Source organism: Gordonia tangerina (assembly GCF_021556435.1).
Lineage (GTDB): Bacteria > Actinomycetota > Actinomycetes > Mycobacteriales > Mycobacteriaceae > Gordonia > Gordonia tangerina.
Window position 1 is genome coordinate 1 of sequence record NZ_JAKGCU010000012.1, and the last position, 57,671, is coordinate 57,671.

Here is a 57,671-nt window from a genome sequence, read left to right on the forward strand (position 1 = left end):
ACAACCCCCAAGCCACCCCAAAGCCGCGAGCACAAAAACCAACGCCCGCGGTCACATACCCCACGCCGCCACCACCATCAGGAACCTCTTGACACCCAACCCCATAGGATGCTCAGGGAGCGGTGGCGGGTTCGCGTGCGTTCGTGGCACGGAGCCAACTTGCTCCCTCTAGGGAACGGTGGCGGATTCCCGTACTTCTGTGGCGCCGAGCCCAACCTGGTCCCTGAGGAGCGAGGCGCCAGCCGATGGTTAACTGTCGGTCTCGCACCGCGCCAGCTCGTTGCGGGCAGCAGCGAGCGCGTCGCGGGCACTGTCGAGAGAGGCGGTGGCCAGCCGGGACTGCTCCTCGGCCGCGTCGACCTGGCGCACCGCGAAACGTAACTCGTCGTCGCGCTGTTCGAGCTCGGCTCGCAGTCGGTCGCGCTCCGCGGTGAGGTTGTCGACATGTGCGCGGGCTGCGGCCACTTCTTCGTCACGTTCGGTGACGGCAGCAGTGGCCGACCGTTCGATCTCCTCGGCCTCCGCGAGGGCCTGACGCGCCCGCCGCAGATCTTCGGCCTCGGCGGTTGCGCTCGCCGATTTCGCAGCATCGGGGGCAGTGCGGTCGGCGCGGTCGGCGCCCGGTTCGTCGGCGGCGTCGGGTACCAGGAAGACCCCCGCTGGCCCGAAGCCGCTGTATTCGGCTGCGGTGACCAGACTCCCGCGCCGCAGCAACTCGGCGACCTCGTCGTCGGCGACCGCGGCACGCAGCGACTGTCCCACTTCACGGATCGCGTTGTCCGACAGCGTGACTCCCTGGTCCCGAGTGTCGCGCTGGATCGATGCCACACATTCGGCGATCAGTGCCTGTCGACGGCCGGCCAACTCACGCAACCGATCTGCCGAGGACCGGCGCTGCGCCGCAAGCAGGTCGGCCGCCAGGTCGAGCAACGCGGTGACCCCATCGGGATCGGTGCGCACCCACTGGTTGATCGCCCAGGCGACCTGGGTGGGCCGTCGTAGCGAAGTGATCTGTTGCGCCAACCCGCGGTCACCGGCGGCCTTCGCCGCACGGGCGAGCGCAGTGCGCCGCGCGACGAAATCTCCGGGCGGCAGCCCGTACAGTTCGTCGGTCACCTCGTCGATGGTCATCGGCCGATCTCCGTCTCGGGGGCCAGGAACGGTCCCGGCGGCCCGGTCATCACTTCGCTTTCACGCGCACACCTCATCAGTACCGCATCGGCCGGCTCGGGCACAGGCAGGGCGGCAGCCGATGTCCCCTACCCTGGGCGCCATGGGTGCAACAACGCGAGTGAACACCTCTCTGTCCATTCTCGCGGTCGCAGGTGCGATCGCCCAGATCCTGGCTCCCGTGGTCCCGTTCGCGGGTGTCGGCGCCTCTCCCAACGAGTCGACGGTCGACCTGCTGATCACCCCCGCCGGGTACACCTTTTCGATCTGGAGTGTCATCTATCTGTTGTCGCTGGTGTTCGCCGGGATGGTCGTGCTGACGCGGTCCACCGGCACCGACGCGCCGGCCCGCGTCACCGCCGACGTCTCCGTCGCGTTCTTCGGCGCCGCAGTCTGGATCCTGTTCTCGGCAGCCGAATGGCAGTGGGTCACCTCGATCGTGTTGACAATCATGACCGTGGCCCTCGTCGACGCCGCACGGCTGGTTGCAGGTCCGCGAGACCCCGAAACCCCGGCGTGGCGTGCCACTCTCACCCGGGTACTGGTCGGCATCTACGCCGGCTGGGCCACCGCTGCGGTGTTCCAGAACTGGGCGTCGGATGCGGCCGACGCGGGTGCCGACGCCGACGCTGTGGGGTGGCAGATCGTCGTGCTCCTGGTGGCCGCGGTCTTCGCCACGATCATCACCCTCTTCCTCGGTGGCGTGCTGATCGGCTATCCCCTGACGGTGATCTGGGCACTGATCGGCATCATCGCGACCTCCGGCGGTGAGACTCCAACGGTCACCGGTGTGTGCCTGGCCACGATCTTCGTCCTGATCATCTCCACCGGGATCTCGATGTACGCAGCACGATTGCGCACCCGCGCCGCCTGACGCGGCGACCCAGGTGGGCCCGCCGGGTGACCCTCGTCGTTTCGCAACGCCGGACCTCCGGTTTCAGCGATAGTTGGCCTGGACAACGCGTGCGACGAGGAGGCGGGTACATGTCACTGAGGCGGCTCACCCGGCGGTTCTGTCTGACGGGCGTGTTGGCGCTGCTGATCGTGGGCTGGAGTCTTCCCACAGCGGCCCTCGGCGCGCCGGCCAACCGGGTCACCGCGACCGCGGACGGCTTGCGCCTCGATGGCCGCCCGTGGTGGCCCTCCGGTCTCGACGCCTACCAACTCGCCACCGACTGGTCGGTCAACAGCGGCTGCGGCGCGATGGTCGATCTCGACGCCTACTTCGCCGCATTGCCACCACATTCCCTGACCCGGTTCGACCTGTTCGCGCAACTCGCGGTGAACAAGAACACCGGGGAACTCGATTTCGCCCCGATGGATGCCGTGTTCGCTGCGGCGACTCGACACGACCAGATGGTGATCCCGGTCTTGTCCTCCGGTGAGGGCGCTTGCGAGAGTGGCGAGTTCAAGGATCACGACTGGTACGCATCGGGGTGGCGCGCACAGGTCGCGGCCGGCGGGCTGACCTTCGAACAGTGGATGCGAACGGCCGTGAGTCGATGGAAGAGCAGTCCGGCGCTGGCCGGCTGGGAGATGGTCGGCGAACCCGAATCCAGTATCTGCGGTGACACGGCCTGTCGGTGGCAGAGCCGTATCTGCCCACCGGATGCGGCGCTGGTGCTGCGCCACTTCTTCGACACGGCCGGTGCGGTGTTGCATCGCATCCATCGGGCCGGGCTGATCTGGTCAGGCCTGGCCGGCGGCGGACAATGTGGCACGGCGGGACCGCAGTACGAGTATGTGGGTGGTTCGCGACATCTCGGTGTGCTGGACTACCACGACTACGGCTCGGACGGGGTGCCCTTGCCCGGCGACCAGTGGAACGGTCTGGCCGAGCGTATTCGCCAGGGCGCGGTGCTCGGCAAACCGGTGGCGGTCAACGAGATCGGCCAAGGTGCCGGCTCGTGTGGAAGCCTCGCGCAACGTGCGGCGGACTTCCGGACGAAGGTCAGCGGGCAGCGCGCTGCAGGCACTGCGACCGCGCTGTTCTGGGCATTCGTGCCCGACCCGCGCCCCGACGAGTGCACCTATGACATCGGACCCGACGACCCGGTGTTCGACCTCGTGGCCGATCTGTCCACCGTCACCGACTGAGTCAGCCCGATCTGCACTCGACGTGTGGCGGCGACGTCAGTCAGAGGCCCAGTTCGACCATCCGTCGGGTGATCCGATCGTCGGTGGTGACCACCGGCGCGCCCGACGCCACCCACGGGTCGCCGCCGAAGTAGGTGGTCATGATCTTCTCGGCGGTTCGGGTGGCGATCGCCTGGGTGGTGAGCGTGGGGTTGGGCCCGCCGAGTGAGTTGGCCAGGACCGAGTTGTCGGCGATGAACAGCCGGTCGACGAACCTCGCTTCCCCGCTGGACCGGGCCACCGAATTGGTGGCCGAATCCCCCATCCGCATCGACGAATGCACATGCAGCAGCAATGGAGCCCAGTCCAATCGGTAGACGGTTCGCGCTCCGGCCTTGCGCAGCAGGTGTGCCGCCTTGGTCGCGACGAATTCGCGGTTGCGTCGTGTCGGCGCCGATCGTTTGCGGATGTCGATGTCGATCTTCGCGACCGCTCCGTTCGAGTCGGCGGGCATCGCCGAGGGGACGATCCGACACTCCGGCTCCACATGGTCGTCGGTGATGCACAGGATGTTCAGCATCGGATCGATGCCGTGCGACATGAACTCGCGCAGTTCGTCACCGGCAAGACGACCGGTCGGTCCGTCCCAGGCCCCCCGCATCCCTCGCCCGTTGGTGTACTGACCCCGGATCCCGCTGTTGGACAGGGTCATCGTGAATGCCTGGATCGCGGGAGTGACACCGGAGTTCTCCAGACACCCGTAGCCCGGCAACTCGACCCGGGCACACGAGTTCGCTCCCCGCGTATTGCCGGTGTCCTCGTCGAACAGTCCGACGACCCAGTCGAACCAATGATCGGTGTGGCCACGTCCCACCCAGTCATTCGGGTTCGGCAAGCCACTGTTGAACCACAGTCGCGGACTCTCGGTGGCACCGGCGGCGAGCACCACGACCCGGGCGTCCTCCCGTGACTCGGCACCGGTCGCGTTGTCGCGCCAGGTGACACCCGTGGCGCGGCGACGGGCGCTCCGCTCCTCGGAGTGGATCTGCACCACGAAGCAGTCGGTCTTGAGTTCGACCGCTCGGCCGCCCGGTCGTACCACGTCGGCGGCGAGCGCGAGCGGGACATAACTGTTGTCGGTCGATCGGCGGGCGAAGAGGTTCCGCGGCGCTCGCGCCGGTTGGTAGCAGCCCTGGAAACAGTGACCACAGAAGGTGCAGCCACTGGCCTGCGGGTGGACGAGAAGGTGAGACTCCGACGTTCTACCGGCCGTACCGCCCGGGTGCAGGATGCAATTCGGTTGCGGGCGAAAGGAAGCGCGGGTGGTGTCCCGGGATCTCTGCAACGGCAGCCCCAGCCCCTCGCATCCCCGGAAGAAGAGCGCCTCCTTGGTGCCCATCGGCGCGGGCTTGACCGGAAGGGTCTCCTCGACCCATTCCAGATAGGGCACCAGCTCCCGGTAGCCGAACGGAAAACGGTGTGCCGTGTCGTACCGGGCGGCGTCGGCCCCGCGATAATCCGCGAACACCCCCGGATAGGGTCGTGGACTGTTACCGAAGAAGTGTTGGGTGGTGCCGCCGACTCCGGCCAGTTCCCAGACGAAGCTGTTCTGTGCCCACTCGCGATACCACCCTGCCTTGCTGCGGTCCGCGGGCCCGAACCGCAGAAACCCGGCGGTGGGGTCGTTGGCGTCGAACTCCAGGTGTGACCACTGACTTTCCGGATTGGCCTGTCGCGGGCCGCCTTCCAGAAGCAGGACGTCGAGGCCTTGGCCGGCGAGTTCGGCGGCGACGACGGGCCCGCCGCCACCCGCGCCGATCACGATCACGTCACGCACAGATCAGAACTCCTCGAATCCCTGGTAGTAGCCGATGAAATCGTCGTGGCCGTTCACCAGCCCCTCGGTCCGGTAGCGGCTGATATCCCAGGCGAGCGGGCGTTTGACGAGGCGGCCCGCGGACTGGTCGTAGAGGCGGTGCTCACTCCAGACGGTGAATGCCGATCCGTCGAGGAGGATCCCGCCGACGAACCTCAGCACTCCGGCGGCCGACCCGCGCAGCGGTTGGGGGCAGTGCGTCGTCGAAGATCGCGGCGAGATCGGCGAGCGGACGCTCGATCAATTCGAAAGTGCGACATTTGGTTCGGTAGTCGGCGTTGGCGAACGGTGAGGCGAATGGTCCGACGAACGGCGCCCCGGCCAGGACTGCGGCCACATCCACCACGAGTCCCGCCAACAGGGACAGCGGGAAGGTGCGGTCGTTGTCGGCGATCCCGAGCCCGCGGTCGACCGCGTCGGCGGCCTGCGTACCCGGCAGCGGTACCGAGCCGGCGCCCAGATCGGCAAGCGTCACCGACAACGCCACCGCGACGGGCCGGACGAGTTGGTCTCCCTGGGGCAGGAAGCGGTCGATCAAACCGATGAACTCGTCGGCCGCGCCGTCGGTCATGGCTCCACCGCCGCGCGCGCTGACGCCCTGCCGTGCCGAATAGGGGTCGTCGCCGGGCATCACCATCACGGCGACCCCGCGCAAGGCGTCACGAGATGAGGCCCGCAGACCGCCGAGCACCTGCCGCGCGAGCGGCGGCAGGTCGGTGTAACCGTCCGGTGGTGCGGCCGTGGCCGCCGACCCTCGCGAGATCGCCGCGACCACCGCGGCCAACCCGGTCGTCACCAGCAGATCCCCTGCGACTGATGGGTGAATGCACTCCCGACCTAACCCTCGTCGGTCACCGCCACGCCGCCGGACAACGCCACGGTCTCGAGCGACACCGCGCGTGGCACTGCCTTCGCACGCTACGGCAACGACACCGGAATCGCATGATTCCGGTGCAACGCCGCAAGATCGGACGGAACCAACCGTCGACTCATTGACAACCCCGAGGTCGCGACGGTACGAAGCGGAGATGGCGAACGACCGGGCCTTTGGCGCATCTCACTATGGCGATGTCACGGTGTTGACCTCCAGGCACGGCGGCGCCTATCCGTACGGCAATTCCGTGGTCGTCCAGGGTTCGGAGGCCACGCTCGTGATCGATCCGTCGCTGGAGATCGATCACGATCCGGTCGGCGCCGATGCGGTGATGATCAGTCACGCCCACGAGGACCACCTCGCGGGACTGCGCCATTTCACCGCCCGCACCCACTGTCATCGCGCCGACGTCGACGCCGTCCGATCTCTGGAGGTGTTGCTCGACGGATACGGCCTGACCGCGGCCGAGAAGGTCGCGGTCGCCGAGCAGATCGGTGACGAGTTCCACCTGCCCACCGGATTCCCCGAGGCGGTGGGCGTCGACGACGAACATCGGTTCGACCTCGGTGGGGTGACCGCCACCGTGATCCACCTGCCCGGGCACACCGCCGGCCACTGCGGTGTCCTGGTGGAGCCCACGGGATTTCTCTATGTGGCCGACATCGACCTGACGTCGTTCGGCCCGATGTACGGCGACGTCGGCAGCAGCGTGGAAGCCTACCTTCGTTCGATCGATGTGGTGGGCTCGATCGACGCACGATGGTACGGGACCTTTCATCAGAAAGGTGTCATCGACGGCGCCGCCGAGTTCTGCCGGCGCCTCTCCGACTATGCGCAGGTCATCGGCCGCCGCGAGGACCGCCTCGTGGCATTTCTGGACCGACCCAGAACTCTCGACGACATCGTGCGGCACCGGCTGGTCTATCGCCCGCATGTCGAATTGCCGTTCGTCGATGCCGTCGAGCGACGCACCGCGCAGCTACACCTCGAACGATTGATCGGCCACGGCGTCGTCGAGAGACTCGACGACGGCTACGTCGCGCGCTGACCGGGGTCATCACCACAAACATCGGGCGCATGGGTCTCCCGAAACCCACGGTCGAGTGGCCGACGACGTGGGAGTATCGGCCCATGAGTGATCACACGTATCGAGTCATCGAGGTAGTCGGGTCCTCTTCGGACGGCACAGACGCGGCCATCGCCAATGCGATCGCTCGGGTCACCCAGACCACCCGGAACGTGGAATGGTTCGAGGTCGTCAGCACACGCGGACACATCGTGGATGGGGCCATCGCGCACACGCAGGTGACGCTGAAGGTGGGCTTCCGCATCGAATCCGGGGACACCCTGAGCTGACGTCTCAATTCGAGACATCTCCCGGCAAAAACTTGACTCAGTCCAGAAAAGCGGCATGATGGTCTCGTGCCATCACAGACAGATCACGTAAGACGTTTGCGTGAAGCCGATTTGCGGGTCACCCGCCCGCGCATCGCCGTTCTCGATGCGGTGTGCGCACATCCCCACGCCGACACCGACACGATCGTCGGCGCAGTTCGTACCGGACTGCCGGATGTGTCGCGTCAGGCGGTGTACGACGTGCTGCGCGCGTTGACAACCGCAGGCCTGGTGCGGCGAATCCAACCGTCCGGTCACGTCGCTCGCTACGAGTCACGGGTCGGCGACAACCATCATCACGTCATCTGCCGGTCCTGCGGGATCATCGGCGACGTCGATTGCGCCGTCGGGGAGGCTCCGTGCCTCACTCCGTCGGAACACCACGGCTTCATTCTCGACGAGGCCGAGGTCATCTACTGGGGACTCTGCGCCGACTGCGCAGCCGCTCCTGCTTCGGGGTCACAGCCGTGATCACAGCCCGAATCACTCTCTCCTGAAAGGTTTGTCGTGACTGAGGAAAACCCCGCCCACGCCACAGAGCATCCGCCGATCGCAGAAGCCAACACCGAGGCGGCCGACAAGGGCTGCCCGATGCGCATCAAGCCGCCGGTCGAGGGTGGCGGAAACCGGGACTGGTGGCCCAACCAGCTCAACCTGAAGTTGCTCGCGCACAACCCGGACGTCGTCAACCCGCTCGACACCGGGTACGACTACGAAGCCGCGCTGCAGACCCTCGACGTCGACGCCCTCAAGGCCGACCTCGTGGACGTGATGAAGACCTCGCAGTCGTGGTGGCCTGCCGACTTCGGTCACTATGGCCCGCTGTTCATCCGCATGTCGTGGCACGCTGCCGGCACCTACCGCGTCGAGGACGGTCGTGGTGGCGCCGGTTCGGGCATGCAGCGTTTCGCACCGCTCAACAGCTGGCCCGACAACGCCAGCCTGGACAAGGCCCGCCGTCTGCTGTGGCCAGTGAAGAAGAAGTACGGAAAGGCGATCTCGTGGGCCGACCTGTTGGTGCTGGCCGGCAACGTCGCGCTGGAGTCCATGGGCTTCAAGACCGCAGGCTTCGCCTTCGGCCGCCAGGACGAGTGGGAACCCGAGGAGGTCTACTGGGGACCGGAGGCCGAGTGGCTCGGTGACAGCCGCTACAGCGGTCAGCGCGACCTGGAGAATCCGCTCGCCGCCGTCCAGATGGGCCTCATCTATGTCAATCCGGAAGGGCCCAACGGCAATCCGGATCCGTTGGCGGCCGCTGTCGACATCCGCGAGACCTTCAACCGGATGGCGATGAACGACGTCGAGACCGCGGCCCTGATCGTCGGTGGACACACCTTCGGCAAGACCCACGGCAACGGTGACGCCGAACTCGTCGGACCCGAGCCGGAGGCCGCGCCGATCGAGCAGATGGGTCTGGGCTGGGTCAATCCGCAGGGCAGCGGTGTCGGTCCCGACGCGATCACCAGCGGTCTCGAGGTCACCTGGACCAACACCCCGACCGCGTGGGACAACAGCTTCCTGGAGATCCTCTACGGCTATGAGTGGGAGCTCTTCAAGAGCCCGGCCGGCGCCAACCAGTGGCGGCCGAAGGACTCGGCGGGCGACGGAACCGTCCCGAACGCGTTCGGCGACGGTACGACCCACCCGTCGATGCTGACCACCGACCTGTCGATGCGGATGGATCCGGGCTTCGAGAAGATCACCCGCCGGTGGCTCGAGCACCCGGAGGAGCTCGCCGACGAGTTCGCCAAGGCCTGGTTCAAGCTGCTGCACCGCGACATGGGTCCGGCCATCCGCTACCGCGGCCCGTTGGTTCCGTCGGAGACCTACCTCTGGCAGGACAACGTGCCCGCGCAGGAGGGACCGACCCTGTCCGACGCGGATATCGACTCCCTCAAGGCCCAGCTCCTCGATTCGGGGTTGAGCGTCGCGCAGCTCGTGTCGACGGCGTGGAAGTCGGCATCGTCGTTCCGCGGCAGCGACTTCCGCGGCGGCGCCAACGGCGGTCGCATCCGCCTGCAGCCGCAGGTCGGCTGGGAGGCCAACGAGCCCGAGGAACTCGCGCAGGTGATCAGCACTCTCGAGCGACTCCAGGAGGGCTTCAACGCCGAGGCGGGCGCCAAGGTGTCGTTCGCAGACCTGGTGGTGCTCGGTGGCGTGGCCGGCGTGGAGAAGGCCGCCAAGGATGCCGGTGTGGACATCACGGTTCCGTTCACCCCGGGCCGTACCGATGCGACCCAGGAGATGACCGACGAGGAGTCCTTCGCCTACCTGGAGCCCAAGGCCGACGGTTTCCGCAACTACGAGGGCAAGGCCAGCGAGATGCCCGCGGAATACCGGCTGCTGGACCGCGCGAACCTGCTGACGCTGTCGGCTCCCGAGATGACCGTGCTCGTCGGCGGTCTGCGGGTGCTCGGCGCCACGTACAAGGGTTCGTCGCTCGGAGTGCTCACCGAGACGCCGGGTCGTCTGACCAACGACTTCTTCGTCAACGTGCTCGACATGAGCACCGACTGGTCGGCATCGCCGGCCGACGACGGGACCTACGTCGGCAAGGACCGCGAGAGTGGCGCGACCCGGTGGACCGGTACCCGTGCCGACCTCGTGTTCGGCGCGAACTCCCAGCTGCGTGCGCTTGCCGAGGTCTATGCCGAGGACGACGCGACGGAGAAGTTCGTCACGGACTTCGTCGCCGCGTGGGACAAGGTGATGAACCTCGACCGGTACGACGTCTGAGTCGCATCTGAGCGGTGACGATGCTGCCCTCCGGCCTCGCCGGAGGGCAGCATCTGTCTCACCGGAAGCCCTCCCGATGGACCGCCTCGGCCAGCGGGCGCCGGGTCCGCCATCCGAACCGTTCGAGGTCCGGAACCGTCTGCAGCTGTGTGACCGGGCCCAGGCACAGCCAGGCGACCACGTCCGTCGACTCCGGCACTCCGATCAGGTCGCGAAGGAAGTTCTCCTGGTAGAACGAGACCCACCCGACTCCCAGGCCCTCGGCGGTGGCCGCCAGCCAGAGGTTCTGAATCGCCAATCCCACCGACAGCCGCCCGGTTTCGTCGATGGTGTGCCGGCCGAGCACGTGCTGACCACCCCGATCCGACCGATAGGTCACCACCACACCGGTCCCGGCTTGCTCGATGCCCTCGACCACGATGGGCCCGAAGGTGGCCGCACGATCAGCCGGCAGCGACTGTGCGAAATCCTCCCGGCACCCGGCGACATGTTCGGAGAACCGCGACAACACCGCGCGATCCTGGATCACCACGAAGTCCCACGGTTGGGTGTTGCCGACGCTCGGCGCGGCATGCGCCGCGGCCAGCACCCGCCACAACCGCGGCTCGTCGATCACCGCGCCGCTGAACTCGCTGCGCACATCACGGCGCCGTGCGATCGCCTCGTAGACGTCCATCTGCTCCCCTCGTCTGCCTCACTTGCGTACCAACCACCCCGCGCCGCCGGATGCGTGCCGTTCGATGCGCCGAGCCTGTGCCACCATGGGCTGGTGGCCACACGATGGGACGATACGCAGGCCCCCAAGGGCGACGACTACGACGAACGCTGGCAACACCTGGCGGCCACCGGGCAGAACATCCACGGCGAGGCCGACCTCGTCGAAACGCTGTTGCACGACCACGGTGGCCAACGCGTGCTGGACGCGGGCTGCGGGACCGGACGCGTGGCGTTGGAGCTGCGTCGACGAGGTTTCGCGGTGGTCGGCGTCGACGCCGACGACACCATGCTCGCGACCGCACGCCGGAACGGCCCCGACGTGGCCTGGGTGCTGGCAGACCTCACCACTCTCGATCACCACGTCGACAGCGAATTCGATCTGGCGCTGCTCGCCGGGAATGTGATGATTTTCGTCGATCCGGGTACGGAGGACGCCGTGCTGGCCCAGCTCGCGGAGCGCCTCACACCGGGTGGATTACTGGTCGCCGGCTTCAGTCTGCGCGATGACCGTCTGACGCTGGCCGACTACGATCGGCTCGCGGCGCGCAACGGCTTCGATCTCCATGCGCGCTGGTCCACCTGGGACCGCGAGCCGTTCGACGCCGACAGCGCCGACTACGCCGTTTCGGTGCACCGGCGGCGCTGACGACCCATCCCCTGTCGTAGGGAATCCGTTACCTTTCTCGTCCAGCATCTGTTCCCGCCAATCGCTATGCTGGCGCTTTCCACTCGGCGCCGAGGATTCGGTTCCGCGGGGAGCGGCCAGACGAATCGGCAGCCGCCGAATCAGCCGCGGACGGACAGGAGCGACGATGACCGCAGATCTGAGTCCGGATGCCGTCGGGCCGTCCGTCGCCGGCGGCCACATCCGATTGACCTCCCACAGCGGTGGTCTCGACGCACTCCCGATCCGCTGGGGGGCGGCCACCGCCGCAGACCGCGGGCCGGTCGTGGGCACCACGTCGCGTCGGTCCCACCGCAACGTGATCGGTACGCACAGCGGTTCCTACAGCGTCTACCGCGCCCTTGCCGTCGCCGCCGGCGCGTTGTCGCGCGAGCACCGCGCCGACCTCACCGACACCGCACCCACCGACGCCGTCGGCCCGTACCCGCAATGGTCGGATCCGGAGTGCATCGTCAGCCTCGACCCGTGGGGTGCGGTCACCGCCGACGTCTTCGCCGACCATCTCGCCGCCGGACACGACATCCGACCGACGATCGCGATCACCAAGGCGCACGTCATCCTGCCCGAGATCGCCGACGCGATCGCCAAGGGCCGGTTACAGCCGGATGGTCGATATCTGCTCGACACCGGTGCCGCGCTCGTCACCAAGGCCGCCGTCGAACCGGTCTGGCACCTTCCCGGCGTCGCGCGTCGATTCGGTTGCACGGAAGCCGATCTCCGTCGCGTGCTGTTCGAGGAGACCGGTGGGATGTACCCCGAATTGGTCACCCGCTCCGATCTCGACGTCTTCCTGCCGCCCATCGGCGGGCAGACCGTCTACATCTTCGGCCGGCCGGCAGACCTTGCCGATCCCGATGTGGAGCTCACCGCACGGGTGCACGACGAGTGCAACGGTTCGGACGTCTTCGGTTCCGACATTTGCACCTGCCGGCCGTACCTCACCCACGCGATCGAGGAATGCATCCTCGGTGCGCAGCGCGGCGGCGTCGGGCTGGTCTCCTACTCCCGCAAGGAAGGTCGAGCACTCGGCGAGGTGACCAAATTCCTCGTCTACAACGCACGCAAACGGCAGGTCGGCGGAGACACCGCCGAACAGTATTTCGCGCGGACGGAGTGCGTAGCCGGCGTTCAGGACATGCGCTTCCAGGAACTGATGCCCGACGTTCTGCACTGGCTCGGCATCCGCAAGATCCACCGGCTGGTGTCGATGAGCAACATGAAATACGACGCCATCACCGGATCGGGGATCGAGGTCGGCGAACGGGTCAACATCCCCGACGAACTGATTCCCGCCGACGCGCAGGTGGAGATCGACGCGAAGATGGCCGCCGGCTACTTCACCCCCGGCGCGGTCCCGAATGCCACCGAACTCGGCAAGGCCAAGGGGCGAGGGTTGGACACATGAGCGTCGACACCCCCGGGCGCGCCGGTGGGCCGCACGCCGCCGCCGACTCGCCCCGCTGCCCCGCAGCGCTGCGGTCCACGCGTGCCATCCGCGACCGCGCCGGACAACTGACCGAACGCGCGCGCCGCGGCGAGTCGTCGTGGTTCGTGGTCGACGACACCGCACTGCCTGCGGCGGCCGCCCGGGTCGCGGAGGTCACCCGGGTCAGATATCCCGACCTCGACATCCCGTTCCACAGCCGATGGCGACATTTCGAGGCCGGCGGAGTCGACCGGACCGCGATGCTGCGGGCCCGACTCGGCGACGACCCTGCCGAGCAGGCACGCGCCCTCATCGATCTCGCCGTCGTCAGTGTCTTGCTCGACGCGGGCGCCGGCCCCGACTGGTCGTATCTCGAAGTCACCTCCGGGCTGCGAATCGGTCGATCAGAGGGCCTGGCGGTGGCCGGGTGGCATGCCTTCGTCGATGGTGTGTTCTCCGGTGACCCCGACCACCCGCTGCGCGTCGACGCGATCGGCCTGTCCAGGTTGACCGTCGCCGACCTCGCCCACGCATTCCAGGTGGATGCGGACAACCCCCTGGTCGGGCTCGACGGGCGCGTCGAGTTGCTCCGCCGGCTCGCAACCGCGATGACCGCACATCCCGACGTGTTCGGCGAACAGCCGCGGCCCGGCCACCTCTACGACGCGGTGATCGGCGCGGCCGCCGGGGACGTCGAGGCGCACGACATTCTTTCGCTGCTGTTGGCGACCACATCCGGTATCTGGTTGTCGGGCAACGAGATCGACGGTGTCCCAGTCGGCGACTGCTGGCGACACGATGCGGTGCGAGGGCAGGGATCGACGGCCGGATGGATGCCGTTTCACAAGTTGAGTCAATGGTTGACGTACTCGCTGCTCGAACCCTTCGAGTGGTCCGGCCACCGTGTCCGCGGGGTGGCCGACCTGACGGCGTTGCCCGAGTACCGCAACGGCGGACTGTTGCTCGACACCGGGGTGCTCCGGCTGCGGGATCCGGCCGACGCCCATCGTCGACGGGACGTCGGCGACGAACTCGTCGTCGAATGGCGAGCGCTGACCATCACCCTGATCGACGAACTCGCAGCGCTGGTCCGCAACGAACTAGGGGTCGACGAAGGCCGCCTGCCGCTGGCCTGTGTACTCGAAGGTGGCACCTGGGCAGCCGGTCGCGAGCTGGCCGGCACCCTCCGCTCCGGACTTCCGCCCCTCGACATCGCCAGTGACGGCACCGTTTTCTGACCCGAAGGACGTGACATGGACGACGTGGTTCTGATCGACCACCCGCTGGTGCAGCACAAACTCACCCTGCTGAGACGGAAGGACACCTCCACCAACGACTTCCGTCGACTGCTGACCGAGATCTCCACCTTGATGGCCTATGAGGTGCTGCACGACATCCCCATGCACCCGATCTCCATCGACACCCCGTTGGAGACCATGACCGCCAACGTCATCGACGGCAAGAAGGTGGTGTTCGCGTCGATCCTGCGAGCCGGTACGGGGATCGTCGACGGCATGCTGACCGTGGTGCCGGGCGCTCGGGTCGGACACATCGGGCTCTACCGGGACCCGAAGACCCACATCGCCGTCGAATACTACTTCAAGATGCCCGGCGACCTCGCCGAGCGCGATGTGGTGATCGTGGATCCCATGCTGGCAACCGGACATTCGGCGGTCGCAGCGGTGGACCGCATCAAGGAGTACTCGCCGCGATCGATCAAATTCGTCTGCCTGCTGACGTGTCCGCAGGGAATCGAGACCCTGCAGGCCGCACATCCGGATGTGCGGATCTTCACCGCCGCCGTCGACCGGGAACTCGACGAGAACGGTTACATCGTGCCCGGCATCGGGGACGCCGGGGACCGGATCTTCGGCACCACCTGATCCCGCGACCGTCAGGAGGGCAGATGCCAGGCGACCGCGGCGCCGACCGCGCCGGTCGCGTTCAGTGCCCAATGCAGCGCGACCGGTGCGAGCAGACTCGTCGTCCGATGCCGTAGCCATCCGAACACGAATCCCGCAGCCGTCGTGGCCGCCACGGCACCGAGCACACCCGCGATCTGACCGACCGTCCCGGAACCGAGCACGCCGCTGAGTCCCTCGTTGCCGGCGGTCAGACCCAGGGACGACGTCACATGCCACAAACCGAATGCGATCGCGCCCAGCGTGAGTGTCCACCGCACGCCGAACAACCGGGCGAGGCTGCCCTGCAACACGCCCCGGAAGATCAACTCTTCGGGCAGCACCGTCTGCAGCGGGATCGTCACCAGGGCGGCAAAGGCGGCCGCGGATGCGCTGTCGAAGCGGTCGGACAGAAAGAACTGTCGGGTGGCCGGGATCGCGACGGCCACAGAGACGATCGCGAACACCGCCACCACGGCGCCGACGGCATAGGGAATCCCGGCACGTAGTTCGGATCGGCTCAGACCCATCTCGCGCCAGTCCAGCCCCGCCATCCGGGCACCGAGCACCAGCACCACGGCCGCGCCAGGCACCACCAGCACCGCAGCCGTACCCGACGCACCATGGGCGACAAGGTTGACCACGACCACCACCGCGACGACGCCGACCACCAGCACGACGGATCGTGTGCGCGACAGTTTCATATGTCTACTCTCCCGCATGCGGGTACAGACACGCCGGATGCCGGGATGACGCAACCCGTATCTCACCGTCGGTCCGATGGGTTCGTGATGTCGCCGAACAGGTACCGGTCGATGGTGGGGCCCGCCCAGCGACTCAGATCCGATGCGGCCGCGTCGGCGATTGCCGGCACTCGCATCACATACCGCGCCATCAGCAACCCGAGCATCTGCGACATCACCATGGCCACGCGCTGCCCGCGCTCATCAGCGGACACGAACTCGCCGAGCACTCCGGTCGCCACGCCGAGAAAGAACTCCCGCAGCCGATCGGCGACCTGGTCATGGGTCACCGCGATCCGCAACAGCGCGACCGCCCGTGCCCGCTGTTGGGGATCTCGCTCCCAGAAGTCGACGACCCGATACACGAACTCGCATCCCACCGTGGCGTCGGTGTCGGCGATTCCGGCGAACACGGTGGCCACATCCACCTCGGGTCGCAACGCCGCCACGAGCAGGTCGTTCTTGGTGCCGAAATAGTGGTGGATGAGCGCCGGGTCCACTCCCGCACGCCGCCCGATGGCCCGCATCGTGGTCCGCTCGAATCCGCTTTCGGAGAACATTTCTCGCGCCGTGGTCAGGATCTGCTCGCGGTTGTCGACGGTCCGATCGAGTTTGGGCCGTCCACGGCCGCGTGCCGACGTCATCGGGACCTGGCCAGGACCAGCATCCGTTCCTCGATGGTGGCGGGGACCGGCTTGATCTCGGCGTCGACCCCGGCCTCGGACAACGCCGAGGCGATCATCGCCGGATCCGTGTCGGGCACCCGAATCGCCGTGCCGTCCAAAATCACCGGTATGTCTGCATCGTTGAGCACCGCGAATGTGCGGGCCCAGTCGGCCGTATGCACCGCCACCGCGCGGGTGTCGCCGATGATGTCGTGTTCGCTTCCCGATGCGACGAGTGCGCCGCCGGCCATCAGCAACAGGCGGTCGCAGTGCTGCGCTTCCTCCATGTAGTGGGTGGTGACCAGGACCCCCACGCCGCGGTCGGCCTGCGCGCGGATGGTGTCCCACAGTTCGGCCCGGGCCAGCGCGTCCACACCGGAGGTCGGCTCGTCGAGAACCAGCGCCTCCGGCCGATGCGCCAAGGCCACCACGAACGCCGCCTGCCGCTGCGCACCCAACGCCAGGTCACCGACCAGGGTGTCCCGCACGTCGCGCAGCGCCGCGGGCAGGTCTGGAACTGCGCAGTTGTAGGCCCCCGCGCTGAACGCCAGGTTCTCCGCCAGCGTGAGGTCGCGGTAGAGGCCGAGATTTTGTGGCACGTACCCCATCCGCGCTCGGTGGGAGCGATCCGGTGGACCACCGAGGAGTTCGACGGCCCCGTCGGTGGGGGCCAGCAATCCCAGCAGCAGCCGAATCAGGGTCGTCTTGCCCGCCCCGTTGGCGCCCAGGAGGCCCACGACCTCACCCGGGCGCACCGCCATCGACACCGCATCGACAGCGGTGAAATCACCGAATCGTCGGGTTGCCGAACGCGCACGGAGAACCTCGTCCGATGTCATGTCGGCGCCTCCTGATGCCGTCGCGTCATCGACAGCGCGATGACGATGTCCTCCAGATCCGGCGCAATCACGTCGGCGTCGGTTGCGGGATCGCCGTCGGGCCAGTACTCGCGCCGCTGACGTCCTCGCCGCCACGACCATTCCGGACGTGTCGGCGTCGTCGACGCCGTGATCGTGCCGGTGAAACCTCCACGGACATCGTCGTAGGACCCGGTGGTCAGGACCCGGCCCCGGTCGAGGACAACCAGTTCACCCGCGCGCTCCGCCTCGTCGAGGTACGTCGTCGACATCAGTACGGCGGCACCGGCGGCTGCCGCCTCGGAGATCATCCGCCAGAGGTCGATACGGCTCACCGGATCGACTCCGGTACTCGGTTCGTCGAGCACCAGCAACTCCGGGTGATGCAGCATGGCCATCGCCGCGCCGAGTTTGCGGCGCATCCCCCCGGACAGAGCTGACGCCAAGCGATCGGCGGCGACCCGGAGGCCTGCCCGGTCGATGAGGTCCTCCCGCCGGTCGACGAGCTCATCGCCGGTCAATCCGTATATGCCGCCGACGAAGTCGAGATTCTGGCGAACCGTCAGGGCCGCCCAGCTGCCCGGGCCCGCGGACAGATAGCCGATCTGATGCTTGTCCGGCGCCGCCACGACCCCGCGGTCCGGAGCGACCTCGCCCACAAGTGTGCGCAGCAGCGTGGTCTTTCCGGCGCCGTCGCCACCGACGAGCGCCACCACCTGCCCCGGTGCCACCGCCACGGTCACGTCGTCGAGTGCCGTCGTCGCACCGAAGGCCACCGTCACCGACCGCGCCGCGATCATGCGACGTCCGCACCCGAGGGTTCCGCCGCGGTCCCTCGCCCCGGCGACGATTGTCTCCTCACGTCGGGAGCCAGATCACGTCGGAACCGCAGGGTTGCGGCGGTGAACACCACGATCGCCATGACGGCGAGCACCACCAAGGGCAGCCACAGCGACTCGATCGGGGCGCCGCGCAGCATCACACCCTGCGAGATCATCGTGAAGTAGGTCAGTGGCAGCAGATAGCCGATCCATCGAACTCCCGCCGCCATTGCGTCGAGCGGAAAGATCATGCCGGACAACAATATCTGTGGCAACAGGAAGAAGAAGGCCGTCTGGATGGCCTGGCCGGTGGTCTGGGAGATGGTGGAGATCATCACGCCGAGTCCGAGGACGACGAACAGGAAGATCCCGGCGCCGAGGGCGAAGACGAGCACATTGCCGTTGAACGGGACGTCGAACAGGAGCATGCCCAGCACGGTCACCACGGTCATGTCGATCGCGGCGAGGATGAAGTAGGGCACGATCTTGCCCAGGATCACCTGGCTCGGCGCGATGGGCATCACCGCGAGTTGTTCGAGCGTGCCCGCTTCGCGCTCGCGGACCAATCCGATGCTTGTGATGATCGTGCCGATGAAGGTCAAGATGAGGCCGATGATGGCCGGGACCATCACCCACGACGTCTTGAGGTCCGGATTGAACATCACCTCGGTCCGGACCTGTCCACCGAGTTTGTTCAGGATCGACACCGTCGACTGCGCTGCGAACAGGTTGGACCCGTCGACGTAGGCGGTGGGTTGCGACCCCGGGTTTCCGGTCACCACCACCACGTCGACCTTGTTCTCGCGCAGCATGTCCTGCGCCTGCGAGACCCCGTCGGCGGTGTTGGTCTCGGTGACCTCGAAGTAGGACGGCAACGCAGTCGCCGCTCGTTCGGCCGACGGCCCGACCACCGCGGTCTCCACCGAGGACACGTAGAAGTTGGCCGCGTAGCCGAAGATCACCAGCAGAAGCAACGGCAAGACGATCAGCATGGCCAGCGTGCGGCGGTCGCGCCGCAGTTCGCGAAACTCCTTGAGAATCATTGCGCGCATGCAGCGAGCGTATGACCTGCGACGACGGAGGTCAACGCTTGTTGAATAAATTCTCCACGCGGTCGCGCTCACCCCCGATCCCGGAGGAAGCCCGGAGCTTGCGGGGGCCCACCACCGATCCCTGAGGAGGTTCGGAGCGCTAGCGGAGAACTGTCACGAAGGGCCCTTCGTGACACTCGGCTAGCGCCTCGCTCCTCAGGGAGCGGGGTGAAGACCTGCACGACCAACCACCCCCACCACCGATCCCTGAGGAGGCTCGGAGCGCCAGCGGAGGCCCACCACCGATCCCTGAGGAGGTTCGGAGCGCTAGCGGAGAACTGTCACGAAGGGCCCTTCGTGACACTCGGCTAGCGCCTCGCTCCTCAGGGAGCGGGTGGTGGCTCCTCAGGGAGCAGGTGGGGACGCTCGGAAGACTCATGCAAAGAAGCCGGGTAACGACATCTGAGCGAACAGGTCAGTTGTGCGGGACGTCGGCGGTGAGCCCGCCGTCCATGACGAACTCGGCTCCGGTTGCGTACGAGGACTCATCACTGGCGAGGAACACCACGAAGGTCGCCACCTCACTGGACTCGGCGGGTCGGCCCAGCGGGGTTTTCACGATGTCCTCCGGCAAACCCTCCGTCATCGGCGTGCGGATCATCCCGGGATGGATCGAGTTGACCCGGATGTTGTGCGGGGCCAGTTCCAGCGCAGCCGATTTCGCAAGTCCGCGAACGCCCCACTTGGTGGCGACGTAGCCGTGCGCCCACGGGCTGCCACGCAACCCCTCGACCGACGAGACGTTGATGATCGATCCACCACCCGCGGCAATCATCGGCTCCACAGCCGCCTGCATGCCGAGGAAGGTGCCGGTGAGGTTCACATCGAGGATCTGTTGCCACTTGTCGAGGCGGAACTTCTGCAGTTCCGCACCGTTGACGATCCCAGCGTTGTTCACCAGCACGTTGAGTCTGCCGAAGTCCCCGAGCGCCGTCGCCACCGCGGCTGCCCAGTCGTCGGGTGAGGTCACATCCAGATGCACATACCGCGCCGCGTCGCCGAGTTCGTCGGCGAGCGCCTTGCCCTCCTCGTCGAGGATGTCGCCGATCACGACTTTCGCACCTTCGTCCACGAGCATGCGCGCATGTGCTGCGCCCATCCCCCGCGACCCACCGCTGATCAACGCAACCTTGTCATCAACACGTCCCATGGCGACAGAGAGTACCTGGTCAGCAGCTGAATGAGAACAGGTTCTACCCATTCGGCGCCTGCCATGTTCTACTGAATGGACAACAGTCCGGACAATTGTTCACCTGACCAGCACAAGGAGTGTTCGATGACGATTCGGGTGGGTCACGTGGGTACCGGGAACGTCGGCCGGCTCGCGTTGCGACAGCTCATCGACGACGCCCGGTTCGAACTCGTCGGAGTGTGTGTGTCGAATCCGGACAAGGTGGGCAAGGACGCCGCAGAGCTCGCCGGCCGTGACACCGAACCGACCGGCGTGATCGCCACCAGCGATCTGGACGCGGTGATCGGGGCCGAACCGGATTGCGTCGTCTACTGCGCGATGGGCGACACCCGCCCGCTCGAGGCATTCGATGACTGTGTGCGACTCCTGGCGTCCGGCATCGACGTGGTCGGGTCGGCGCCGAACACGCTGCAGTTCCCATGGGGAGTCATGCCCGACAAGGCAGTACGGAAGTTGGAGGAGACCGCGACCCGCAACGAGGCGAGCATCTTTGTCACCGGGGTCGACCCCGGTTTTGCCAACGATCTGATCCCGTTCGCATTCGCGGGCACCTGCCAGCAGATCGAGCAGATCCGGTGTATGGAGATCGCCGACTATGCGACCTACGACGGCGCGACCGTGATGTTCGACGTGATGGGCTTCGGCAAGCCGATGTCCGAGACACCCATGCTCTTCCTGCCCGGGATTCTGGGAATGGCGTGGGGCACCACGATTCGACAGTTGGCCGCGGGCTTGGGCGTCACGGTGGACGAGATCGTCGAGAAATACGAGGACGAGGCGGCTCCCGAGGCATTCGACATCGCGTCCGGACACATCGACGAGGGAACGCGCGCCGCAGTGCGCTTCGAGATCATCGGCATGGTCGAGGGCCGAGAAGCGATCGTGGTCGAGCACGTGACCCGGCTTCGCGAGGACCTGGGGGCCGAGTGGGCGCGGCCTGCGCAGCCCGGCGGGTGCTACCGGGTCGAGATCGTCGGCGAACCGTCCTACCGCGTGGACATCTGTCCCACCAGCGAGCACGGCGACCACAACCACGCCGCGATCGTCGCGGCTGCGGGTCGGATCGTCAACGCGATCCCTGCGGTGGTGGACGGCCCGTCGGGAATTCGGACCACCCTCGATCTCCCACTCGTCACCGGGGCGGGCACCTTTCTCGGTGCGGCGCCGCTGACCACCTGAGGATTCACCGACGCAGGACCAGATCGGTTGCCGTCCGATAGCGTGCGTAGATCTCCGGGTCGGCGCGCGGTGCCTGGCGCCGATCGGCCGGCACCTCCCAGCGCGGCAGATCGCCGGTCAGCGCCCAGGCTGCCTGTCGGGCCGCACCGCGCGCCACATACTCACCCGGTTCCGGCAGGTACACCGCGCGACCGAACAACGCCGGCGCGATGGCGCGGACGGCCTCGGACCGGACGCCACCCCCGACCATCACGATCCGCTCGACGTCCACGCCCTGACCGCCGATCAGGTCCAGGCAATACACCAGCGAGCAGAGCAGGCCTTCCACCGAGGCGCGCGCCACATTCGCGGGGGTCCAGTTGTCTGCGGTGATACCCGTCAATGATCCTGTGGCATCGGGCAGATTGGGTGTCCGCTCGCCCGCGAGGTAGGGCACCAACGCGAGCCCGTCGGCTCCGGGAGGTGCCGCGAGCGCGAGTGCACCGAATTCGTCGAGATCCACCCCGAGCATGCGGGCGGTGGCCGCGAGCACGGGGGCACCGTTGAGTGTGCAGACCAGGGGCAGCTGCCGTCCGGTGGCGTCGGCGAAACCCGCCACCAGTCCGGACGCGTCGCGTGGCGGCGTATCGGTGACCGCACTGACCACCCCCGAGGTGCCCAGCGACACGATGCAGTCACCCGGCGACGCCATCAAACCCAATGCGGCAGCGGCATTGTCGCCGGCCCCGGCGGCGATCACGCAACCCTGCGGGGTGACTCCGGCGGTCTCCGCAGGACCGAGCACCCGGGGCAGCACGGGCCGGCGACCGCCGAAGGAGACGTCGAGCGCATCGTCGCAGTAGCCACCCGTGGCCGCGGAGTAATAGCCGGTACCGGATGCGTCGCTACGGTCGGTCACGAGCGCGGTGATATCTGCGCTCCCGCGCAGCCGCCATGTCAACCAGTCATGCGGCAGGCACACCGCAGCCGTGGCATCGGCCACCGCTGGTTCGTTGTCGGCGACCCAACGCAGCTTCGTGGCCGTGATCGATGCCACGGGTACCACGCCCACGCGGTCCGCCCACGCGGTTGCGCCACCGAACTCGTGGATCAACGCTGTCGCGCTGGCGGCAGATCGGGTGTCGTTCCACAGCAACGCCTTACGCAACACGGTGCCGCGACGGTCGAGACAGATCAGCCCGTGTTGTTGGCCGGCAACGGAGAGTGCGGCGACATCGTCGATCCCGCCTGCCTCCGCTATGGCGGTCTGCAGGGCTGTCCACCAGTGCTCGGGATCGATCTCGGTACCCGCCGGGTGCGCCGCCGAACCAGTCCGGACCACGCGTCCGGTGTCGGCATCACAGACGACGACCTTGCACGACTGGGTCGATGAGTCGACACCCGCCACCAGCGTCATGCGAGCAACCCCGACAAGGTCTCGCGGGCGCCATCGCGACGCAGTGCTTCCAGCACGGCCAGATAGGGCTTGGTGAACCGTTCATCGCGGGCGAGGTCGCCAAACAGTGATGTGTCGGCCACAAAGGCCAACGGTTCGGTCCGCGATCGTCGAGCCGCCGGGACCAGTTGCGCCGCCAGCGGGTCGACGACGCGGATCTCGTCGCCGTCCTCGTCCACCCCTTCGGCGTAGCGGGTCCACGACGCCACCACCGCCGCCGATAGCGGTACATCTCCCCCGTCGGCCAGCCGGTCCCGGATCACCGGCACCAGCCATGTGGGAATCCGGTCCGAGGAGTCCTGACACAGGCGGGCGATGGTGTCCGCGATGGACGGATTGCCGAAGCGCGCGATCAGGGTCTCGGTGTAGCTGTCCAGGTCGACGCCGGGAACCGGCTGCAGGGTGGGCCGTCCTTCCCGGGACATATAGCGCCGCAACAGCTCGGCGATCAGCGGGTCGGCGACCGCCTCGTGCACGTAGCGATAGCCCATGAGATAGCCGAAGTAGCACAGGGCCTGATGTCCGGCGTTGAGCAGACGGAGTTTCATCAGTTCATAGGGGGTGACGTCGTCGACCACCTGGACGCCCACGGACTCGAGCGCGGGTCGCCCCATCGAGAACGTGTCTTCGAGCACCCACTGCGTGAAGGGTTCCGCGACGACCGGCCAGCGATCGTCGACACCGGTTCGCTCGAGCACCTCGGCGCGCAACTCGGGCGGTGTCGCGGGAGTGATCCGGTCGACCATGGAATTCGGGAAGCGGGTGTGTTCGGCGATCCATTCGGCCAGATCCGGGTCCTTCGCGCGGGCATAGGAGAGAAAGGTCGACTGCGCGACATGCCCATTGCCCGCGATGTTGTCACAGGACATCACCGTGAACGATTCGATGCCTCGGTCACGCCGACGGCGCAGCGCCTCGGTCACGAGGCCGAACACCGTGCGCGGTACCGCATCGTCGGTCAGATCGGCGACGATCTCGGGATTGTCCAGGTCGAACTCTCCGGTCGACGGCGAAAAGTTGTACCCGCCCTCGGTGACGGTGAGGGAGACTATGCGGGTCTCGGGAGCAGCCAATTTCTCGACGACCCGCTCGGGGTCGTCCGGCGCGAACAGGTAGTCGACGATCGCGCCGAGGATCGAGGTCTCGACCTCTCCGTCGGGGTGTTTGAGGGTCAGCGTGTACAGGCCATCCTGCGGGACCAGGGCATCGCGCATCGCCGCGTCGGCCGGCCGGACACCGACGCCACAGATGCCCCAGTCGGCCGCGTCGTCGGAGTCACCTGCGGCGAGGAGACGATCGAGATACCTGGCCTGATGTGCTCGATGAAACCCACCGACGCCGAAATGCACTATTCCGCAGCGCATCTGCCGACGGTCATAGGACGGTGTCGGTACGGTGTGGATGTCGGCGAGTCCGGCCTGGGTCAGCTCGTACATGTCGCTCACGGGTGCACTTCCTTGTCTGCGTGGGGATCTGAACTTGCGCCGGTGGACGCAGCGAGGCCGGCCTGCTGCGACGGTCCTGGACGTGACGGATCTGGAAGACCACCCGGGTACACGATCGCCTTGATGGAACCCGGAGTCCGATCGGCGTCGAGCGCCGCCCGCACCTCGTCGAGTCCGAAGCGGCCGGTCACCATCGCGTCGACGTCGACCCGCCCGGAGGAGATCAACGAGAGCGCCGTCGGCCAGGTGTTGGCATACCGGAAGACCCCGGTCAGGACGATCTCACGGTTTTGGATGACGCTGGTCGGCAACGTCATCTCATCGGCACCCATGCCGACGAGCACAGCGCGGCCGGCCGGGCTCAGCGCCCGGATTCCCTCGACCGCAGCTGCCGCAACACCGCTGGCATCGATGAACGCCGTCACACCGTCGACACGAGCCGACGGTCCTCCCGGATCGACGACATCCGTCGCCCCGAATGTCGACGCCATGGCGCGGCGCTGCGCATCGGGCTCGCTCATCACGATCCGGTCGGCACCCACCGCCCGTGCGACCTGGGCACACAGCAGGCCGATCGGTCCGGCTCCGGCGATGAGCACCGAATCCCCCACCGCCACCTCGGCTTTCCGGATGGCCGCGATCGCCACCGACAGCGGTTCGCACAGCGCCGCCGCCTCATCGCTGACATGGTCGGGAACGGCGTGGGCGAAGGCGTCGCCGATGGTGACGTACTCGCAGAGTGCTCCATCGACCGGCGGTGTGGCGAAAAAGCGCATGTGCGGACACAGGTTGTAGCGCCCGCTGCGGGACTCCGGACTGGCCATGTCGGGCGTCTGCGGCTCGATCGAGACACGTTGTCCCACACGGGATGCCGACACGTACGCGCCGACGCCGACGATCACGCCGCCGGCCTCGTGACCGAGCACGATCGGCGCGGTGACGACGTACTCACCGATCCGACCGTGTCGTAGGTAGTGCGCGTCCGAACCGCACAGCCCGACCGCACCGACACGCACGAGTACCTCACCCGCGGCGGGTTGCGGCACAGGCCGCTCGTCGATGGTCAACGCCCCATCCGGGTGCAGCACACTGGCGCGCATCGTCGTAGTACTCCCTGGGTCACTCTCGGTCACTGCTGTTGCGTAGATCACATTCCCGATGTTAGCGTATTGAGCATATCCCCGGCTAGTGAGCAAATGCTCACCCGATCGAACTGAGGCGACAGATGACGAGTCCCCCGAGGACCACCCCGGACACCGGACACGACCTGCGCCTACTCGTACGAGCGGCCACGATGTATCACCTCGAGGGACTCACCCAGGCCGAGATCGCCAAACGCCTCGGCGTGTCCCGGCCCACGGCCGGCCGACTGGTCGCGCGAGCGCGAGCTCAGGGCCTGGTTCAGGTGACGGTGAGTGCACCGAGTCACCTGAGCTCGTCCATCCACACCGATCTCGAACGCACCGTCGAGGAGACATTCGGCCTCGACGAGGTGCTCATCATCGACGAGATCGCCGATGGAAGCGCCTCGGCCAACGCCGCACTCGGCCGAGCCGGTGCGTCCGTGCTGATGCGTCGCATCCAGCCGACCGACGTGCTCGGCTTCACGTGGGGCCCCGAGCAGGTTGCCGTCGCCGACGCGATGGCGGCCACCTCGTCGTGCCGACAGGTCGTCCAGATGGACGGGTCGATGACCTCCGTCGAATACCACACCGGCGTCGATCACGCCCTCGCCCGCCTGTCGGACCGACTTCACGCGCGGCCGATGCGGTTGGTGGCTCCCCTCTACGCCGATCCCGACACGGTCACCGCGCTGCAACGGGATTCGATCCTCTCCCAGTCCCTCTCGGCTGCCCGATCGGCGAACGTGATGCTCTTCGGTGTGGGTTCGGTGTCGACGTCGACGACCTTGTTCGAAGGTGCATTCATCGATGCGATCGTGCTCGACGAACTCGACGAACTCGGTGCCGTCGGCGAGATCGGCGGACGCTTCTACGACGACCATGGTCGTGCGGTGCAGTCGACCCTCGTAGACCGCACGGTGTCGGTTCCCCTGGACAGTGTCCGGGCTTGCCCCACAAGCATTCTCGTCTCCGGTGGAGAGCACCGCCGGGACTCCATCCTCGGCGCCATCCGCGGCGGGTATTCGACGATTCTCGTCACCGACCTCCCCACCGCTGAATGGCTTGTCGCGCAACAGAAAGGTGAACTCTGATGGCGCTAGGACCGAGATACGGTCGTCGACGCACACCCGGTTCGCGTCGCACGCGGGTCAGTCTCGCCTCGGTGGCGGCCGCTGCCGCGCTCGTGCTGGCCGGCTGCTCGGGTGCCGGATCCCTGACCGGCGGGGGTGGTGACGCCGTCACAGTCGCGATGGTCTCCAACTCGCAGATGCAGGACGCGGTCGCACTGTCCGGGCAGTTCGAGAAGGAGAACCCCGGCATCAAGCTGAAGTTCGTCACGTTGTCGGAGAACGAGGCCCGCGCCAAGATCACCGCCTCGGTGGCCACCGGGGGCGGCGAGTTCGACGTGGTGATGATCAGCAACTACGAGACACCGATGTGGGCCGAGAACGGCTGGCTGGTCAACCTCACGCCGTATATGGAGGCCGACCCGAGTTACGCTGCCGACGATTTCATTCCCACGCTGAAATCTGCACTGTCGTACGACGGTTCGATGTACTCGGCGCCGTTTTACGGCGAGTCGTCATTCCTGATGTACAACAAGCGGATGTTCGCTGACGCCGGCGTGTCGTTGCCGGCGAACCCCACGTGGCCGCAGGTGGCGGAGGTCGCAGCGAAGCTCGACACCGGCGACGTTTCCGGAATCTGCCTGCGCGGCAAGCCCGGATGGGGTGAGTTGCTGGCGCCACTGAACACCGTCATCAACGCGTTCGGCGGCCGCTGGTACGACGAGAACTGGAACGCCCAGCTGACCAGCCCCGAGGTCGAGGCGGCTGTCAAGTTCTACGTCGACACGGTGCGCGACCACGGTGAGCCGGGCGCGGCGTCCTCCGGATTCCAGGAGTGCGGCAATCTGCTCTCCCAGGGCCAGGTCGCGATGTGGTACGACGCGACGTCGGCGGTGTCGGTCCTCGAGAGCCCGGACACCTCGACCATCGCCGGCGATGTGGGCTATCTGCCCGCTCCGCGAATGGCCAAGGCGGACAACGGATGGCTCTACACCTGGTCGCTGGGAATCCCCACCAGCAGTACCAAACAGGATGAGGCCTGGAAGTTCATCGACTGGATGACCAACCGCGACTACATCAAGTATGTATCGGAGACGCTGGGGGCAAGCCACATCCCGCCGGGCAGCCGCATGTCGACATATCGGTTGCCCGCGTACGAGGAGATCTCGGAGCCCTTTGCCGACGCGACCCTGTCGGCGATGACGACCGCAGATCAGCAGAACCCCACCTTGAAGCCGGTCCCCTACACCGGCATCCAGTTCCTCGCGATCCCAGAATTCCAGGATCTCGGAACTCGCGTCAGCCAACAGATCTCCGCAGCGATCGCCGGGCAGATCAGTGTTGAGCAGGCGCTCGCACAGAGTCAGGAATACGCCGAGACGGTGGGTAAGACCTACCAGAAGGAGAGGTGAGCCGTGGCCACCACACTCGCCCAGCCCGGGGCCCAACCGCAGCCCGCGGCGCCGAGCTCGAAGCGCGACCACATCTCCCGCGCCGAGGGTTGGCGCAGGCGTGGACCGCTGTTGCCCGCGTTGATCTTCATGATCGTGGTGACGCAGGTACCGTTCCTGTTCACCCTGTTCTACTCGACCCAGTCCTGGAACCTGGTGCGGCCCGGCTCGCGCAGTTTCGTCGGGATCGACAACTATCTCGCGGTGTTCACCGACACCCAGTTCTGGCGGGTCACGCTCAACACGATTGTGCTGATCGCCGGCACGGTGATCGCCTCGGTGATCCTCGGGCTGGTGTTCGCCCTGTTGCTCGATCGGAAGTTCCTGGGCCGCGGCATCGTACGCACCCTGCTGATCACGCCGTTCCTGGTGACGCCGGTCGCCGCCGCACTGTTGTGGAAAACCAGCCTGCTCTCGCCGACCAACGGCCTCGTCAACTGGTTGCTGAGCCCGTTCGGGGTACAGACCGACTGGCTCAGCACCTATCCGCTGATAAGCGTCATCGCCGAATTGGTGTGGCAGTGGACGCCGTTCATGATGTTGCTGATCCTGGCCGGGTTGCAGTCGATGCCCCACGACATCCAGGAGGCCGCCCGCGTCGACGGCGCCACCAGCTTCCGACTGTTCCGTGAACTCACCCTGCCGCACCTGCGCCGGTTCATCGAACTCGGCGCCGTGCTGGGGGCGATCTACCTGGTCAACACGTTTGACGCGGTGTACATGATGACCTCCGGCGGACCAGGCGTGTCCAGCGCGAATCTACCGTTCTACATCTATCAGCGAGCCTTCCTCGGCTTCGACATCGGTCAGGCCGCGGCGATGGGCGTGGTCACCGTGATCGGCACCATCGTGGTCGCCTCGCTGGCCCTGCGTCTGATCTTCAAGACCTTCACCGGAAACGAGGAGGCGGCCTGATGACCACCACCACTACCCCCACCCACCGGTCCTCGGCGACCATCGACGGTGTGGAGATCACCCGCAAACGTGACACCCGTGGCGCCCTACTGACGGTGCTCACCTGGATTCTGGCGCTGGGCTTCTTCTTTCCGGTGTTGTGGATGGTGCTCACCGCGTTCAAGAAGGAAAGCCAGGCCGCGACCGACCCACCGACGTTCATCTTCACCCCCACCCTCGACCAGTTCCGCGAAGTGTTCGACGCCGGAATCGGAACACCACTGCTGAACTCGGTGTTCGCCACCATCGTGTCCACCATCCTGGTACTGGCGCTGGGCGTGCCCGCCGCATTCGCCCTGTCACTGCGCCCGGTCCGCAAAACCCAAGACGCACTGTTCTTCTTCATCAGCACCAAGATGCTGCCGATCGTCGCCGCCATCATCCCGCTGTACGTCATCGTCGGACGCATCGGCATGCTCGACAACATCTGGACCCTGGTCATCCTCTACACCGCCATGAACCTGCCCATCGCCGTGTGGATGATGCGCTCATTCTTCCTCGAAGTACCCGCAGAACTCCTCGAAGCCGCCAGCATCGACGGCGCCAGCCTCTGGACCTCGGTGCGCGAAGTGATCCTGCCACTGGTCTCCCCCGGCATCGCCGCCACCGCACTGATCTGCGTCATCTTCTCCTGGAACGAATTCTTCTTCGCCGTCAACATGACCGCCGTCAACGCCCAGACCATGCCGGTGTTCCTCACGGGCTTCATGTCCGGGCAAGGCCTCTACTGGGCACAACTATCCGCCGCCTCGGTCCTCGCCGCCCTGCCCGTCGTCATCTGCGGCTGGATCGCCCAGAACAAACTCGTCCGCGGACTGTCCTTCGGCGCAATCAAATAGACCCCACCCCTCACCCTCACCAGTCTCAGGAGATACCGATCATGGCTTCCATCACCTACGACCAAGCCTGCTGCGTCTACCCCGGCGCCGACAAACTCGCCGTCGACCGCCTCAACCTCGACATCGAAGACGGCGAATTCGTCGTCCTCGTCGGCCCCTCGGGCTCCGGCAAATCCACCGCACTGCGCATGCTCGCCGGCCTCGAAGACATCGACTCCGGCCAGATCCGCATCGGCGGCAACAACATGGTCGGCGTCGCCCCCAAAGACCGCGACATCGCCATGGTCTTCCAGAACTACGCCCTCTACCCCAACAAAACCGTCGGCGAGAACATGGGCTTCGCGCTCAAGATGCGCGGCATCCCCACCGAGGAACGCACGGCCAAAGTCGCCGAAGCCGCCCGCCTGCTCGACCTCACCGACTACCTCGACCGCAAACCCGCCAAACTCTCCGGCGGTCAACGCCAACGCGTCGCCATGGGCCGCGCCATCGTCCGCGAACCCCAAGTGTTCTGCATGGACGAACCCCTCTCGAACCTCGACGCCAAACTACGCGTACAAACCCGCACCCAAATCGCCGCACTACAACGCCGCCTGGGCACCACCACCGTCTACGTCACCCACGACCAAGTCGAAGCCATGACCATGGGCGATCGCGTCGCCGTCCTGCGCCACGGCGTACTCCAACAGTTCTCCACGCCCGCCGACCTCTACGACCGACCCGTCAACGCCTTCGTCGCCGGCTTCATCGGCTCACCCGCCATGAACCTGTTCACCGCACCCGTCACCGACGGCGCCATCACCATCGCCGGATCCACCGTCGACCTCGACAACGAAACGCAAGCCTTGCTCCGCAAATCCGGACTGGGCAAAGTCATCGTCGGGATCCGTCCCGAACACCTCGCCATCGGCGACACCGGCATCGACGCCGACGTCGCCCTACTCGAAGAACTCGGCAGCGAAAGCTACATCTACGCCCGCGTCGACGACCCAACCATCGCCAACCTCGACGGTGAACCGGTCACCCTGGTCGCCCGGTCTCCCCAGCGTGCGCCGGCCAAGGCCGGAGAATCGGTGCGGCTGCACCAAATCGACCGGGCGGTACACCTGTTCGATCCCGACACCGGCGACCGCATCGCCGGATGACCGGGTGATCTGAGATCCGCGCGTGCCGCTGCCTCCGCTGATAAGGTCATCGCGCCGACAACAGCGGAGGAGCGCCGGTGACTTCGGAGAATCCCCTATCGACCGAGAACAATCGTCCGGCCGACGACAACGTCGATTCGCCTGCCGGAAAGCCTGTGGTTCCCTGGTGGCGGCGACACCTCGGCCGCTACCGCTTTGTACCGGTGACCGTCGCCCTGGTCTTTGTCTGGTTCTCCATGACGCCGTCACTGCTACCGCGCGGAGCGTTCTTCCAAGGCGTGGTCAGCGGCGCATCCGCAGCCGTCGGCTACTGCCTGGGCGCGTTCGTCAGCTGGTTCATCCGGTACATGATGTCGCGCGAGGAACCCTGGCGCCCGCCGGCACGGCGATCATGGCTAGTCCTCGGTGGGATCGCGGTCATCGGAACCGTGCTGATGTTGGTGTGGTTCGCCCAGTGGCAGGACGACATTCGCGATCTGATGGGTGTGGATCGCCTGAGCTGGAACTCCTACCCGCTGATCCCGATCGTGGGTGTGGTCGTGTTCTTGATCCTGGTGAGCCTGGGGCGGTTGTTCGCATACTCGGTGCGCTGGTGTGTGCGGCACCTCAACCGGGTCGCCCCGCCGCGCGTGTCGGCAGCGGTGGGTGCCGTCGTGGTGGTCCTGTTGACGATCTTCATCCTCAACGGCGTGGTGGCGAAGTACTCGATGCAGTGGCTCAACGCCAGTTTCGCTGCTGCCAACGATGAGACGAAAGCCGAGACGTCGCCGCCCACCTCGTCGTTGCGCTCCGGCGGTCCCGGCTCGCTGGTCACGTGGGATTCGCTCGGCCGCGAAGGACGGGTGTTCGTCGCCAAGGGGCCCGATGTGGGTGCGTTGTCGGTGTTCAACGGGGCGCCGGCACAGGAGCCGATCCGGGTGTACGCCGGGTTGGAGTCGGCGGACAGTCTGCGCGAAGAGGCGGAGTTGGCCGCCGATGAGCTCGTGCGGACCGGCGGTCTCGAACGGGCCGTCGTCGCGGTGGCCTCCACCACCGGCAGCGGCTGGGTCAACAAGGCGACGGTGGATTCGCTGGAGTACATGTACAACGGCGATACCGCGACGGTCAGTATGCAGTACTCGTATCTACCGAGCTGGCTGTCGTTCCTGGTGGACAAAGAGCGCGCGCGCCAGGCCGGGCGCGCGCTGTTCGAAGCCGTGTCCGAACGCGTACGTGCTCTGCCGGAGGCGGATCGGCCGAAACTCGTCGTCTTCGGTGAGAGTCTGGGATCGTTCGCCGGTGAGGCCGCGTTCGGGACAATCCCGGCGTTGGCGGCGCGGACCGACGGCGCGCTGTTCAGCGGTCCGACGTTCAACAACACTCTGTGGAACGACACCACGAACAACCGGGACGGGGACTCGCCGCAGGTGCTGCCGGTCTATGACGACGGCACGCAGGTTCGCTTCATCGCCGACGAGACCGATCTTTCCCATCCCGACTCGGAATGGAAGCCGTCGCGCATCGTGTACCTGCAGCATGCCAGCGACCCCATCACGTGGTGGAATCCGAATCTGATTCTCAATGAACCGGATTGGCTGGCAGAACCGAGAGGTCGCGATGTGCTGTCCTCGACCCGGTGGATCCCGTTCGTGACCTTCCTGCAAGTGTCCGCCGACATGGCTGTCGCGGTGAATGTTCCGGACGGACACGGTCATGACTACAAGGCGGCGCTGCCCTACGCGTGGGCCGACATCCTGGAGCCGCCGGGTTGGACCGAGGCGAAGACCGCGGCGTTGTTGCCACGCCTCAACCGCGACTGATCCTCAGACCTGTCCGGTGGCGTCGTAGACCCAGCTCGTATCGGCGGTCATGAGGTCGTCCATCCACGTCGGCGGGGCGCTGTTGAGCAGGGTTGCCGAGTCCCAGTAGTCCTTCCAGAGGGTGATCTGACCGTTGCGCACGCGATGCATGGTGACGAACGGCAGGTCGGCGACCTCGCCGGTGGGCCACGTCCAGGTCTCCGAATGCTCGTAGGTGACGTCGTCGCCGTCGGCCACGATCAGACCGTCGTGGTTGTGGCACGCCGACAACGGCTCGAGACCCACCTTGAGGCGTGCGACGATGTCGGCGGGCCCGCGGGCGGCCATCGTGGGACCGAACGGGACGTCGAGGTAGATGCAGTCGTCGGCCAGGAACGGGACCACCGCATCCCAATCACGGTCGGAAAGTGCCCGCCAGAGGCCGAGGACGGTGTCGGTCGGGGTCACTCTGTTGCTCCGGCCTCGGCGAGTGTCGCTCCCTGCGACGGCTGCGCGTCGTGGCCTGACCGAACCTCGGTCACCGGATCGCCGCGACGACCCGCACGGAGGAACTGGCCCGTCCGGGTCTGCCCCACCCGATCGGTCGCTGCGCCCCGGTCCATCACCTTGTGGCCGCTCACGAAGACCGCGACCACCGTGTCGTCGTTGCGATTGACCATCCGCGACATGCCGCCGAATGCCGGCACGGTTGCCTCGGCGTACGTTTCGAGCGATTCGTCGAGGCGCTCGGGGTCGACGATCATCAGGTCGGCCCGGTCCCCCGGTCGCAGGTGCCCGGCGTCGATGCCATACCAGTCGGCGAGTTCACCGGTCATGCGGTGGACGGCGGCGGCAACGTCCATGAAGGGCTCGCCACGCTGCTCGGCGGTGTGGACATGTTTGAGCAGCCGCAGACCGAAGTTGTAGAAGGCCATGTTCCGCAGATGTGCGCCGGCATCGGAGAAGCCGAGTTGGATTCCCGGCTCGCGGGCCATCTGTTTGAGGACTTCGGGTCGGTGGTTGGAGATGGTGGTTCGCCATCGGATGTCGGTGCCGTGCTCCACCACGAGGTCGAGGAAGGCGTCGACCGGATGGAGTCCACCTCGATCGAGTCCGACCTGTCCGAACGATTTCCCGACCACCGATTCGTCTGGGCAGGAGACGATCTCCGCGTCGAAGAAGTCGCGGTGCCAGACGCGTGTACCGAACTTCGACTCGTAGTCCTTGCGGAATCGTCGGCGGTAGTCCTCGTCGCGCAGCAGCTCGTCGCGTGCGAACTCCTCCTTGAGGTGCAGGGCGGCCGCACCGGAACCGAATTCCTCGAAGATCACCAGGTCGATGCCATCTGCGTACACCTCGAAGGGCACCGGTAAATGCTGCCAGCGGAAGTCACCGCCGAGCCGGTTGACCAGTCCCGCAAGCGGTCCCATGATCTTGATGGCGTAGGGGTTCGCTTTGATATCGGCCGCCGAGAGCAGGCTCGTCTTGAGTTTGCGTCGCCCGATCCCCAGCGAGGTGAAGGCTTGCGAGCCGACGTTGGCCGGGTTGGTGATGTCCGGGCCGGCCTGCAAGATGCGACCGGTCTTGCGGAGCAGCGACTTGAGACGCCGCAGTTCTCGAGGCTTGGCAAAGGTCGACGGAAGAGTACGTGAGCGGCAGGTGTCGCCGTCGAGTTTGTCGAACAACAGCTGCTGCGACGACATTCCCACGAAACCCGCGTCCAAGGCGTCGGCCAGCCAGCGCTCCATCTGCGCCTGCTCCGCTGCGGTTGGACGGACAGCATTGCGGGTGGCCCGGTCGAGGCCCATGGCCGCAGTCCGCATGTCGGAGTGCCCGATGAATGCGGCGACATTCGGGCCGAGGGCGCGACGTTCGAGCGCATCCACGTACTCCGCCGGAGTCGACCACGTCTTGTGCGTATCGATGGTGTCGATGACGTGGTGGCGTGGGATCGCCTCGACCCGACCGAACAAGTCTCCCGCCTCGGTCCCGTTGACATGGACGGTCGAGAGCGAGCACGAGCCCACCAGCACCGTGGTCACCCCATGCCGCAGGGACTCGGCGAGCTCCGGCTGCGCGAGCACCTCGATGTCGTAGTGGGTGTGGATGTCGATCATCCCTGGCAGTACCCACTTGCCCGTCGCATCGATCACGTCTGTGCACCCGGTCTCGTCGATGCGGTCGGCCGAGACCACGGCGACAACGCCGTTGCGGATGCCGATGGATCTGACGGCCGGCGGAGTGCCACTGCCGTCGAACCAGAGCCCGTCACGAATGATTGTGTCGTAGGTCACTCGATCATTAGAGACGTGCCTTCGGATGGGTGTCAACGAGTTGGTAGACATTTTTCGATTTCTGTACACCTGACCCACCGGCCGTCACCCAGCAGGACCGCGGTCGGGTCGCAACAGACCAACAGTCGCAACAGAGCAAGAATGGTCGGGCGTCGGGGCACGCGACCGGCGGATACTGAGTGCATGGTTGAGGAGACGGGGCGTGATCGTATCCGCGAGTTACTCGATGCGGTGCTGAGTGAGGACCATCGCAGCCTCGACGACATGGCCGCCGGCGCACACTCCTCGGCGTTTCACTTCAGTCGACAGTTGACCCGTCATGTCGGCGAGTCGCCGGTGGCCATGCGGCGTCGGGTGATGCTCGAGCGAGCCGCATGGCAGCTCCAGCGTGATTCGTCGGTGACTGATGCGGCGTTTGCTGCGGGTTACGAGTCGGTGGACGGATTCGCCCGCGCGTTCGCGCGGGCGTTCGGCCATGCGCCGAGCCGTCTCGGTTCTCGTGACGTACGCGGCCACTGGTTGCCGTCACCGAACGGCATCCATTTCCATTCGCCGACCGTGTTGTACATCGACAGCGACAACGCGACTGAAGAATCTGCAGGTGACGTTCTCGCCATGATGACACGCCACGACCTCGAGGACATCGAGGCGCTGCTCGAGATCGTCAAAGGAATCGACGAATCCGATTACTGTGCGCCACGATTGCCCGGCCACCAAGTGCTGCAGTGGAGTGGTCCAGAGGAATCGATCGCACAGGTCATGACGCAGCTCGTCGCGGGCAAGGCCCCATGGCTGGCCAGCATCGACGGTGAGGACACACCCGACCTCGACATTGCGATGGACGTGACGGTGTTGACGGAACTACACCAGGAGATAGCTCCACGTTGGCTGGCCCTGACCCGTGACATCGATCGCCGCTCGGCGTGGTCGGATCGCATCGTCGACGCAATCTGCGATCCGCCGGAGTCGTTTCTGCTGTCGCAGATCTGGGCGCACGTCCTGACCTTTTCTGCTCATCGGCGACAACTGGTCCGTTGGATGCTTGCCGACGCCGGCATCGACACGACGGGCGCCGATCCCGACCCCATCATGTGGCACCGACACCGATCTGGAGGCACGCTATGAGTTCACATCCCATATTCCGCTACTACACGGCGAGCACGCTCGATGGATATCTGGCCGACCCGGACGATTCGTTGGACTGGTTGCTCACCCAACCCATCGACGAAGGCGGCGCGATGAACTACACCGAGTTCATCGCTGACATCGGCGCCATGGTCATGGGTTGGACCACATATCGCTGGCTACTCGAGAACGAGGTCAGCGATGGAAAGCCGTGGCCATACGACATTCCGTGCTTCGTGTTCACCCACCGCGAGATCACGCCGATCGCCGATACCATCTCCGTTGTCACCGGCGATCCCGGGAGCAAGCGAGACGCTCTGGTGGCGGCCGCCGGAGGCAAGGACATCTGGATCGTCGGTGGTGGCGATCTGGCAGCACAGTTCGCTGACGCGAGAATGCTCGACGAGATCGTGGTGTCGTTCGCGCCGGTCACGCTCGGCGAGGGTCGCCCACTATTCCCCCGACGATATGACCTGGAACTTGTTGACACGGCGCGAAACCGGGCATTCGTGTGCGCACGCTATGCGGTGGTGGGTCCGCGGCCGCGGGTGGCATCCTGACGGCGACGGCTGCGCCCGCCGCCGATCACCTGGGGTAGGTGACGATGATCTGGCCGGTGCGGGCGTTGCGCCAGGTGATGGTGCGGTCGGTGTGCATGGTCGGTATCCACGGCCCGTCGTGTTTGCGGTCGTGGTCGGGTCGGCACAGGGGTGCGAGGTTGAACCCCACAGTCCAGCCACCGGCCAACGGGTCGGTATGACAGAACTTGTGTAGGTGGTCGAGTTCGCATTCCTCGGATGGTCTGCCGCAGTAGGGGTAGCGGCAACGCCGGTCCAGTTGAATGATCTCCGCCCGCAACGCGGCTGACGGCCTGTAGGTCAGCGCCCCAGGTGGTGGGGCGGCGAACCCACCGTGCCCGGTCAGGTCGATCGGTGGGGCCGGTGTGCGGTTGCCGAAGATGATCAGTCCGCTGGCGGTGCGGGTTTCGCTGGGGCGGGCGGTGATGGTGGTGGCGTGTGGTGCGATTCGTGCGGCGTGGGCGGGGTCGATGGCGCCGTAGCCCATCAGGCGGGTGGGGTCGAGGCCGGTGGGGTCGTGGAGCAGGGTCAGGCCGGGGACGATGAGGTCGGAGTCGGAGTCGGAGTCGCTGTCGGTTTCGGCGGAGTCGTCGGCCGGTTCCGCGTCGGCGACGTCGGTGTCGTGTTCGGCGGGTGGTGCGGTGATGAACTCTCGTCGCGGTTTCGGGGAGGGCGCGGCATCCTGAGTGGTGTCAACGGCATTGGTTCCGGTGCCGGATTGGCTACTCTCGCCGTTGTTGTCGATGTTCGAGTCGCTGTCGCTGTCGACGGCAGTGTCTTCGTCGATGTCGGCGAGGGTGATCGGCTGTTCTTCTGCCGCGTCAGGCCCACCGGTCGCGGGTTCGTCGGCGGTTTGGCCCGATGCGCTGGCGTCGTGAGCCGTGCTGGTGTCGACCGACGAGTCGCGCTCACTGTCGGTGACCGAACTCGGGGTGGCATCCGTGGCCTGCCCCCGGTTGCTGGTACGAGTCTGGCGGGCGGGGCAGGTGTCGTCGCCACAGTGGCAGCGCAATTTCGCGCCGGGGGCTTTGATGATCTCGGCGAACGCGGCCACGCGTTGGGCTTTGATGCTGCGCCCATCACGGCGGCAGACCCGTCGTCCGATGAGGGCGCTGATGCGGTCACGCAGGTGCACGCCGTGTTCGGCGGGGATGCAGGCGTCGACGGTCATGTGACCGAACGCTTCGTTACCGATCGTCACATCCCCGAACAGATCGGTGATGTCCTCGCGGGTCTGGGCCGCCCGATCAGGATCAAGACTGATGATGATCGCGTCGAGATCATCGCGCAGTGCAGTGTCGGTGGTGGGTCGGCTGGCCAGATCGAGCACCACATCATCGAAATCCCACGGCTCATCCTCGTCGGCGGGATTGTCGGTAACAGGATCGGGGTCGGTGTCGGCCGCAGCATCACCAGCCTCGTCGGAGCCGACGTCGTCAGTGCTGTCACCGTCGGTGTCGGGATCGAGGTCGGCTGCGGGGTCGTCGAGGTCGAGGGTGAGTTCCTCCTCGACATCCTTGCTCTCGGTGTCGGGTTTGTCGGTGGTTTCGGCGTTGCCGGCGAGTTCGCCCAGTCGTGCTCGCAGGTCGCCGGTGGGGCCGGTGGCGGCGCCGCGGATGGCCACGCCCAGTCGGTGGGGCCTCAGGTCGCCGGCGCGGAAGGCGTCACGGATCTTGGGGTGTTCGTCGAGGAGTTCATCGAGACCGACCCATTCGCCGGCTTGACGTCTAGAAATACCCAACTGCAGCGAGATTTCGCCTTTCGCGGCCTTGTCCGCGGCATTGCGGATGCGGTTCGGAACGAAATCGTTGTAGCCGGTGATGCGCTCGTTGTAAGTGGATTGACCGATCTGACGGGCGATCTGCATCGCGATTGCTTGGGCTTGATTACTCAACCGCAACAAATCGCGACCATGCTGCGCCAACTCATCGAGACTGCTCGAGGCCAGCAGAGCGTCGTCGGCAGCACGGTCGGTGAACGTGAACACGAAACACTCCTTTCCAGCGAAGACGGCCTCTGAGGTCGGGATGGATTGGTGGGAAATCGAACTGCCATCAGACTATCGGGAGGGTCCGACAACTTTGGAGTGCTGCGGGTGGGATGGGGATGGACTCGTTCGGTGAGCTGTTGGGTTCAGGATAGCGGCGGGGTCCGACAACTTTTCGTGCGTGAGTGTGGTTGCGGTGGTGGGCTCTTCGTGACGCTTCCTCGCAAGCTCGATCGCTCCTCAGGGATCGGTAAGTGATTTCCGGACTCCTCCCTTTTCGGCGGGAAACGTTGGTGGGGAATCGAACTGCTATCAGACTATCGGTCAGGTCTGACAACTTTGGTGTGCTGCGGGAGGGGTGTGGATGGACTTGATCGGTGAGGTGTTGGGTACAGGATAGCGGCGGGGTGTGACACCTTGTCCTGCGTGAGAGTGGTTGCGTGGGAGCACCCTTCGTGACGCGACCTCGTAATCTCGGACGCTCCTCAGGGAACAGGGGCTGCAGCCTCACCGAGGTCCGTCGCCCTCGCGCGTCATGCCATTGCGGCTCTCCATCACCTGATTCTCAGGGCGTGGGCGTTTCGCATATTCCGCACCCCACCCCATCCCCGCAGCAGTGTGCTTCGCGCTTTCGCTCAGCTGCTCATCTGAGATCGACCGAGAAGTCCTCGAGGATCGGGCGTACGACCGAATTCCGCCGGCAGGCGCTCGCCGACTGCGCGCAGCGATCCCATGACACCCGGCATAGCCGCAGGTGCGGCCCGGTAGCCTTCTCAGAATGAGCGATCAACAACAGTGGAAAGCGTTCGAGGTGTCGGTTTCCGACCACGTCGCCGAGGTCGTACTCACCGGGCCAGGCAAGGGCAATGCGATGGGACCGGATTTCTGGCGTGAGTTGCCGGAGATCTTTGCGCAGCTCGACCGTGACGACGACGTCCGTGCGGTCGTCCTGGCCGGCTCGGGGGCGCATTTCTCCTACGGGCTGGATCTCGCCGCCATGGGTGGTGACCTCGGTCCCGTACTCGCCGAGGGGGCGAAAGCGCGGCCGCGCACCGAGTTCCACGACAACCTGCGACGATTGCAGGCCGCCATCAGCGCAGTCGCCGACTGTCGAAAGCCGGTCATCGCGGCAGTCGCCGGCTGGTGCATCGGCGGCGGAGTCGATCTGATCAGTGCTGTCGACATCCGGTACGCGAGCGCCGACGCCAAGTTCAGCGTCCGCGAGGTTCGGGTGGCCATGGTTGCTGACGTCGGTAGCTTCGCCCGCCTGCCGGCAATCATCGGTGACGGCCACCTTCGTGAGCTCGCACTGACCGGTAAGGATGTCGACGCGGCCCACGCCGCACGCATCGGACTGGTCAACGAAGTACTCCCGGACCGCGACGCCGCCCTCGACACCGCCCGGGCGACCGCTGCCGAGATCGCCGCCAATCCCCCGCTCGTCGTCAACGGCATCAAGGCTGTGCTGGACCACAGCCGCCGCGCCGGCGTCGAGGACAGTCTGCGCTACGTCGCCGCATGGAACTCCGCGTTCCTCCCCAGTGAGGATCTGTCCGAGGCGGTCACCGCAGTTTTCGAGAAGCGCCGCCCCGACTTCCGCGGCGCCTGAACTGTGCCGGTGCTGGAGCCGGTCAGTTGGCTGCGACCGGCTCCAGCCGGAACACCGGTATCCGACGTTGCGTGCGCTGGACGTAGAGGTCGAAGTTGGGCCACACGTTCACCAATGTCCGCCAGGCGCGCACCCGTTCGTCACCGTCGAGTTCACGTGGCCGCATCGCGGAGACGGTACCGTGATGCCCCACCTCCACGGTGTCGGCCGAACGCACATTGAATACCCATTGGGGCATGTCAGGTCCGCCGAAGTACGAGCCGGCGATCAACCACGCACCCGCTCCGTCCGGTACCGCGAGCAGTCGGGTCGACCGAACAATCCCGCTTTTACGGCCCGCTACGCGCAGCGTGATGTTGGGCAGTCCGGCCACATCCAGCAGGGTCACCCGCTGCCCCGTCAGCTTTTGCAGCGCGCTGTCCACCACCACGATCTGCGGTAGATAGCGCGGCATCCAGCTGATCGAACCGATTTTCACCGCCAACGGCGTGAGCACACCCATACGCCCAGTCTGCCAGGTCGAGCCGACCATCCTCGGCCATCCGAGGGCACGAGTCAACCGAGCCATGAACAGCGTCGGCAACCTGTGGACAACGAACCACGGCTGCGTTCGGAAGACAGCGATGATCTGATCATGACAACGGATGACAGCACGATCCCCGCCATCGAGACCGCTCATGACCCGATCGTCGGTGCCGACGACATGCGCCAACGCTGGCGCGCTCTGATGGGGCCGCTCGGATTCGGAAGCGCGCGACTATGGTTCGCCTTCGTCGGACCCGACCGACGTCTGTTGAAGGTTCTCAATTGGCTGCCCCTGCCACCGACACCTGAACCGGTAGAGGTGGATCCGCTCCTGTTCACCCTCGGCGAGGCAATCGAGGCGCTCGAGGCCGAGTCGGTCGCGTTCCTGATCTCCCGCCCGGGTCGTGACGGTGTCTCCGATGACGATCTCGCCTGGGCGCGCCAGCTGATCGCCGCCGCCCGACGGCACGACGTGCCCGTGCAGCCGGTGCATCGCGCCAACGACGCGGATCTCGTCGCGCTGACCATCGCCGAGGACGCCGCGGCCTGAGCACCTGCGCCGATGAGTCGTTTCGCGTAGTACGTTGAGGCCCGAGGATCAGTTTCGGCGCTGATGGGAGGACCGATGAGCGGCCGGCAACGGATGGCGATCGACGGCGGCCAGACGGGCACCCGCATCCGAGTGTTCGGAGATGGCACGAGCGAACACAACGCCGGTCCGATCTACACCGATCGTCCTGTGGTTCCACAGATCGCCGAGGTGGCGCGGGATGTCATCTCCGCGACCGGTGCCGACGTCGGTGCGGTGGCGGCGGGCGTATCGGGACTCACCCCGCAGGCCACCCGTCCGGACGAATTGCTGGCCGCCCTCGCCGGAGTCGGCCCCGACACGGTCGCGCTGGCGCATGACTCGGTCTCGGCCTACCTGGCCGCCAACCGTTTCGAGAAGGGCGCGGTGATCGCCGCGGGCACCGGCGTGGTCACGCTAGGTGTCGGTGACGGTGGGGTCGCACGCGTCGACGGCTGGGGGCATCTGGTCGGCGACGCGGGCAGCGGCTACTGGATCGGACGCGCCGGGCTCGACGCCGCCTTGCGCGCCTACGACGGGCGCGGCGCACCGACGCCACTGGAACAGTCGGCGCACGCCACGTTCGGTCCACTGCCCGAGTTGTACATGGCGCTGCAGGCGGATCCCGAGCGGGTCGCCCACATCGCGGGATTCGCCCGAGAGGTGTCGGCCGCCGCACGCACCGACGACACCGTCGCCGTCGACATCCTCCAGCGCGCCGCGGCTGAACTCGCCGACTCCGTCCGAGCCGCCCTGCGGCGCAGCGATCCCCGGACCGGGCAGTCATCCCGGGTGAGCTGGATGGGCAATGTCCTGACCAACAACGACCTGGTCCGTACACGATTCATCGAGCTGATCGGCACCACCACACCCGACGTCACCATCGCAGCGCCCTACGGCGACACGCTCGACGGTGTCGCGCTGCTACTGGAGCCGCCAGAACACCATCCTCTCGCCACGCACATCCACCGTGCGTGACGAGAGGTGCCGCGGACGGCTCGCTACTTCTGACTCTCGGTGTGGAGAGTCTCGGTCAGATTGCCCGCCAACAGCTTCGCGAACTCGGCGGGGTCGCCCAGCTCGCCACCCTCGGCGATGACGGCCATACCGTAGAGCAGCTTCGCCGTCGGCACCAGGGCACTGTGGTCCTCGCCGACGCCGAATGCGTTGTTGAGGCCGACGATCAGCGGGTGATCGGCGTTGACCTCCAGCGCTCGCTTGCTCTTGGGCAGTTCCTGACCCGATGCGCGGTACAGCTTCTCCAACTGTGGTGACATCGAGAAGGTGTCGCCCACCAGGCAGGCGGCCGAATCGGTGAGCCGAGACGACAACCGCGCCTCGTTCACGTCGTCGGCCAATGTCTCCGCCAGCCACTCGAGCAGCGAGGCGAACTCCTCGGACTTCTTCTCCTTGTCGGCTTTGTCCTCGTCGGACTCCGTGTCATCGAGCGAGTCGAGATCTACCGCTCCCTTGGCGATCGAGGTGAACGACTTCCCGTCGAACTCGAGTCCGCTGGTCACCCACATCTCGTCGACCGGATCTGTCAGCAGCAGCACCTCGACGCCCTTGGCGCGAAACGCCTCGATATGTGGGGAGTTCTCGATCTGCTGTCGGCTCTCGCCGGTCATGTAGTAGATGGTGTCCTGACCGCTTCGCATCCGGCCGATGTAGTCGGCGAGCGTGGTGAGGCCGTCCGCGGAATCGGTGGAGGCAAACGAGGAGGCCTTGAGGATGGCGTCGCGATTGTCGAAATCGTTGACCAGGCCTTCCTTCCAGACCCGACCGAAGTTCTCCCAGAACGTCCGGTAGTCGTCCGGACGCGAGTCACGGAGATCACCCACGGTGGAGATGACCCGCTTGGTGAGCCGTCGGCGGATGGCCCGGATCTGGCGATCCTGCTGCAGGATCTCCCGCGACACGTTGAGCGACAGGTCCGCGGCGTCGACGACACCCTTGACGAATCGCAGATACTCCGGCATCAACTCTTCGCAGTCATCCATGATGAAGACACGCTTGACGTACAGGTGGATTCCCGAAGATCGCTCCCGCATGAACAGATCGAAGGGCGCCTGGGTCGGGATAAACAGCAGCGCCTGATACTCGAAGGTGCCCTCGGCCTTGACCGTGATGACCTCGAGGGGCTCATCCCAGGCATGGCTGACATGCCGGTAGAACTCGTGATACTCGTCCTGGGTGACCTCGTCGGCAGATTTGGCCCACAGCGCCTTCTGCGAGTTGATGGTTTCGGTGACGACCTCGGTCTTCGGTTCGTCCGTCCGCGGTTCGCCCGTCGACTCGCCGGAATCGTCGGATGCGACCGGCTTCTCGACGTCCATCCGGATGGGCCACGCGATGAAGTCCGAATAGCGCTTCACCAAGGCCCGCAGCTTTGCTGCGTCGGTGTAGTCGTACAGATGATCCTCGGTGTCGACCGGTTTGAGCGCCAGGGTGACCGACGTCCCCTGGGGCGCGTCGGCGACATCGTCGATCGTGTACGTGCCGTCGCCGGTCGATTCCCAGCGGGTCCCGGTGGCCTCACCGGCACGGCGGGTCACCAGGGTGACCCGATCGGCGACCATGAAGGTCGAATAGAAACCGATGCCGAACTGACCGATCAGCTCCTCACTGGCCGCGGCGTCCTTCACCTCGGCCAATTTGCGCCGCAGTTCCGCGGTGCCCGAGCGCGCGACGGTACCGATCAGGTTGATGACATCGTCGCGGGACATGCCGATGCCGTTGTCGCGGACCACCAATGTCCGCCCCTCGGGGTCTGCCTCGAGTTGAATGTGCAGGTCCCCCGCGTCGACGTCGAGTTCCTTGTCCTGCAGCGACTCCAACCGCAGCTTGTCCAGCGCATCCGACGAGTTGGAGATCAGCTCCCGAAGAAAGCTGTCCTTGTTCGAGTACACCGAGTGGACCATGAGATCCAGCAGCTGCCGCGTCTCGGCCTGGAACTCACGAACCTCTGTCTGACCAGTCATGATCGACCTCCGCTCAACCGTCACTGACGAAGCCGCAGTTTACCGACCACCCCATTGGCTAATCTGGGTGGGTCGACCGCTGTGCGGTGCTCGAACGCGCACCGCGGTATCGATGGCCGATGCCCCGCCGCACCATCGAAAGACCGGTGAATGCCAGCTCCTCGTCTGCTGTTCGTGCACGCGCACCCCGACGACGAAGCGTTGTGGACGGGTGGCCTGATCGCGCACCACACGGCGCGCGGTGGCGCCGCCGACCTCATCATGTGCACCTGGGCCGACGGCACGCACCGGCATCGCGAACTGATCGAGTCGATGCACGAACTCGGGTTGCCCGGCCCACCGATCATGCTGGGGTACGCCGACGACCGGGTACCCGAATCTGCTCCGGGAGCGCAGCGATTCTGCGCGGCGCCCTTCGATTCGGCGGTGCGCACGATGGTCGAGCACATCCGGCGGCTGCGTCCCGACGCCATCGTCACCTACGACGCCATCGGAATCTACGGCCATCCCGATCACATCCACGCCCACCGGTTGGCCTCGGTGGCCGCCGACGCCGCCGCCAGCCCCCGCCTGTACCGCTCGGCCGGCGACGCGTGGCAGACCCGATCGGTGTACTTCGTGACAATCGCCGATTGGATGGTCGACGACGTGCGCGACGACCTGTTCGCCTCCGTGCGTCGCGACCACCTGCCCGGTACCCCACCAGAGGGCATCGACCTCACGCTGGATGTCGGACGGTACGGGGAGCGCAAGGCGGCGGCCATCGCGGCACACCGCACCGAGGTCCGACGCAGCCGTACCATCCAGGGGCTGATGGCACTCCCGCCGGAGCGACGCGACCGGCTGCTTGCCTCGGAGAACTTCATCCGGCGCGATCTGGTACCGGGCGGGATCGAGATCTGCTGATCTCCAGCCGCGCAGGTTCAGCTGTCGACTCCCCCGGATTCCTACGGCGTCGTGACCGCGACCGGCGAACGCAGCCCACTTGCACGCTGGACCCGGCGGCGCACGGCCGCGGCCAACACGTCGGCGGAACCGACAATCCGGACGTGTCTGCGAGCTCGGGTCACGGCGGTGTAGAGCAGTTCTCGGGTCAGTAACTCCGACCCCTCCGGCGGTAGCACCACGGTGACCCCGTCGAACTGGCTGCCCTGGCTGCGGTGGATCGTCATGGCATACAACGGCACCACATCGGCCAGACGAGTCGGATGCAGGCGCCGGATCTCGGTGCCGCGCCGGAAGACCACCTCCAGGGTGTTCCCGGAGCGGATCACCACACCGCTGTCACCGTTGAAGGTCGCGGTCTGCCGATCGTTGGCCGTCACCAACAGCGGCTCGCCCGGGTGCGCGGTCGGCGACGCCGCCCAGACGCCGCCGGGTGAGCTCGACCCCATGGCCGGCGATCGGCCGTGCCCGCTGTCCGTGTCACCCTCGGCCAACCAGTCCACCACCCGACGCGACCAGCCCTGCACACCCCAACTGCCATCGCGGTGAGCACACAGCACCCGGTGCGCGTCGAGGGCGTCCAGCGCGGCTGGTGCATCGCCCAGCGCGCCTGCACTCGACATCGCTGCTCCCCAGGCCGCCACGTCGGCCCGCACGCCGTCCAACTCGTCCGGCGACACCAGGCTGACCTCGGTGAGATCCGGGTCGGTCACCAGGGCGACCACGGCGTCGGCATCTCCACGGTTGATGGCCCCGGCAACCTCTGCGATCCCCCCGCCGAACCGATGGCCGCGCTGCAGCGTCACCACGCCGCGTTCCACCCGGTCACGATCGGCGAGGCCGGCCGGCACCGCCGATCCGATCCCCTCTGGCAGCGGGAGCGGCGCGATACCGCCTTCCCGGTCGACGAGGTCGGCCAGTACCGCACCGGCCTCGACCGAGGCGAGCTGATGCGGATCGCCGACGAGGATCACCCGCGTGTCCGGACGTACCGCATCCAGAAGTCGACTCATCGCCGTCATCGAGAGCATCGACGTCTCGTCGACCACCACCACGTCGTAGGGCAACTTGTTTCCGCGTCCATATCGGGGGGTCGAACCGGGCCGCCAGCCGAGCAGTGAGTGCACGGTCACCGCGTGCACCGACGCCGGGGCCGCGGCGTCCGCCGACACCGCCGCCTGCAATTGCGCGGCCGCCCGACCGGTGGGCGCGCACAGCCCGATCCGGACCGAACCGCCGCCCAGCCGATCGAGCACCGACAGAATCCGCGCGACCGTGTACGTCTTGCCGGTGCCCGGTCCGCCGGCGACCACCAGCGTCCAGCTCACCGCAGCCATCTGCGCGGCCACTCGCTGAAGGTCCACCGATCCGGCCTCGGCAGGCCCGAACACGTCATCGACAGCCTCGGTGACCGCAGCCGGATCGACATCCGGACGTGTCTGCTCTCGCGCCATCAGCGCCTCGCGGATCAGCTGCTCCTGGCGAAAGTACTTGCGTAGGTAAAGCAGTGGGCCATCTGCAGAGGAGGCCAGAACCAGCGGCCGAAGTGGCCCGGTCCCGGCGCCACGCACCAGCGCGCTGTCGGTCAGCGCGCGGATCAGTTCCTCCGGCGCCGGCAGGTCCGGCGACACCGTTTCGGCCCAGGGACCGACGATCTCGGCCACCCGTGACACGGCCAGACATGTGGACCCGTATCGCACCGCACGAACGGCCAGGGCCGCTCCAACCTGGGCCACCTCGCCCACCGGTTCGCCACACAATCGGGCCAGCCTTTGCGTGATGTGCAGGTCTGCCGCGTCGAGTACACCCGAACGGCACAGGGTCGCCAACGCGCCCTCGGCTCCGGCGAACGATCGCGCATCGTTCACCGTGCGGGCCGGCCGCGGGTCGGCTGGGCGGTCGGCGGTCTCGGCTGCGCTCATCTGTCGCCTTTCGCCAGTAAACCCGACAGGTCCTCGACGAGGGAAGGAGGCACCGCCCACTCGAACACGCCGCAACCGGGCGGCGTGCGCGGTCCCACCATCCCCCGCACGAAGTGATATTGCACCGGGGCGAGGTGCTCGCCCGCCTGGTATCCGGGCAACCTCCATCGCAGGTATCTGTGCAACGCAACCGAATACAGCAACGCCTGCAGCGGATAGTTGGCCGCCGACATCTCGGCCGCCATCGACATGCGATCGAAGTCCTCGGCGCTGAGTTCACCGGGCCGCAAGCGGTTGGTCTTGTAGTCGACGATCACGAAGCGGCCGGCAGGAGTGCGCAACACCGAGTCGATGCTGCCGGTCAGGAACCCGCGCAGGCGTTGCGGCGGCAGCGCGCGCAGCTGGGCACTGTATCCGGCCAGCGGATCGTCGGCGACGAGATGCCGGTCCATCAGGTCGGCGATCGCGGCGGTCGTCACCGCCGCGCCGGTCGCCGAACCATCGGCCAGCGGGAACTCGAACTCCATCTCGGCGAGGCGATCCCGTGGTCCGACCGACCACAGGTCACCGAAGCCGAGTGGCGTGGTCAACACTCCGACCAATGCTGCGGTGAGACGTTCCACGTCGACGTCGAGCATCCGCGCAGCGATCGCCTGTCCACACAGGTCCGCGACGTGCGCGCCCATGTCTGGCATGGCGGTGTCGACATACTCGAGCACCTCGTGCACCAGCGTGCCGAAGGCCGCACCGAAGGGCATGCCGTTCATCAACGACGGGGTGCCGGTCGGTTGTCCACCGGCTATCTGCACGGCTTCTCCCGGCTCGGCGGGTTCGTCGGCGATCAGGTCCGCATCGGACTCGCTGCCCGATTCCAGCACCGCGGGATGGCCATGTCCTGCACCGGCAACGATGGCGGAATACGATGTGCGACGCCAGCTCTGGTCGATGGTCCGGTCGAATCGGGCTGCCGACAGCCCCGTTGGCGGTGGCGCCGGCACCGGTGGGTCGATGCGACTGTCACCATCGCGGCCGGCCACCTCCACGCTGATGGCACCGTCGAGGCGATAACCCATCAGCACTCGCGCACAGGTGTCGTCGTCGGGGACGTCGAAGCTCTCGGGCACTACCGACGATCCCGCTGTGCGCCCGAACAACAGGCGGTGCAGTGCGGAGTTCCGCGTGTGATACGCCGGAGCCCACCACGCGACGACCTGCGATTGCGCTCGGGTCAGGGCAACATAGAGCAGCCGCAGCTCCTCCCCCGCCGCCTCACTCTCATGTCGCTGCCACCGTTGCCGATGGCCCGGCGCCTCGGTCCCGCCCACATCGAGCGCCCGCTCGGCGTGCGCATCGTGGAACGTGAAGGTGGCCCGATTCGCATTGCGCGCCCCATCCCATGCGAACGGCACGTAGACGATCGGGAACTGCAAACCCTTGCTGCGGTGCACGGTCATGATCTGCACCGCCTGGGTGTCGCGGTCGAGTCGCCGCGTCTGATCCTGATGACGTTGCCAGCGGGTGGTGTCGGCGATGCGGTCGGCGAGCCACTCGACCAGCCCACTGAGCCCGCACCCACTGTGCATGACCTCGACGTTGCACAGTGAGGCCACCTGGATCAGATCCGTCAGCTCGCGTTCCCCGTCGGGCCCGGCGAGCACACGTTCGGCCACCCGCATGCGGCTCATCAGGCGCTGTGCCATCGCCGCGAATCCGCCCTCGGCGAAGACGTGCCCGAAGCTCTGCAGACTCATCGCCAGGTCGGTGATGCCGGCGCCGTCATCGCAGGCGAGGGCGTCGACGTCCCAGCCGATCAAGGTCCCGAGCGCTGCCGTGCGCACCAAATCGGTACGCGCCGGCTGTTCGACCGCCCGGATCACCGCCAGCCACTGCCGCGCCGCGGCGGTGTGGAAGACGCTGGTGCCCGATCCGATCACCGCCGCGACGCCATGGGCCTGCAGGTGTTGTTGCAGAGGTGCGATGGTCTTGTTGAGCGTCACCAGGATGGCGATGTCACCGGGCTCCACCGGCCGCACCGCCCCGTCGGCCTCGATCGTCGTCTTCGATGCCAACAGTCCGGCGATGTCGGCCGCGACGTCGGCGATGACCTTGTCGCGGACAGCGCCGACGGCGGGGAAACCGCTTCGGTTGAGCACGGTGAAATCCCGCCGCGGCAGCGCGCGCAACCGCACCGGCGGCACTCCGTGCAGTCGGCTGCCGGATCGAGCCGCAGTGACCTCGTGCACCACGATGTCACCGTGCCCGAGTTCGGCGCCACCGTGCAGGCGGGCAAGGGCGTCCACCAGAGCCCCATCGGAGCGTCGGTTGACATCGAGGACGCGTAGGGAATCGGCAGACCGTACCGCCTGCAGATAGCTGAGCACCTCGGCACCGCGAAAACCGTAGATGGACTGTTTGGGATCACCGACCAGCACCAGTCTCCGGCTGCCGTGAAAACAGCGGTGGACGATCTCCCACTGTTGGGGGTCGGTGTCCTGGAACTCGTCGACGAGCACGGCGTCGAACATCGCGCGGATACGTGTGCATGCCGCCGCCCCCACGACGGGATCGGTCACGATCCGAAACAGGATCATCTGCAAGTCGTCATAGGTGCGCAGACGCGACGTCCGCTTGCGTTCTTCGACGATCTCGCGGATACGTGCGGCAAACCGCACCCGGCGGTGCGCGACCATCGCTTCGGGGGTATCGGCATCGCCGAGGTCGGTCTCCGACGGTGCGAGCGCGGTGGCCGGTTGCCGGATCGCGTCCCGGGCGATGTCGGTCGCGTCCCCGAGTGAGAAATCGGGGCGGTCGGCGCCGGCGTAGCCGCGGAGATAGAGATCGAGCGCGGCTTCGTCGACGAGATCATCGACGTCTTCCACGATCTCGTAGATCATCTCTCGTTCACCAAGGAAGCCCAGGGCATCGAGCATGCGGTTGCAGAAGGTGTGTGTGGTCGCGATGGTGGACGCATCGAAATCCGACAGCGCACGTACCAGCCGTTCCCGACGAAGGGTCACCTCGCCGACCTCGCCGTCGGCCAGGTAGCCAACCAGCGGGTCCGCGTGATCCGGGCCGTCCTCCGGACTTGCCAGCGCAGCAATGAGTTCCACCACGCGCTCTCGCATCCGCTCGCGCAGCTCGGCGGTGGCCGCGCGGCTGAAGGTGACCAGCAACAGCTTGTCGATCGGCACACCCTCGGCTATCAACCGGGCGCCGAGACCCACGATCGCGTAGGTCTTACCGGTGCCGGCGCTGGCCTCGAGGACGGTGGTCCCCTCAGGCAGAGGCGCGGTCACGTCGAAGGCCACGGGCACACGGCCCGGACCATGGCGGTAGTCGGTGTCGGTCATCTCGGGTCCGGTCATCTCAGGTCAGGGTCTCGTGTTCGAGCAGCGGGTCCCACACCAGGCGGGCCAGTGCACCGAACAGGGTGTCGCCGGGGTCTGCGGGCAACTGCGGTCCATCCCAGGAATCTTCGGATGGTACCGGCGCCGCGAGCACGTCTTCGAAGTCCACCGGCCGGGTGACGTCGCCGCCGAACACCATCCGCAGGTAGCGATCTCGGCCTGCACCGAAGTCGCCGTCGTACGCGCGGCGGGCCGCCGGCAGGGCACGGTCGGCGCCCCCCGAACGGCGATGGTGATCGGCAAACTCCGCGGCCGGGTCCAGTGGGAGCGGCAGCGCGCGGCGCAGCCCGAGGTCGCGCAACCCGATCAGGGAACAGAGTACGTCGAGCGGGTGCTCCGGGGCGGTGAGCAGAGACCGGGCAACCCCACCCGAACGGGTCGGTCGCCGCGCGATGACGGCTGCGGCGCGAACGTCGTCTCCGCGCCCCACTGCCTGCCGGGCGGCAGCGACGGCGAGCAGCCGGATCCACGCGGTCAACCGCTGTTTGGCCCGGAGCTTCGAATAGGTGGCCGTGATCACCGTGCCCGCATGGATGTCGCCGACCGTGCCGTATACGCGCCGGCCGTCGGGCAACGGAACCACCAGGTCGACCGTCGACGATGTGCCGACTCGAGCGGACTCGGCCGCCGCGAAGACCGCAGCCACGTCGGTCGAGATGTCGCGCAACTCGCGGGTACCGAATGCATACGGCGGCAGCGTTCCGCGGCGGAGTTCGGCGGCCTGGCAGGCGGCGAGATCGGTACCGGCGAGCATCCGCGCCAGGAATCTGTCGCCGATTGCCCAACGGTCCAGCGGCGCGAGGGCGACGTCGAGTTGATCGGCGTGCGGGCGTTCCTCATCCGGGATGCGGGCGCCCAGTCGCTGCCGGACGAAACCCTCGATCGGATTGGTCAGGAAGCTGACCAGCGACGCGAGTTCGATGTCGTCGGGGTCGGGCGGGTCCAGGCGGCCGTCGGCGATCATCGAACGCCGCTCCGGCGTGGTCCCGGACGCCCGCGCTCCGGCGAGCAGGGCGGTGTCATAGGAGAACGGCTCGGCCACCCCGGCGATCGCACCGGGCACGAAATTGTCGGCGTCGAAGGCGTGCAGGGTGTGGCGACGAACGCAACTGTCAGGCGTTCGGGTGATCGCCGACACCGCGTCGACGAGTTCGCTGACGACCACGGCAGGTGGAATTCGCTGTCCCGAGACGGGGTCTGCGCCGCTGTAGAGCACCAGCAGATGCTCCTCGGCCGCGCAGATCGCATCGAGGAACAACTGACGGTCCTCGTCGCGTGGATTGCGTTCGCCCACCAGTGGCGCCCGTGCCGCAATGTCATCACCATCGTGGCGCAGCGCGCGCGGGAAGGCGTCCCCATCGACCCCGAGGAGCACGATCACCCGGTGCGGTACCGATCGCATCGGCACCATGGAACACACGGTCAACTCGCCGGTGCGGAAGTTGGCCCGGGTGGGCGCGGCCGACACGAGCCCGGCGATCAGGTCGCGGATGTCCCCCAACCGGAGCTCCACCTCTCCCCCGTCCGGTCCGCCCGCGGCGACCTCGCCCTCTTCGAACACTCCTGCGATCGAGCGGAGAGCCTGCGCCCGTTGCCATTCGGAGTCGACATCGGTGAGGACGAGTGCATCGATCGCGTCGGCGAGGATCTGTGTCCATGCGTTCGCCGGCTGGGTACCGCTCAGCGCGCCGAGTGTGGTCGACAATCTGTCCACGAATTCGGCGAACCGTCCGGCCAGGTCGATCTCGGTGCTCTCGACGCCACCGAGCGGTAGCGCGGTGTCGAGCCATTCATTGTCGGCCTCCTCCGCGACCGCGCCGAGCAGAATCCGGTCAATCCCGGTCTCGAAGGTGCCCTGTCGGAAGCCCTTGAGCCCGAACCGCCCCCGCTGCGAATCGTCGATCGCCCAGCGGATATTGCTGCCCACCAACCATTCCCGGATCACCTCGAGATCGTCGTCGGTGAGGTCGAAGCGCATGCGCACGGGCTCTCGGCCGAGCAGGTCCAGTACGGCACCGGCGGTGACCCGCCCGGCCGCGAGTTCGACAACTGCCGCGACCACGTCGAGCACGCTGTTGGTGTGCCGCAGGCCCCGATCGGCCAGGCGTACCCGCAGGTCGAAAGCCGGATGCCCGAGCCCCGGCTGACCGAATGCACCACGCACCAACGGCGCGAAGGCCTCCACGTCGGGACACATGATCAAGACGTCGCGCGGCTGCAGGCCGGCGTCGGCGGCGAACAGGTGCAGCAACCGGTCGCGCAACACCTCGACCTGTCGTTCCGCGCCATGGCACGCGTGTACCTCTACGGAAGTGTCGGCATCGCGCACGGACGCGCTCGGTTCGTCGGCGCGCAGACCTGCCTGCAGTGCGGCCAGCACGGAATTATGCGGCGCGGCAGCCGTCGGGGGGTGATGGTGGTCGCGGTCGACCACCGGCGCCACTCTGCGCTGCAAGTCCTGGACGTCGCGGGAGAGTCCGGCGAGCAGCGGATGCGCGAGTCGGGGCGGTGGATTGTCGGCCCGCCGCCGCGCACCGGTGGGCGCGGCCGCGGCCAGGGTCTCCCACAGCGCCGGACTCGGATGCGGCACGAACAGGTGCACCTCACGGTGCGCCGACACCGCCGACAGCACGTCGAGCAGTGATTCGGTGACACGGGTCGGGCCGAACACCGACAGCCGCTCGGGAAGGTCGATCGCGTGCGGGTTCTCGCGCACGACCGCGCAACGCTCGGCGAGTTCTTCTGCCGGGTGCGGATGACCGATCTCACGTCGGACCGCGCGCCAGAAGTCCGGCTGCCAGGCCAGGTCGTCGGGTACGGGGGCGCCTGCGCCATCGGTGTCGGAGCCATCGGCCCACGCGGCAAGCATCGCCGGTCGCTGACGGCCGTAGGAGTCGAAGAGCTCGGCGATCTGGCGGGCGGTGGCATAGCGGCGACCGCGCCGGTGATCGTCTGCCCCGGCGCCGGCGCCAACATGACGCGCCAGCACGGCCAGGCGTGGATCGTCGATCAATTCGTCCAACACCCGCAACACCGGCCAGGTCATCGCACCGGGCCACCAGCGGCGGCCTGCCGATACACCGGTGGCGTCCGCACCGTCGGCACGACGCTCGGCGCACTCCAACACGCGATCGGTCAGGCGTGCGGGCGAGGTGAAGTCCAGGTTGGCGGCCACGCCGTCGTGCCCACGCGTCGTGCCCAGCCGGGTGGCCAGCCGCTGTTGCAGCCAACGTTCCACGCCCGGCGCGGGCACCGAGACGATTTCGGTGGTCATCGGATCGGGCAGCGGCGTCAGCAGCAGGTGTGCCAGTGCATCGGCCAGAGCATCGGTCCGTTCCGCCCGATGGAGATGGAACATGTGCTGGCGCCTCCTGTGCGTCGTCGGCTGACGTCGCGCGACTCGTTCTCCGCGTCGTTCGATGTGCTGCTCGTGCCGTGGCCCGTCACCGCACCGGCAGGCCGGCGTCGGCCACGTAATGGGCCTCGAGCACCTCGCGCACCTCATCCGGCGGCGGTGTCGGCCGCCCGGTGCGCGGGTCCACCGACACCATGGTCGTCTCGGCGACGGCACAGGTGATGCCGGCCGGATCGATCAATGTCAGCGAGAGGTTGAAGGACGTGGTGCCGACCCGACTGACGCAGGAGCGGACCGTGACCGGTTCCACCGAGTAGTCGAGGACGGCGGAGAAGACGATCTCCTGGCGTGCCACCGACAGGGAGAAGCCGGCGGGCCGGTGCGGAAGCCACCGGGCGAACGACCGCACTCGCGCTTCCTCGAAGATCCGCGCGAACTGCACGTTGTTGATGTGATTGTTGATGTCCATGTCGCCCCAACGCAGCTGGATCGACAGGTCGAGATGTTCGTCGGCCACGTTCGAGAACCCTAGCCGCTGCCCCCGACGGACTGCGATCCGACGAAACGACGACCACCGTTTCCGGATCGACACACGGGTGGCGATGACCGCATCTCGCGGAAAGAGAACCGTACACTCACCGCAGAGCACTTCGGCGAGGGGGAGATCGTGATTCTGGAGACCGCGCGACTCCGGCTTCGGCCGGTCAGCGGGTCCGACGTCGATGCCCTGGTACGTCTCGACGGCGATCCCGAGGTCATGCGTTATGTTAGCGGGGGTGCGCCGACCCCTCAGGAGGTCATCGAAGGCTGGGTGCTGCCCCGCGCCGAGGCCGAGCGTCGAGCCCACCGGACCGGGATGTGGACCGCGCTGGACCGCGACGCCGGGCACTTCCGCGGCTGGTTCGCGTTGCGGACACCTCGGCACAGTTACCACCCCGAGGTGGAACTCAGCTATCGCCTGGCCCGCGAGGTGTGGGGTCGCGGGCTGGCCACCGAGGCGGCCCACGCACTGCTGGACATGGCGTTCCGCGAACTGGGCACCGAACGGGTGTTCGCCAGCACAATGGCTGCCAACATCGCGTCCCGGCGCGTCATGGAGAAGATCGGCATGCGACTGTCGGCTATCCACCTCTGCGATGAGGACATCCTGTTCGGTTCCGGTTCCGGCGAGGTGGAATACGAACTGCTGCACAATCATTGGGAGACCACCACGATGAGCTGGTGTCACGCTCGGACGCCGATCGGGCGATCGCAGCGCCTGGTCACAGAGCCGGGCCGCCACGCGTTCGGCGACCTGACCGCCTGACGCCGGACCGGTGACAATCGGACAGTTCCGGCAGCGGGACGGATCGCGGGGGTCCTCGTCCGGATCTTTCGGCGATGATTGACTACCGTTAGTGGTGCGCGGCAGCAGCCCAACAGCCCACCGACAGGAGATGTTCCTCAGATGAGCAGCCCCACTCCGACCACCACGCGTCCGCATGTCGTCATCGTCGGTTCCGGATTCGGTGGTCTCTTCGCAGCCCAGCGTCTGGGCAAGGCAGACGTCGACGTCACCCTGATCGCCAAGACCACCCACCATCTGTTCCAACCGATGCTCTACCAGGTGGCGACCGGAATCATCGCCGAGGGCGAGATCGCCCCGGCCACCCGCGTCGTCATGCGGAAACAGAAAAACGTCACCGTCTTGCTCGGTGATGTCTTCGACATCGACCTCGACGGAAAGAAGGTGACGTCGAGGCTGCTCGAACGCATCACCGTCACTCCGTATGACAGCCTGATCATCGCGGCAGGCGCCGATCAGTCCTACTTCGGTAACGATCATTTCGCCGAGTACGCACCGGGTATGAAGACCATCGACCACGCCCTCGAACTGCGTGGCCGCATCCTGGGTGCCTTCGAGCAGGCCGAGTTGTCCGACGATCCCGAAGAGCGCGCCAAATTGCTCACCTTCGTGGTGGTGGGCGCCGGACCGACCGGTGTCGAGCTCGCAGGTCAGATCGCCGAGATGAGCGACAAGACCCTCAAGGGCACCTTCCGCAACATCGACCCGACCGAAGCCCGCGTGATCCTGCTCGACGCCGCACCCGCCGTGCTCCCACCGTTCGGTGAGAAGCTCGGTCGCAAGGCGGCCGAACGCCTCACCAAGATGGGCGTGGAGATACAGCTCAACGCGATGGTCGTCGACGTCGACTACGACGGCCTGGTCGTCAAGGAGAAGGACGGCAGCACGCGACGCATCGAGTCGCAGTGCAAGGTGTGGTCGGCCGGCGTGCAGGCCAGTCCGCTCGGACAGCAGCTCGCCGAGCAGTCGGGCGTTGAGCTCGACCGCGCCGGACGGGTCAAGGTGCTGCCCGACCTCACCATTCCCGACAACCCGTATGTGTTCGTGGTCGGCGACATGATGGCGGTCGACGGGGTGCCCGGAGTGGCGCAGGGCGCGATTCAGGGTGGCCGTTACGCCGCCGACGCGATCAAGGCCGGTCTGCACGGACAGACACAGGAGCAACGCAAGCCGTTCAGCTATTACGACAAGGGGTCGATGGCCACGATCTCGCGGTTCAGCGCGGTGATGCAGGTGCCGGTGCCCGGCACGAAGAAGAAATTCGAGACCGAGGGATACTTCGCCTGGCTGGGCTGGCTGGCCTTGCACCTGGTCTACCTGGTGGGCTTCCGCAATCGACTCAACACGCTGATCAACTGGTTCTTCGCCTTCAGCACCCGTGGCCGTACCCAGCTCGCGGTCACCGAACAACAGGTCTACGCGCGGACCGCACTGGGTGCGTTGTCGGCGCTCGAGGGCAAGTCCGAGGACGAAGCAGTCGTCGAGGCAACCGGGGCGATTCCCTCGACGCGGGCGCCCGGGACCGAGTCGGTCCCATCGTCGCAATCGGAGGCAAGTGGATCCGACGAGCCCGAGTCGTCGGCGCCGGAGTCGCAATCGTCGGACACGCAGGCGCGGGCCGAGGCCGGCTGACCGAGCGAGCAGGCCTCACCTGGCGGCCAGGGCCGCCAGATCGAGGTCGTCGGCCAGCGACCGCGTGTGCTGCGCCGACGAACCCAGCGCCGTGGTGAGGGTTGCCGGCGAGCCCTGATCGGGCGCGGCCAGTTCGAGGCGCGTCGCGTAGGCCACCTCGGAGACCGCCGCCTCGCGCGCATCCGGATACCGCAACACGCTGCTGACCGCCCGATGCCCGCTGCCGGCCGGATCACCCAATCCGAGCCGATGCCGCAGCAGCGGGCCGTCGCCGACATCCATCCGCAGCGCACCCTGCCACCGCGCACGCTCGACGTCCTCGGCACGTTCCACGGATCGTCCGAGTTGAGCGTGTTCGGCGACGATGACGGTGGCCGACGGGTCGGCAACGATCGCGGTCGAGGTGCGGTGGTCGGCACCACCGGCCACGACGGTCGGTTGCGGGTCGAGGTGCAGCCGACCGCCCGCGCCAACCTCGATGTCCCATGTCATCACCGAGTCGGGCCGGTTGCGTGCGGGCAGCGCCAGCGTCGCGGCGACTGTTGTGAGGTGCAGCGAGGCGCCTGCCTCGACCACCACGCGAACATCGATCGTGTCACCCCCGAGCGGTGTCGCGGCGGTACTGATCAGGTGGACGGTCTCCACGCCGGTCTGCCGTGCTGCGAGACCACCGACCGCGGCGACGCGCGGCGAGCGGCCACGAACGGCCACGATCTCGATCTGGGTGCGCACGGTCAGCCGGTCACCGCGACCTCG

50 protein-coding genes (1 of these 50 running past the window's edge) are annotated in these 57,671 nt (G+C 66.8%); 25 read left to right on the forward strand and 25 right to left on the reverse strand.

The window, feature by feature from the left end; all coding sequences use genetic code 11:
- Window positions 1-249: 249 nt before the first annotated feature.
- Window positions 250-1,131 (reverse strand): hypothetical protein, encoded by an 882-nt coding sequence (locus L1892_RS13725; RefSeq protein ID WP_235724165.1) that lies wholly within the window; start codon window positions 1,129-1,131, stop codon window positions 250-252.
- Between the two features lie 142 nt (window positions 1,132-1,273).
- Here L1892_RS13725 and L1892_RS13730 point away from each other — a divergent pair, with 142 nt between their 5' ends.
- Window positions 1,274-2,044: a TspO-related membrane protein gene (locus L1892_RS13730; RefSeq protein WP_235724166.1), complete on the forward strand. Its 771-nt coding sequence runs from the start codon at window positions 1,274-1,276 to the stop codon at window positions 2,042-2,044.
- A gap of 110 nt (window positions 2,045-2,154) precedes the next feature.
- The gene (locus L1892_RS13735) at window positions 2,155-3,267 is read left to right on the forward strand and encodes a beta-mannosidase (RefSeq protein ID WP_235724167.1); all 1,113 of its coding nucleotides are present in this window, start codon (window positions 2,155-2,157) and stop codon (window positions 3,265-3,267) included.
- Window positions 3,268-3,307: 40 nt separating this feature from the next.
- On the opposite strand, the gene L1892_RS24890 is transcribed toward L1892_RS13735, so the two are convergent.
- The 3 genes from L1892_RS24890 to L1892_RS13750 are packed head-to-tail and all read right to left on the reverse strand — an operon-like array spanning window position 3,308 to window position 5,918.
- Complete coding sequence (locus tag L1892_RS24890; RefSeq protein WP_235724168.1) at window positions 3,308-5,083, reverse strand: GMC family oxidoreductase N-terminal domain-containing protein; 1,776 nt, start codon at window positions 5,081-5,083, stop codon at window positions 3,308-3,310.
- A 3-nt stretch (window positions 5,084-5,086) separates the two neighbouring features.
- Window positions 5,087-5,284 (reverse strand): hypothetical protein, encoded by a 198-nt coding sequence (locus tag L1892_RS13745; RefSeq protein ID WP_235724169.1) that lies wholly within the window; start codon window positions 5,282-5,284, stop codon window positions 5,087-5,089.
- The gene (locus L1892_RS13750) at window positions 5,226-5,918 is read right to left on the reverse strand and encodes a hypothetical protein (RefSeq protein ID WP_235724170.1); all 693 of its coding nucleotides are present in this window, start codon (window positions 5,916-5,918) and stop codon (window positions 5,226-5,228) included. The genes L1892_RS13745 and L1892_RS13750 overlap by 59 nt, the downstream gene beginning before the upstream one ends.
- A gap of 232 nt (window positions 5,919-6,150) precedes the next feature.
- Here L1892_RS13750 and L1892_RS13755 point away from each other — a divergent pair, with 232 nt between their 5' ends.
- The 4 genes from L1892_RS13755 to katG all read left to right on the forward strand — a co-directional run bounded on the left by L1892_RS13755 (window position 6,151) and on the right by katG (window position 10,127).
- Window positions 6,151-7,044, forward strand: coding sequence for an MBL fold metallo-hydrolase (locus L1892_RS13755; protein ID WP_235724171.1), 894 nt, complete (start codon window positions 6,151-6,153; stop codon window positions 7,042-7,044).
- Between the two features lie 83 nt (window positions 7,045-7,127).
- Entirely contained in the window at window positions 7,128-7,352 is a 225-nt protein-coding gene (locus L1892_RS13760; protein ID WP_235724172.1) for a dodecin, read from the forward strand.
- Window positions 7,353-7,418: 66 nt separating this feature from the next.
- On the forward strand, window positions 7,419-7,862 hold the full coding sequence (locus L1892_RS13765) for a Fur family transcriptional regulator (RefSeq protein WP_235724173.1): 444 nt from the start codon (window positions 7,419-7,421) through the stop codon (window positions 7,860-7,862).
- 36 nt (window positions 7,863-7,898) lie between these two features.
- Complete coding sequence (gene katG, locus L1892_RS13770; RefSeq protein ID WP_235724174.1) at window positions 7,899-10,127, forward strand: catalase/peroxidase HPI; 2,229 nt, start codon at window positions 7,899-7,901, stop codon at window positions 10,125-10,127.
- A gap of 58 nt (window positions 10,128-10,185) precedes the next feature.
- On the opposite strand, the gene bluB is transcribed toward katG, so the two are convergent.
- Complete coding sequence (gene bluB, locus L1892_RS13775; protein WP_235724175.1) at window positions 10,186-10,803, reverse strand: 5,6-dimethylbenzimidazole synthase; 618 nt, start codon at window positions 10,801-10,803, stop codon at window positions 10,186-10,188.
- 93 nt (window positions 10,804-10,896) lie between these two features.
- Here bluB and L1892_RS13780 point away from each other — a divergent pair, with 93 nt between their 5' ends.
- The 4 genes from L1892_RS13780 (at window position 10,897) to upp (ending at window position 14,838) form a co-directional block, all read left to right on the forward strand.
- Window positions 10,897-11,490: a class I SAM-dependent DNA methyltransferase gene (locus tag L1892_RS13780; protein ID WP_235724176.1), complete on the forward strand. Its 594-nt coding sequence runs from the start codon at window positions 10,897-10,899 to the stop codon at window positions 11,488-11,490.
- 166 nt (window positions 11,491-11,656) lie between these two features.
- Window positions 11,657-12,934, forward strand: a complete 1,278-nt coding sequence (locus L1892_RS13785; RefSeq protein WP_235724177.1) for a GTP cyclohydrolase II — start codon at window positions 11,657-11,659, stop codon at window positions 12,932-12,934.
- Window positions 12,931-14,193 carry a URC4/urg3 family protein gene (locus L1892_RS13790; protein WP_235724178.1) on the forward strand — a complete coding sequence of 421 codons (1,263 nt, stop codon included), beginning with the start codon at window positions 12,931-12,933 and terminating at the stop codon, window positions 14,191-14,193. The genes L1892_RS13785 and L1892_RS13790 overlap by 4 nt, the downstream gene beginning before the upstream one ends.
- Before the next feature lie 15 nt (window positions 14,194-14,208).
- The gene (gene upp, locus L1892_RS13795; RefSeq protein WP_235724179.1) at window positions 14,209-14,838 is read left to right on the forward strand and encodes a uracil phosphoribosyltransferase; all 630 of its coding nucleotides are present in this window, start codon (window positions 14,209-14,211) and stop codon (window positions 14,836-14,838) included.
- An 11-nt stretch (window positions 14,839-14,849) separates the two neighbouring features.
- On the opposite strand, the gene L1892_RS13800 is transcribed toward upp, so the two are convergent.
- The 6 genes from L1892_RS13800 to L1892_RS13825 all read right to left on the reverse strand — a co-directional run bounded on the left by L1892_RS13800 (window position 14,850) and on the right by L1892_RS13825 (window position 20,183).
- Complete coding sequence (locus tag L1892_RS13800) at window positions 14,850-15,560, reverse strand: CPBP family intramembrane glutamic endopeptidase (protein WP_235724180.1); 711 nt, start codon at window positions 15,558-15,560, stop codon at window positions 14,850-14,852.
- A gap of 62 nt (window positions 15,561-15,622) precedes the next feature.
- The gene (locus tag L1892_RS13805; RefSeq protein WP_235724181.1) at window positions 15,623-16,243 is read right to left on the reverse strand and encodes a TetR/AcrR family transcriptional regulator; all 621 of its coding nucleotides are present in this window, start codon (window positions 16,241-16,243) and stop codon (window positions 15,623-15,625) included.
- Window positions 16,240-17,103: an ABC transporter ATP-binding protein gene (locus L1892_RS13810; protein ID WP_235724182.1), complete on the reverse strand. Its 864-nt coding sequence runs from the start codon at window positions 17,101-17,103 to the stop codon at window positions 16,240-16,242. The genes L1892_RS13805 and L1892_RS13810 overlap by 4 nt, the downstream gene beginning before the upstream one ends.
- Entirely contained in the window at window positions 17,100-17,921 is an 822-nt protein-coding gene (locus L1892_RS13815) for an ABC transporter ATP-binding protein (protein WP_235724183.1), read from the reverse strand. The genes L1892_RS13810 and L1892_RS13815 overlap by 4 nt, the downstream gene beginning before the upstream one ends.
- Window positions 17,918-18,994: an ABC transporter permease gene (locus L1892_RS13820; protein ID WP_235724184.1), complete on the reverse strand. Its 1,077-nt coding sequence runs from the start codon at window positions 18,992-18,994 to the stop codon at window positions 17,918-17,920. The genes L1892_RS13815 and L1892_RS13820 overlap by 4 nt, the downstream gene beginning before the upstream one ends.
- A 454-nt stretch (window positions 18,995-19,448) precedes the next feature.
- Entirely contained in the window at window positions 19,449-20,183 is a 735-nt protein-coding gene (locus L1892_RS13825; protein WP_235724185.1) for a glucose 1-dehydrogenase, read from the reverse strand.
- Window positions 20,184-20,309: 126 nt separating this feature from the next.
- On the opposite strand from L1892_RS13825, the gene L1892_RS13830 reads away from it, so the two are divergent.
- Window positions 20,310-21,404: an NAD(P)H-dependent amine dehydrogenase family protein gene (locus L1892_RS13830; protein ID WP_235724186.1), complete on the forward strand. Its 1,095-nt coding sequence runs from the start codon at window positions 20,310-20,312 to the stop codon at window positions 21,402-21,404.
- 4 nt (window positions 21,405-21,408) lie between these two features.
- Here the strand turns inward: L1892_RS13830 and xylB are convergent, their stop codons facing one another.
- Genes xylB through L1892_RS13845 form a run of 3 tightly spaced genes read right to left on the reverse strand, consistent with a single transcriptional unit; the run spans window position 21,409 to window position 25,384 of the window.
- Window positions 21,409-22,800 (reverse strand): xylulokinase, encoded by a 1,392-nt coding sequence (xylB, locus tag L1892_RS13835; protein WP_235724187.1) that lies wholly within the window; start codon window positions 22,798-22,800, stop codon window positions 21,409-21,411.
- Complete coding sequence (locus L1892_RS13840; protein ID WP_235724282.1) at window positions 22,797-24,275, reverse strand: mannitol dehydrogenase family protein; 1,479 nt, start codon at window positions 24,273-24,275, stop codon at window positions 22,797-22,799. Before L1892_RS13840 ends, xylB begins: the two co-directional genes overlap by 4 nt.
- Before the next feature lie 5 nt (window positions 24,276-24,280).
- On the reverse strand, window positions 24,281-25,384 hold the full coding sequence (locus tag L1892_RS13845) for an NAD(P)-dependent alcohol dehydrogenase (RefSeq protein WP_235724188.1): 1,104 nt from the start codon (window positions 25,382-25,384) through the stop codon (window positions 24,281-24,283).
- A 125-nt stretch (window positions 25,385-25,509) separates the two neighbouring features.
- Here L1892_RS13845 and L1892_RS13850 point away from each other — a divergent pair, with 125 nt between their 5' ends.
- The 6 genes from L1892_RS13850 (at window position 25,510) to L1892_RS13875 (ending at window position 32,663) form a co-directional block, all read left to right on the forward strand.
- The gene (locus L1892_RS13850) at window positions 25,510-26,499 is read left to right on the forward strand and encodes a sugar-binding transcriptional regulator (protein ID WP_235724189.1); all 990 of its coding nucleotides are present in this window, start codon (window positions 25,510-25,512) and stop codon (window positions 26,497-26,499) included.
- Entirely contained in the window at window positions 26,499-27,887 is a 1,389-nt protein-coding gene (locus L1892_RS13855; protein ID WP_235724190.1) for an ABC transporter substrate-binding protein, read from the forward strand. The genes L1892_RS13850 and L1892_RS13855 overlap by 1 nt, the downstream gene beginning before the upstream one ends.
- A 3-nt stretch (window positions 27,888-27,890) precedes the next feature.
- Window positions 27,891-28,841, forward strand: a complete 951-nt coding sequence (locus tag L1892_RS13860; protein ID WP_235724191.1) for a carbohydrate ABC transporter permease — start codon at window positions 27,891-27,893, stop codon at window positions 28,839-28,841.
- On the forward strand, window positions 28,841-29,719 hold the full coding sequence (locus L1892_RS13865) for a carbohydrate ABC transporter permease (protein ID WP_235724192.1): 879 nt from the start codon (window positions 28,841-28,843) through the stop codon (window positions 29,717-29,719). The genes L1892_RS13860 and L1892_RS13865 overlap by 1 nt, the downstream gene beginning before the upstream one ends.
- Before the next feature lie 41 nt (window positions 29,720-29,760).
- The gene (locus L1892_RS13870; protein ID WP_235724193.1) at window positions 29,761-30,864 is read left to right on the forward strand and encodes an ABC transporter ATP-binding protein; all 1,104 of its coding nucleotides are present in this window, start codon (window positions 29,761-29,763) and stop codon (window positions 30,862-30,864) included.
- Window positions 30,865-30,941: 77 nt separating this feature from the next.
- Complete coding sequence (locus L1892_RS13875; protein ID WP_235724194.1) at window positions 30,942-32,663, forward strand: alpha/beta hydrolase; 1,722 nt, start codon at window positions 30,942-30,944, stop codon at window positions 32,661-32,663.
- Window positions 32,664-32,666: 3 nt separating this feature from the next.
- On the opposite strand, the gene L1892_RS13880 is transcribed toward L1892_RS13875, so the two are convergent.
- Entirely contained in the window at window positions 32,667-33,110 is a 444-nt protein-coding gene (locus tag L1892_RS13880; protein ID WP_235724195.1) for a nuclear transport factor 2 family protein, read from the reverse strand.
- Complete coding sequence (locus L1892_RS13885) at window positions 33,107-34,987, reverse strand: N-acyl-D-amino-acid deacylase family protein (protein WP_235724196.1); 1,881 nt, start codon at window positions 34,985-34,987, stop codon at window positions 33,107-33,109. The genes L1892_RS13880 and L1892_RS13885 overlap by 4 nt, the downstream gene beginning before the upstream one ends.
- A gap of 132 nt (window positions 34,988-35,119) precedes the next feature.
- Between L1892_RS13885 and L1892_RS13890 the strand changes: the two genes are divergently transcribed.
- Window positions 35,120-36,061 (forward strand): helix-turn-helix domain-containing protein, encoded by a 942-nt coding sequence (locus L1892_RS13890; protein WP_235724197.1) that lies wholly within the window; start codon window positions 35,120-35,122, stop codon window positions 36,059-36,061.
- On the forward strand, window positions 36,058-36,621 hold the full coding sequence (locus L1892_RS13895) for a dihydrofolate reductase family protein (RefSeq protein ID WP_235724198.1): 564 nt from the start codon (window positions 36,058-36,060) through the stop codon (window positions 36,619-36,621). Before L1892_RS13890 ends, L1892_RS13895 begins: the two co-directional genes overlap by 4 nt.
- A gap of 25 nt (window positions 36,622-36,646) precedes the next feature.
- Here L1892_RS13895 and L1892_RS13900 read toward each other — a convergent pair whose 3' ends face one another.
- Complete coding sequence (locus L1892_RS13900; RefSeq protein WP_235724199.1) at window positions 36,647-38,626, reverse strand: hypothetical protein; 1,980 nt, start codon at window positions 38,624-38,626, stop codon at window positions 36,647-36,649.
- A 778-nt stretch (window positions 38,627-39,404) separates the two neighbouring features.
- Here L1892_RS13900 and L1892_RS13905 point away from each other — a divergent pair.
- Window positions 39,405-40,235 carry a crotonase/enoyl-CoA hydratase family protein gene (locus tag L1892_RS13905; RefSeq protein ID WP_235724200.1) on the forward strand — a complete coding sequence of 277 codons (831 nt, stop codon included), beginning with the start codon at window positions 39,405-39,407 and terminating at the stop codon, window positions 40,233-40,235.
- Between the two features lie 22 nt (window positions 40,236-40,257).
- Here L1892_RS13905 and L1892_RS13910 read toward each other — a convergent pair whose 3' ends face one another.
- Window positions 40,258-40,737 carry a nitroreductase family deazaflavin-dependent oxidoreductase gene (locus tag L1892_RS13910; RefSeq protein ID WP_235724201.1) on the reverse strand — a complete coding sequence of 160 codons (480 nt, stop codon included), beginning with the start codon at window positions 40,735-40,737 and terminating at the stop codon, window positions 40,258-40,260.
- 132 nt (window positions 40,738-40,869) lie between these two features.
- Here L1892_RS13910 and L1892_RS13915 point away from each other — a divergent pair, with 132 nt between their 5' ends.
- Together L1892_RS13915 and L1892_RS13920 are read left to right on the forward strand one after the other, a co-directional pair.
- Window positions 40,870-41,310, forward strand: coding sequence for a hypothetical protein (locus L1892_RS13915; RefSeq protein ID WP_235724202.1), 441 nt, complete (start codon window positions 40,870-40,872; stop codon window positions 41,308-41,310).
- A 75-nt stretch (window positions 41,311-41,385) separates the two neighbouring features.
- On the forward strand, window positions 41,386-42,306 hold the full coding sequence (locus L1892_RS13920) for an N-acetylglucosamine kinase (RefSeq protein WP_235724203.1): 921 nt from the start codon (window positions 41,386-41,388) through the stop codon (window positions 42,304-42,306).
- Window positions 42,307-42,329: 23 nt separating this feature from the next.
- Here L1892_RS13920 and htpG read toward each other — a convergent pair whose 3' ends face one another.
- The gene (gene htpG, locus L1892_RS13925; protein ID WP_235724204.1) at window positions 42,330-44,309 is read right to left on the reverse strand and encodes a molecular chaperone HtpG; all 1,980 of its coding nucleotides are present in this window, start codon (window positions 44,307-44,309) and stop codon (window positions 42,330-42,332) included.
- Between the two features lie 150 nt (window positions 44,310-44,459).
- Between htpG and L1892_RS13930 the strand changes: the two genes are divergently transcribed.
- On the forward strand, window positions 44,460-45,215 hold the full coding sequence (locus L1892_RS13930; RefSeq protein ID WP_235724205.1) for a PIG-L family deacetylase: 756 nt from the start codon (window positions 44,460-44,462) through the stop codon (window positions 45,213-45,215).
- A 41-nt stretch (window positions 45,216-45,256) separates the two neighbouring features.
- Here the strand turns inward: L1892_RS13930 and recD are convergent, their stop codons facing one another.
- The 4 genes from recD to L1892_RS13950 form a co-directional block, all read right to left on the reverse strand.
- Window positions 45,257-47,176, reverse strand: a complete 1,920-nt coding sequence (gene recD / locus L1892_RS13935) for an exodeoxyribonuclease V subunit alpha (protein WP_235724206.1) — start codon at window positions 47,174-47,176, stop codon at window positions 45,257-45,259.
- Window positions 47,173-50,541: a UvrD-helicase domain-containing protein gene (locus L1892_RS13940; protein ID WP_372475072.1), complete on the reverse strand. Its 3,369-nt coding sequence runs from the start codon at window positions 50,539-50,541 to the stop codon at window positions 47,173-47,175. Before L1892_RS13940 ends, recD begins: the two co-directional genes overlap by 4 nt.
- Before the next feature lies 1 nt (window position 50,542).
- Complete coding sequence (gene recC / locus L1892_RS13945; protein ID WP_235724207.1) at window positions 50,543-53,941, reverse strand: exodeoxyribonuclease V subunit gamma; 3,399 nt, start codon at window positions 53,939-53,941, stop codon at window positions 50,543-50,545.
- An 85-nt stretch (window positions 53,942-54,026) separates the two neighbouring features.
- A complete protein-coding gene (locus L1892_RS13950; RefSeq protein ID WP_235724208.1) occupies window positions 54,027-54,455 on the reverse strand; it encodes an acyl-CoA thioesterase in 429 nt (142 codons plus the stop codon).
- 150 nt (window positions 54,456-54,605) lie between these two features.
- On the opposite strand from L1892_RS13950, the gene L1892_RS13955 reads away from it, so the two are divergent.
- Together L1892_RS13955 and L1892_RS13960 are read left to right on the forward strand one after the other, a co-directional pair.
- Complete coding sequence (locus tag L1892_RS13955) at window positions 54,606-55,244, forward strand: GNAT family N-acetyltransferase (RefSeq protein ID WP_235724209.1); 639 nt, start codon at window positions 54,606-54,608, stop codon at window positions 55,242-55,244.
- A gap of 141 nt (window positions 55,245-55,385) precedes the next feature.
- Complete coding sequence (locus L1892_RS13960) at window positions 55,386-56,915, forward strand: NAD(P)/FAD-dependent oxidoreductase (RefSeq protein ID WP_235724210.1); 1,530 nt, start codon at window positions 55,386-55,388, stop codon at window positions 56,913-56,915.
- A 15-nt stretch (window positions 56,916-56,930) separates the two neighbouring features.
- On the opposite strand, the gene L1892_RS13965 is transcribed toward L1892_RS13960, so the two are convergent.
- Together L1892_RS13965 and ureG are read right to left on the reverse strand one after the other, a co-directional pair.
- Window positions 56,931-57,647 carry an urease accessory protein UreD gene (locus tag L1892_RS13965; RefSeq protein WP_235724211.1) on the reverse strand — a complete coding sequence of 239 codons (717 nt, stop codon included), beginning with the start codon at window positions 57,645-57,647 and terminating at the stop codon, window positions 56,931-56,933.
- 2 nt (window positions 57,648-57,649) lie between these two features.
- Window positions 57,650-57,671, reverse strand: partial view of an urease accessory protein UreG gene (gene ureG, locus L1892_RS13970; protein ID WP_235724212.1) — the final stretch only. The gene runs 665 nt beyond the window's last position; the window shows 22 of its 687 coding nt (coding positions 666-687); its start codon lies off the right edge, out of view; its stop codon occupies window positions 57,650-57,652.

Bases quoted from the DNA above. Each gene is read 5' to 3' on its own strand.
- L1892_RS13725 (WP_235724165.1), bottom strand. From the start codon at position 1,131: ATGACCATCGACGAGGTGACCGACGAACTGTACGGGCTGCCGCCCGGA.
- L1892_RS13730 (WP_235724166.1), top strand. From the start codon at position 1,274: ATGGGTGCAACAACGCGAGTGAACACCTCTCTGTCCATTCTCGCGGTC.
- L1892_RS13735 (WP_235724167.1), top strand. From the start codon at position 2,155: ATGTCACTGAGGCGGCTCACCCGGCGGTTCTGTCTGACGGGCGTGTTG.
- L1892_RS13755 (WP_235724171.1), top strand. From the start codon at position 6,151: ATGGCGAACGACCGGGCCTTTGGCGCATCTCACTATGGCGATGTCACG.
- L1892_RS13760 (WP_235724172.1), top strand. From the start codon at position 7,128: ATGAGTGATCACACGTATCGAGTCATCGAGGTAGTCGGGTCCTCTTCG.
- bluB (WP_235724175.1), bottom strand. From the start codon at position 10,803: ATGGACGTCTACGAGGCGATCGCACGGCGCCGTGATGTGCGCAGCGAG.
- L1892_RS13785 (WP_235724177.1), top strand. From the start codon at position 11,657: ATGACCGCAGATCTGAGTCCGGATGCCGTCGGGCCGTCCGTCGCCGGC.
- L1892_RS13790 (WP_235724178.1), top strand. From the start codon at position 12,931: ATGAGCGTCGACACCCCCGGGCGCGCCGGTGGGCCGCACGCCGCCGCC.
- upp (WP_235724179.1), top strand. From the start codon at position 14,209: ATGGACGACGTGGTTCTGATCGACCACCCGCTGGTGCAGCACAAACTC.
- L1892_RS13800 (WP_235724180.1), bottom strand. From the start codon at position 15,560: ATGAAACTGTCGCGCACACGATCCGTCGTGCTGGTGGTCGGCGTCGTC.
- L1892_RS13805 (WP_235724181.1), bottom strand. From the start codon at position 16,243: ATGACGTCGGCACGCGGCCGTGGACGGCCCAAACTCGATCGGACCGTC.
- L1892_RS13810 (WP_235724182.1), bottom strand. From the start codon at position 17,103: ATGACATCGGACGAGGTTCTCCGTGCGCGTTCGGCAACCCGACGATTC.
- L1892_RS13815 (WP_235724183.1), bottom strand. From the start codon at position 17,921: ATGATCGCGGCGCGGTCGGTGACGGTGGCCTTCGGTGCGACGACGGCA.
- L1892_RS13820 (WP_235724184.1), bottom strand. From the start codon at position 18,994: ATGCGCGCAATGATTCTCAAGGAGTTTCGCGAACTGCGGCGCGACCGC.
- L1892_RS13825 (WP_235724185.1), bottom strand. From the start codon at position 20,183: ATGGGACGTGTTGATGACAAGGTTGCGTTGATCAGCGGTGGGTCGCGG.
- L1892_RS13830 (WP_235724186.1), top strand. From the start codon at position 20,310: ATGACGATTCGGGTGGGTCACGTGGGTACCGGGAACGTCGGCCGGCTC.
- xylB (WP_235724187.1), bottom strand. From the start codon at position 22,800: ATGACGCTGGTGGCGGGTGTCGACTCATCGACCCAGTCGTGCAAGGTC.
- L1892_RS13840 (WP_235724282.1), bottom strand. From the start codon at position 24,275: ATGTACGAGCTGACCCAGGCCGGACTCGCCGACATCCACACCGTACCG.
- L1892_RS13845 (WP_235724188.1), bottom strand. From the start codon at position 25,384: ATGCGCGCCAGTGTGCTGCACCCGGATGGGGCGTTGACCATCGACGAG.
- L1892_RS13850 (WP_235724189.1), top strand. From the start codon at position 25,510: ATGACGAGTCCCCCGAGGACCACCCCGGACACCGGACACGACCTGCGC.
- L1892_RS13855 (WP_235724190.1), top strand. From the start codon at position 26,499: ATGGCGCTAGGACCGAGATACGGTCGTCGACGCACACCCGGTTCGCGT.
- L1892_RS13865 (WP_235724192.1), top strand. From the start codon at position 28,841: ATGACCACCACCACTACCCCCACCCACCGGTCCTCGGCGACCATCGAC.
- L1892_RS13870 (WP_235724193.1), top strand. From the start codon at position 29,761: ATGGCTTCCATCACCTACGACCAAGCCTGCTGCGTCTACCCCGGCGCC.
- L1892_RS13885 (WP_235724196.1), bottom strand. From the start codon at position 34,987: ATGTCTACCAACTCGTTGACACCCATCCGAAGGCACGTCTCTAATGAT.
- L1892_RS13890 (WP_235724197.1), top strand. From the start codon at position 35,120: ATGGTTGAGGAGACGGGGCGTGATCGTATCCGCGAGTTACTCGATGCG.
- L1892_RS13895 (WP_235724198.1), top strand. From the start codon at position 36,058: ATGAGTTCACATCCCATATTCCGCTACTACACGGCGAGCACGCTCGAT.
- L1892_RS13905 (WP_235724200.1), top strand. From the start codon at position 39,405: ATGAGCGATCAACAACAGTGGAAAGCGTTCGAGGTGTCGGTTTCCGAC.
- L1892_RS13910 (WP_235724201.1), bottom strand. From the start codon at position 40,737: ATGGGTGTGCTCACGCCGTTGGCGGTGAAAATCGGTTCGATCAGCTGG.
- L1892_RS13915 (WP_235724202.1), top strand. From the start codon at position 40,870: ATGACAACGGATGACAGCACGATCCCCGCCATCGAGACCGCTCATGAC.
- L1892_RS13920 (WP_235724203.1), top strand. From the start codon at position 41,386: ATGAGCGGCCGGCAACGGATGGCGATCGACGGCGGCCAGACGGGCACC.
- htpG (WP_235724204.1), bottom strand. From the start codon at position 44,309: ATGACTGGTCAGACAGAGGTTCGTGAGTTCCAGGCCGAGACGCGGCAG.
- L1892_RS13930 (WP_235724205.1), top strand. From the start codon at position 44,460: ATGCCAGCTCCTCGTCTGCTGTTCGTGCACGCGCACCCCGACGACGAA.
- recD (WP_235724206.1), bottom strand. From the start codon at position 47,176: ATGAGCGCAGCCGAGACCGCCGACCGCCCAGCCGACCCGCGGCCGGCC.
- L1892_RS13940 (WP_372475072.1), bottom strand. From the start codon at position 50,541: ATGACCGGACCCGAGATGACCGACACCGACTACCGCCATGGTCCGGGC.
- recC (WP_235724207.1), bottom strand. From the start codon at position 53,941: ATGTTCCATCTCCATCGGGCGGAACGGACCGATGCTCTGGCCGATGCA.
- L1892_RS13960 (WP_235724210.1), top strand. From the start codon at position 55,386: ATGAGCAGCCCCACTCCGACCACCACGCGTCCGCATGTCGTCATCGTC.